Genomic DNA, 56910 nt, shown 5'->3' with positions numbered 1-56910 from the left:
CCGCGTACAACGAGGAGCAGCGTCTCGCGCCCACCCTGGAGGCGATCCGAGGCCACCTCGGCGACAGCTGCAGCTGGGAACTCATAGTCGTCGACGACGGCTCCGCGGACGAGACGGTGCGGGTGGCCCGCGAGGCCGCCGCCGTCGACCCCCGCATCAACGTCGTCGTCAGCGAGAGCAACCGCGGCAAGGGCCACGCCCTGCGGCTCGGCGTGCTCGCCTCCTACGGGCGCCGCGTCCTGATCACGGACGCCGATCTGGCCACCCCCATAGAGGAGTTGGACCAGCTCGCCAAGGCGATGACCGAGGGCGAGACGGCCGCCGCGATCGGCTCGCGCGCCCACCCCGAGGCCCGCATCGAGGTCCACCAGAGCCGGCTGCGCGAGCTGCTCGGCCGGATGGGCAACCGGCTCATCCGGGCCGTCGCCGTCCCCGGCATCCGCGACACCCAGTGCGGCTTCAAGCTGTTCGACGGCGAGAAGGCGCGCGCGGCGTTCGCCGACGCCCGCCTCGACGGCTGGGGCATAGACGTCGAGATCCTCCAGTTCTTCCGCCGCAGGGGCTGGGCGGTCTCCGAGGTGCCGGTGCGCTGGTCGCACCAGGACGGCTCCAAGGTGGGCGCCGCGGACTACGGCAAGGTGCTGTGGGAGCTGGCCCGCCTCAAGGCCCGCGCGGTCCGCCGCGTCGACCTGGTGCTCGGCGCCCTCTACCTGCTCTCCTGCGTACTGCTCTACAAGAACCTGTGGGGCGACCTCGGGCGGAGTTACCTCACCGACTCGATGCAGGACCAGAACCAGTGGGAGTGGTTCTTCTCGGTCACCGCGGACAACGTGACCCATCTGCGCGACCCGCTGTTCACAGCCGTCCAGAACTTCCCCGACGGCGTGAACCTCATGGGCAACACGCCGATGCTGGGCCTGTCCGTGCCGCTCACCCCGGTCACCCTCGCCTTCGGGCCGACGCTCACCTGGGCGCTCGTCCTCACCCTGGGGATATCCGCGACCGCGTACGCCTGGTACTGGCTCTTCGCGCGCCGGGTGACCGAGAACCGCTGGGCGGCCGGGCTCGGCGGGGCGCTCGCGGCCTTCGCGCCGCCGGTGATCTCGCACGGCAACGCGCACCCGAACTTCTGCGTCCTGTTCATGATCCCGCTGATCATCGACCGCGCGCTGCGCCTGTGCGAGGGCCGGAACGTGCGCCGCGACGGGGTGATCCTGGGCCTGTTCACGACGTACCAGATCTTCCTCGGCGAAGAGGCGCTGCTGCTCGCCTCGCTGGGCATGGCCCTGTTCGCGCTGTCGTACGCCCTTGCCCGGCGCGATGTGGCACGGGCCGCGATCCGGCCGCTGGCCACCGGCATGGCGTATGCGCTCGGGGTCTGTCTGGTGCTCATCGCCTACCCGCTGTACCGGCAGTTCGCGGGGGCGCAGAGCTATCACAGCGTGCTGCACGGCGACAATGCGGGCAATTCGCCGCTCGCGCTGATCGAGTTCGCGGGGCGCTCCCTGATGGGCGACGACGCGACCGCCGACAAGCTGGCCCTCAACCGCACCGAGCAGAACGCGTTCTACGGCTGGCCCCTGGTCGCCCTCGCCTTCGCGCTCGTCGTACGGCTGTGGCGGCGGCCGCTCGTCAAGGCGCTGGCGTTCACGGGCGCGGCGGCCGCGGTCCTCTCGCTCGGCCAGAAGATCCGCATTCCGTACACGGACGTGGTTGTCCCCGGCCCCTGGAAGCTGCTCGCCCACAGGCCGCTCTTCGAGTCGGTCATCGAGGGCCGGGTCGCGATGATCTGCGCGCCGGTGCTGGGCGCGCTGGTCGCGCTTGCCGCGGGGCGCCTCGCGCTCAGCCGGGTGCGGGCCACACAGGTGGCGGGCTTCACGGCGATCGCCCTTGCCCTGCTCCCGATCGTCCCGACGTCGTTCCCGACGAACGCGCGCCCCGAGGTGCCCGAGTTCATCGCCTCCGGGATGTGGAAGAAGTACGTGAAGCCCGGGGAGTCCCTGGTCCCGGTGCCGCTGCCCGACCCGGGATCGGCGGAGGCGCTGCACTGGCAGTCGTCGACGGGCCTCGGCTTCCCGGTGCCCGGCGGCTACTTCAACGGCCCCTGGGGCCCGGACCGCATCGGCATCTACGGGGCCTCCCCGCGCTGGACGTCGAACCTGTTCAGCGACGTGCGCTCCGGCAAGCCCGTCCCCGACATCGGCACGGACTGGCAGAAGCAGGCCCGCGAGGACCTCGCGTACTGGCACGCGGGCGTCCTGGTCCTCGCCCCCCAGCCGCAGGCGCCCGAGCTGTACGAGACGGTGACCCGGCTGCTCGGCCGCGAGGGCACGAAGGCGGGCGGGGTGTGGATCTGGGACGTGTCGTCGGTCCGGTGACACCTTCAGCATCCGGGTCGCGCTCTCACGTCCGGGTATCCGAGTAACGCACGGGTTGGTGGGTAAACCCTCCCGACCGGGGCGCGGGGGATCCAGTCACCTCGCATCAGGAGTTGACGGGCACTCTTCGCGCGGCGTGCCCGGCGCACTACGCTGTCCCGACCATCGCACGAAACGAGTTGAGAGCGAGCCCGTCTTGGCCTGTGACCTGTGGCTGGTCCCCCTCGTCGATGTGCTGTGCCACAGCCCCGACAACCCGTTCGCGGAGGAGATCGCCTCGTACGACAAGGCGCTCGGCGAGGCCGGGCTCCCGCCCGTACCGGTCTTCGCGTACATGCCGGGACTGTCCGGCGACGTGGCACCGGTCGCGGGGTTCGACTACGACGCGCTGCACTTCCTGCGCCGCGCCTACCTCCTCCAGCTGTGCGGCCTCGCGGTCACGCCCGTCGACGAGCTCGGCGGCGACTACGAGCAGCTCCTGGAGATGTTCGAGACGACCGCCCAGCAGTCGCACCTGGTGTGGCACTACGACCACGCCGGGGCCTACGTCCCGGTCGACTTCGCGATCCCGCTCTCCAACGAGGAGCTCCTCGCGGGCGGCGGACCGCTCGGCTCCGCCCAGGGGCTGCTGCGGGAGCTGGAGTTCGTGGGGCCCGTGATCGGCATAGATCCGGCCAACCCGCCGACCGCACCCGCCCCGCCGGACCGGCCCACCTCGCTCGAAGAGCCGGCCGGACCCATCCCGTACGACGAGAGCCCCTTCGCGCGCGAGCGGCACGTGTGGCTCGGGCTGCACGCGGCGGCGACCCGCAGCCTCGCCCAGGGCTCGATGATCATCTTCAGCTGAACCCGCTGCCGAGGGGCAAGACCCGCTCCCGGCGCCCAGGCTACTGGCGCGGCCCCTCCGGCGGCCGCTGGCGCGGCATGTTCGGGCGGGTGGCCGGGGGGAGGGGGAAGCGGCCGGGCCCGGGGGCGCCGTCCGTGCGCGGGGCCGCCGCGCTCAGGGTCTGCATGACGAGGGGCGCGGGCCCCGAGCGGAACTCCACCATCCAGTCCGCCGTCTCCGAGCGGACCAGCTCGGTGACGTCCTCGGTGAACCGGCGCAGCAGCGAGAGGCACCGCTCGGCGGCCTCGCTCGCGGTGCCCTCGGTGGGCCCGAGCACCTCGCGCACGCTCTCCGACGCCCAGTCGAACTGGAGGCTCTGGAGCCTTCGCTGCACGGCCTGGGCGGTGGCGACGTCCCTCATCCAGCCCGAGGTGAGCCCGAAGTAGCGGTCGCAGGCCATGCACGCGGCACCCAGCAGCAGACACAGATAGCCCCAGCCCGCCACGCCCTTGAGGGCCCCGGTCAGATCGAGCAGCGGCAGCACGGCCCCCGCGATCGCGCCGCTCGCCGTGCCGCAGCGCAGGGTACGGGCGCCGCGGCGCTTCCAGATCCGGTCGGCGAGGTACCAGTCCGCGGTGCGCAGGGCGCCGTCCTCGGCCCAGCGGTACAGCGCGTCGAGGCGCTCGGCCGGCTCGCCCCAGTCGCCGAGCGGGAACGGCCTCCCGGTCAGATCGCCCGTCTGCGCGCCCTCGTCCCGCCGGGCCTGGCCCGGGGGCCCCTCGGGCTGCATGTCCGGCTGGCTCACCCGGCTGCTCCCTCCGCACTGCTGCTGTGACCCTCTGTGACATCGCGTGACGTACGGGCACCTGGATGTGTATCTGGACGTACTCGACGTGTTACTGGACGTAGTAAATGCCGTGTAAATGCCGTGACGCCGCGCGGTCGTCCGCGGTGCGCGCGTGCGTATTGACGCGTACTGACACACCCGACCGCCATTCCTACCGCCGGATGGACGGCCGAGGGGGCGATATCCAGGTATTTCCGCCCGGAAGTGGCCCTTGATCAGATATAGGAACCGGCACCGCATCACTCGAAAGAGTTGCGGAGCAGGGCGCCTGTCGACCACGTAGGCTCGGAGTGCCGAAAGAGACAACCGTCCTACCGACCCGCCTTACCAAAACCTGGAGTGAAACGTGATCCCTGGTGGTGGCCAGCCCAACATGCAGCAGCTTCTCCAGCAGGCCCAGAAGATGCAGCAGGATCTCGCCCTTGCCCAGGAGGAGCTCGCGGCGACCGAGGTCGAAGGACAGGCCGGCGGCGGTCTCGTCAAGGCGACCGTGACCGGCTCGGGCGAGCTGCGCGCCCTGGTCATCGACCCGAAGGCGGTCGACCCGGAGACCGCTGATTCCTTGCAGGAGCTTGGCGAGACCCTCGCGGACCTCGTCGTCGCGGCCGTGCAGGCCGCCAACGAGAACGCGCAGCAGCTCCAGCAGCAGAAGCTGGGCCCGCTGGCGCAGGGCCTCGGCGGCATGCCGGGCCTGCCGTTCTAGGACCGGGCCACCGGCGTGCGCCCGCCCGTGCGGACGTACCCGTGCGCCTGACCTACTGAGGCGGACGCACAGCAACTACCGTAGGCGTCAGAGCAACCCACGAGAGGCGTTCCGTTGTACGAAGGCGTGGTTCAGGACCTCATCGACGAACTGGGCAGGCTGCCCGGCGTCGGTCCCAAGAGCGCGCAGCGGATCGCCTTCCACATCCTGCAGGCCGAGCCGACCGACGTGCGCCGCCTCGCGCACGCCCTCCTCGAGGTCAAGGACAAGGTCCGGTTCTGCGCGGTGTGCGGCAACGTGGCGCAGGAGGAGCGGTGCAACATCTGCCGCGACCCGCGCCGCGACCAGACGGTCATCTGTGTCGTGGAGGAGCCCAAGGACGTCGTGGCGATCGAGCGGACCCGCGAGTTCCGCGGCCGCTACCACGTGCTCGGCGGCGCCATCAGCCCGATCGAGGGCGTCGGCCCGGACGACCTGCGCATCCGCGAGCTGCTCGCCCGCCTCGCGGACGGCACGGTCACCGAGCTGATCCTGGCCACCGACCCGAACCTGGAGGGCGAGGCCACCGCGACGTACCTCGCCCGCATGATCAAGCCCATGGGTCTCAAGGTCACCCGGCTCGCCAGCGGCCTGCCGGTGGGCGGCGACCTCGAATACGCCGACGAGGTCACCCTGGGCCGGGCCTTCGAAGGAAGGCGGCTGCTCGATGTATGACGCCCACGAGGGGTACGAGGAAGGTCAACTCGATGTCTGACGCAACGCTGCACGCGACCAACCAGGACCCGGACTCCTTCGCGGTCCAGATCGCCGACCAGGTCGAGTCCTTCATCGTCGCGGTCACGGAAGTGGCCAAGGGCGACGAGCCCGACAGCGCCGTACCGTTCCTCCTCCTGGAGGTCTCCCAGCTGCTGCTCGCCGGCGGCCGGCTCGGCGCGCACGAGGACATCGTCCCGGACGAGCGCTACGAGCCCGACCTCGGCCCCGAGGCCGACGTCGACGAGCTGCGCGAGCGGTTCGCCCGGCTCCTGGAACCCATCGACGTGTACTCCGAGGTCTTCGACCCGTACGAGCCGCGCAAGGCGCCGGTGGCGTGCCGGATCTCCGACGACCTCGCCGACGTCGTCACCGACCTGCGCCACGGCCTGGCCCACTACCGCGCGGGCCGCACCACCGAGGCCCTGTGGTGGTGGCAGTTCTCGTACTTCTCCAACTGGGGCTCGACCGCCTCCGCCGCGCTGCGCGCCCTGCAGTCGCTCGTCGCGCACGTCCGCCTCAACCAGCCCCTCGAAGAGCTGGACGGCCTCGACACCGACGAGGACCTGACGGAGGACGCCCTGGAGGAGGAGGCGGGCCGCGTCATGGTCGAGGAGCTCGCGGGTCCGCTGGGCCTGCGCGACCTCAAGTAGCCCTGTGTGTACGGGAGTTGGCGCGGGGTCCGGTTCGCCCCCTTGATCCGGCTTGTGTGACCCCGGCCACATCGTCGCGTACAAACGGAATGCCGGGGCAGGCGGGTCTCGCGAGCGGATCGGACAACGCCCGGTGATCAGGTTGTGAGCGGGACATCTCACGAAGTGATACGGCGCGGGCGAATCCGGCCCGCTCGTTAGACTGAGCCGACCGCAGTAATGAACTGAGCGAGGAGCGCACGTGGGCCTTGTCGTGCAGAAGTACGGAGGCTCCTCCGTTGCCGATGCCGAGGGCATCAAGCGCGTCGCCAAGCGGATCGTGGAAGCCAAGAAGACCGGCCACCAGGTGGTCGTCGTGGTTTCCGCGATGGGCGACACGACGGATGAGTTGATCGAACTCGCGGAGCAGGTGTCACCGATGCCTGCCGGGCGGGAATTCGACATGCTGCTGACCGCCGGAGAGCGGATCTCCATGGCACTGCTCGCCATGGCGATCAAAAACCTGGGCCACCAGGCCCAGTCGTTCACGGGCAGCCAGGCCGGTGTCATCACCGATTCGGTCCACAACAAAGCGCGGATCATCGACGTCACTCCGGGCCGCATCCGGACCTCGATCGACGAGGGCAACATCGCCATCGTCGCCGGGTTCCAGGGCGTCAGCCAGGAGGGCAAGAACATCACCACGCTCGGCCGCGGCGGGTCCGACACGACCGCCGTCGCCCTTGCGGCCGCGCTCGACGCCGAGGTCTGTGAGATCTACACGGACGTCGACGGCGTCTTCACCGCGGACCCCCGCGTCGTGAAGAAGGCGAAGAAGATCGACTGGATCTCCTTCGAGGACATGCTGGAGCTGGCCGCGTCCGGCTCCAAGGTGCTCCTGCACCGGTGCGTCGAATACGCCCGCCGTTACAACATCCCGATCCATGTGCGGTCGTCCTTCAGCGGACTTCAGGGCACCTGGGTCAGCAACGAACCACGTTCCCAGTCGGAAGGCCAGCAGGTGGAGCACGCCATCATCTCCGGAGTCGCGCACGACGTCTCCGAGGCGAAGGTCACGGTCGTCGGGGTGCCCGACAAGCCGGGCGAGGCCGCGGCGATCTTCCGCACCATCGCGGACGCCGAGATCAACATCGACATGGTGGTGCAGAACGTCTCCGCCGCGTCGACCGGTCTCACCGACATCTCGTTCACGCTGCCCAAGGCCGAGGGCCGCAAGGCCATCGACGCCCTGGAGCGCTCCAAGCCGGCCATCGGCTTCGAGTCGCTGCGCTACGACGACCAGATCGCCAAGATCTCGCTCGTCGGCGCCGGCATGAAGACCAACCCGGGCGTCACTGCGGGCTTCTTCGAGGCCCTGTCCGACGCGGGCGTCAACATCGAGCTGATCTCGACCTCCGAGATCCGCATCTCGGTCGTGACCCGCGCCGACGACGTGAACGAGGCCGTGCGCGCCGTGCACACCGCCTTCGGTCTCGACTCCGACAGCGACGAGGCCGTCGTCTACGGAGGCACCGGGCGATGACCCGCAGACCGGCGCTCACGGTCGTCGGAGCGACCGGGGGCGCCGGTTCGGTGATGCTCCAGATCCTGTCCCAGCATGCCGATGTCTGGGGCGAGGTCCGGCTCGTCGCGTCCGCGCGCTCGGCCGGCCGCAAGCTGCTCGTACGGGGCGAGGAGTGCGAGGTCCTCGCGCTGAGCGAGGAGGCCCTGGACGGGGCCGATGTCGTCGTCTTCCTCGCCCCCGACGAGATCGCCGCCCGCTGGGCGCCGGTCGCGGCCGCCAAGGGCGCGGTGGTGGTGGACAGTTCGGCCGCCTTCCGGATGGACCCGGACGTGCCGCTCGTGGTCCCCGAGCTCAATCCCCATGCCGTACGGATGCGTCCGCGCGGCATCGTCGCGAGCCCGCACCCCACCACCCTCGCCATGATCGTGACGGTGGGCGCGCTGCACGCCGAGTTCTGCCTGAGCGAGCTGGTCCTCTCCACGTACCAGGCCGTCAGCGGTGAGGGGCAGGCCGGGGTCGAGGCGCTGCGCCGGCAGATCTCGCTGGTGGCCGGAAGCGGGCTCGGCACGAGTCCGGGCGATGTGCGCCGGGCCGTCGGCGACGACCTCGGCCCGTTCGCGGCGCCGGTCGCGCTGAACGTGGTGCCGTGGGCCGGGGAGCTCGCCGAGGACGGCTGGTCCTCGCAGGAACTGGGCCTGCGGGACGAACTGCGCAAACTGCTCGACCTGCCGCGGCTTCCGGTGGCCGCGACCTGTGTGCGGGTCCCGGTCGTCACGACCCACTCGGTGTCGGTGCACGCCCGCTTCGAGAACGAGGTGGACGTCGCGCGGGCCCACGAGATCCTGGCGACCGCGCCGGGCGTGGTGCTCTTCGACGACCCGGCCGCCGGGGAGTTCCCGACGCCCGCGGACGTGGTCGGCACCGACCCCACATGGGTGGGCCGGGTGCGCTGCTCGCCGGACGATCCGCACGTACTGGAACTTTTCGTCTGCGGCGACAACCTCCGCAAGGGCACGGCCCTGAACGCCGCGCACATCGCGGAGTTGGCGGCCCGTGAATTCACCGCGCGATGAGGTCCGCCGATTTGTAGGATCTGTGAACGCTCTGTGAGCAAGTCGCTGGTCTGTACCACTTGAACTGCGTCAATGCCGTGTTACACGATTCATTTTCCGTGTCCCTGCAACCGCAGTCCGGCATGGAGCGTCTATGCGGTCGCCCCTCAAGGTGCCGTAAAAATCGGGGCATTGGGGAAGAGCGGGTACGGATGAGGGCATGTGGTGCACCGCCAAAAACAGTGTCGTACGCGTACAACCCTGACGGGGAGGAACGTGTCCAACAGGCGTGGCAGAGGTACTCGATTTCCGAGCGGTACCGGCACGCGGTGGCACGGTCGTCCGCCCGCGTCGGCGCCTCGGTGCGCCCGGCGGCATGCCGGTGATCGCGCCCATGCCCGCCACCCGTCCGGCCCACATTCCCTCCCAGGCGCCCTCGCGCGAGAGCGCTGACGAGGTCATGGCGGCCGGCACCACTGTCGATCACCTCACCGAGACCTACCGCGCGCACTACCGCTCGCTGCTGGGCCTCGCGGCCCTGCTCCTGGACGACACCGCCTCCTGCGAGGACGTGGTGCAGGAGGCGTTCATCCGGGTCCACTCGGCTCGCAGCCGGGTGCGCGAGCCGGAGAAGACCCTCGCGTACCTGCGCCAGACCGTCGTCAACCTGTCGCGCTCGGCGCTGCGCCGCCGCATCCTCGGCCTCAAGCTGCTCTCCAAGCCGATGCCCGACATGGCGAGCGCCGAGGAGGGCGCGTACGACCAGCTGGAGCGCGACGCGCTGATCAAGGCGATGCGCGGGCTCCAGCGCCGCCAGCGCGAGGTGCTCGTGCTGCGCTACTTCGCGGACATGACGGAGGCCCAGGTCGCCGAGACGCTCGGGATATCCCTGGGCTCGGTGAAGGCGTACGGATCGCGGGGCATCGCCGCCCTGCGGATCGCCATGGAGGCACCGGCATGACGGGCCCCGACAGGAACGGCGACAGACGGCCGGGGGACGGCGGCACCCATGGGGAACAGGGTGCCTACGGAAGCCGTCGCGCCTACGGAGAGAGTGGTGTCCACAAAGAGCGTGGCGCCCACGGGGAGCACGGGAAAAGCGGGCCGGACCAGCGGCCCAGGAATGACCTGAACGACCTGACTGGATACGGATTCGTGGACAAAACGCCGGAAAAGAACAGCACCGGCAATCCCCCCTTGGGCCTGCCGCTCGCCTCGGCGGGCCCGGGCGCGGCCGACGAACTCGCGCTGCGCAGGCTGCTGCACGACGCGGTGGACGACCTGATGCCCTCGGAGGGGGCACTCGACCATCTGCGGGCCGCGGTGCCCGTGCGGCGGGCCCGCAAGCGGCAGGCCGTCGTCGGCTCGGTCGCCGCGGCCCTCCTGGTGGCCACCGCCGTACCGGCGTTCATCCACGTCGCCAACACCTCGGGCAGCGCGGACGACCGGCCCGCCGTCGCCGGACACGGCGAGCGGACGCACGGCACCGTGGACTCGGCCTCGGGCAACTCGGACGGCGTGCAGGAGAGCACCCCGCGCTCCGGCATCGGCAGCCCGGCCGGCACTCCCGACAGCACGGGCCGTACGCCGCAGCCCAGCAAGGGCACGACGGGCGCCACGGCCGGCGGCGCGACCGGGGCGGGCAGCGGGCCCGTGCAGGCGAACTCGCCGGTGTGCGAGGCGGGCGAGCTGAGCGTGAAGTCGGCGAGCGTCGGCAAGCCCGACTCGACCGGCAAGGTCTACGGCGCCTTCCGCATCGTGAACGCGTCCAACAAGCAGTGCGCGATCGGCGGCGCCGGCAAGTTCAACGTGCAGGCGCAGGGCGCGGCCAACCCGGCGAAGATCACCGTCGTCGAGCACGCGGCGGGCGACCCGGCCCCCGGGCTCCCCGACCCCTCGAAGGACACCACCCGCCTGGTCCTGAAGCCGGCCGCGGCGTACGAGGTGCGGTTCGCCTGGGTGCCGTCGGACACCTGCCCCAAGACCCCGCCCTCGCCCGACCCGAGCCCGTCGAACGCCGCCTCCGGCAGCACCAGCGGAATCGTCTCCCCGACGACGGCGACGGCCGCCGGCGGCCAGACCGCCCAGCTCGGCGCGGACGGCACGCCCACCGCCACGGCGGACGGCACGGTCGCGGTGACCCACGTCGCCGAGCCGGGTGCCCCGTCCGCCGAGGCCAAGATCCCGAACGCGTGCGCCGGAACGATCTACAAGACGGGCGTGCTCGACGCGGGGACTCCGTCGGTGGCCCCGCAGCAGTAGCCCTGGCCGCGGGAGGAACATCGGGGACGGCTCCTCGTTCGCGGAGGGGGAGGAGCACGAAGGGGGCCCGCCTGGCGGCGGGCCCCCTTGCTTTAATGTCCTTTGCCTACTTGGCCAAGGGAGCGGCAGGCGCGTCAGCCGTCCCGGTCTCGCTCTCGGCCTCCGTCTCGGGGGTGAGTCCGAGCTCGGCGTCCTCCAGGGCCTCGGCCTCGCGCCGGACCAGCCGGAACCACATGAACACCACGAACCCGGCGAAGACGAACCACTCGCCGGTGTAGCCGAGGTTCTGGAACGCCTTGAGGTCGAGCCCGCTGTTCTGCGGGGCGCTGGCGGGGACGGGGGTCATGCCCGCGTCGGCGCCGGGCAGTGTCACCCAGGCGTCGTACACCTGGTACGGAACCAGGTTGACCAGGGCCGCCGCGCTGATCATGCCGACCTGGCCCCGCGGGAGCCCGCCCTGCGCGTGCACCCCGTCGGAGCCGGCGTTCTCGGAGGCCTGCAGTACGCCGGTGACGTCGACCTCGCCGGCGGGCGCGGCCGGGGCCTCGGCGCCCCGCGGGATCCAGCCCCGTACGACGGGCAGCGCCTTGCCGCCGTCGGTGCGCAGCATCGTCAGGACGTAGCTGCCCGACTTGCCGTCCACCTCGCGGTCGGGCACCAGGAACTGCTCGGCGTACCGCCCGCGTGCCTCGGCGGGGCGGCCGGAGGTGCGCTGGTCCACGGGAAGCAGGTCCGCGAGCGGTTCGGCCTTCCGGGTGGCGGGGTCGGGTGCCTTCTCGGCCGCGTCGTGGGACTGCACGCGGTCCTCGAAGCGGCCCAGCTGCCAGCTGCCCATGAAGATGCAGACGGGGATGGCGAGCAGGACGAAGACGTGGATTCCCCACCAGCGGGGTGTGAGCAGGAACCGGTACACAAGCACCACGGTACGGAATCCTGCCGGGGGGTGGGGCTGCGGGGTCCCCGCAATCCCCCCCCGGGGCTCGGCCCCGGGCCCCCTCAGGGGCTCCGCCCCCGGCCCCCGCTCCTCAAACGCCGGAGGGGCTGGATGCGCTCGTCGATCGTCTGCGGGCCGGTGGGGGGCTGGTCGCACCGTTCCCCGCGCCCCTGGCAGCGTCGGTGCCGGCCCGCACCGGGGCATTTTGGCTCCCGGGAAAACTCACCCCGCCAAGTGGCGGGAGGCGAAGTCGAGTTCCAGGCGGACCTGTTTGATTCGTTCCTCCACCACCAGCGAGCCGTGCCCCGCGTCGTAGCGGTAGACCTCGTGCCGAGCCCCCCGCGCCACCAGCCGGTCGACGTAGTTCTCCACCTGCCGAATCGGACAGCGCGGATCGTTCACTCCCGCGGAGATGTAGACGGGAGCCCGGACCGCGTCGACGTACGTCAGGGGGGACGAGGCCCGGAAGCGGTCCGGGACCTCCTCCGGCGTGCCGCCGAGCAGCGTCCGGTCCATCGCCTTCAGCGCCTCCATCTCGTCGTGGTACGCCGTGACGTAGTCCGCGACCGGCACCGCCGCGAGGCCGAGCGCCCACGCGTCCGGCTGCGTACCGAGGCCCAGCAGCGTGAGGTAGCCGCCCCAGGAACCGCCCGCCAGGATGAGGCGCGCGGGGTCGGCGAGGCCCGAGGAGACCGCCCAGTCGCGGACCGCCGCGATGTCCTCCAGCTCGATGAGCCCGACCCGGTGCTTGAGCGCGTCGGTCCAGGCCCGCCCGTACCCCGTGGAGCCCCGGTAGTTGACCCGTACCACCGCATAGCCGTGGTCGATCCAGGCCGCCGGGCCGGAGGCGAACGCGTCGCTGTCGTGCCAGGTCGGCCCGCCGTGGATCTCGAAGAGGGTGGGGAAGGGGCCGTCGCCGGCCGGGCGCTGGACCAGGGCGTGGATGCGGCCGCCGGGCCCCTCCACCCAGGCGTCCTGCACCGGCACCGAGCCCGGCGCCTTGAACCCGGGCGGGTCGAGCACGACCTCGCCCGTCGTGGAGCGCACCTCGGACGGGCTGGCCGCCGACGACCACAGGTACTCCACCGTGCCGTCGGGCCGGGCCGTCGCCCCCGACACCGAACCCGCCGGGGTCTCGATCTCGATCAGCGAGCGCGTCGCGAGGTCGAAGCGGAAGAGGCCGCTGCGCGCCTCGAAACTGTGGACGACGAGCAGCCCCGAGCCGTCCGGGTACCACTCGGCGGACACGTCGCCCGGCAGGTCGAGAGCGAGGTCGGTCTCCTCGCCCGAGGACACGTCCCAGATCATCGGCTCCCAGCGGCCGCGGCGCTGGTGCGCGATCAGCAGCCGGGTGTCGCCCGCGAGCGGTGCGAACCCGAGCACTTCGAGGCCGAGCTCCTCGGTGCCGCCCTTGGTGTCGTCGAGCTCGGCGACCGCCGTGCCGTCCGGGCGCACCACGCGCAGCGCCGAGTGCATCGCGTCGCCGTGCTCGGTGTGCTCGACGGCGATCAGCGTCCCGTCGTGCGACAGGTCGCCCACGCCCGCCGACTCGCGGTGCCGGTAGATCTCGACGGGCGCGGAGCCGGGGCGTACGACGTGGATCGTGGAGCCGTCGTCGTCGGTGGAGCGGCCGATCACCGCCGTGCCGTCGCGGCCGAGCGCGAGACCCGCCGGGTAGGACGGGTCGAGGCCGGGCACGGCCGTCTCGTCGTCGCCGCCCGCGAAGGGCTGGCGGCGCCACACCCCGAACTCGTCGCCGTCGGTGTCGTCGAACCACCAGATCCACTCGCCGTCGGGGGTCAGCACCCCGTCGGTGGTGCCGTTGGGCCGGTCGGTGGCCCGGCGCTGGTCGCCGGTCGTCCGGTCCCACGCGTACAGCTCGTACGTCCCTGTCGCGTTCGACACGAACAGCGAGCGGTCCGGGGCGTCCTCCGCCCAGTCGGGAAGCCCCACCCTCGGCGCCCTGAACCGCTTCTCCCACTCCGGCATCTCGTTCATGCCCCCATCATGCCGCGCCGCTCCGCGGGGGCGGCCGGGGTTCCGGCTCGGGGCCGCCGGGGGCCATGTGCGCCCACGCGGCGGAGCCGCACAATGTCACTGCCCCGCGCCCCTCAAGTCGCGCGCTGCGCGCACGTGCTTGTTCGTCGGCCGCGGGCCGTCGGTGGCTGGTCGCGCAGTTCCCCGCGCCCCTAGCGGCATCGGTGCCCCCGGAGGGTCTCGGGAAGGGGCGGGGTGGGGGACTACCCCACCAGCGCGGCGAACCGCGACACGTCCACGTTCCCCCCGCTCACGATCACCCCCACCCGCCGCCCCCGATACCGCTCGGCCAGAGCGGTCGCCGCCGCCAGCCCCAGGCACCCGGTCGGCTCCACCACCAGCTTCATCCGCGACGCGAACAGCCGCATGCAGGCCACCAGTTGGGCGTCCGGCACCGTCACGATGTCCGTCACGCGGTCCCGGATCACCGGGAAGGTGTGCGCACCCAGGTGCTGCGTCTGGGCCCCGTCCGCGATCGTCGCCGGGGTGTCGATGTGCACGATCCGGCCCTCCCTCAGCGAGCGGCGCCCGTCGTCGCCCGCCTCCGGCTCGACCCCGTACACCTCGCAGGACGGCGAGAGCGCGCCTGCCGAGAGCAGGGTGCCCGACAGGAGGCCGCCGCCGCCGAGCGGCACGAACAGCGCGTCGAGGGGGCCGGTCTCCTCGAAGAGTTCCTTCGCGGCGGTGCCCTGGCCGGCCATCACGTGGGGGTGGTCGTACGGCGGGATCAGCGTCAGGCCGCGCTCCTTGGCGAGCGCGGCGCCGATCTCCTCGCGGTCCTCGGTGTAGCGGTCGTACGGGACCACGTTCGCGCCGTATCCCTTGGTGGCCGCCAGCTTGGCCGCAGGCGCGTCGTGCGGCATGACGATGGTCGCCGCAATACCGAGCAGCGACGCGGCGAGCGCGACGGCCTGGGCGTGATTGCCGGAGGAGAAGGCGACCACGCCCGCCCGGCGCTGCTCCGCGTCGAAGCGCGACAGCGCGTTGAACGCGCCGCGGAACTTGAAGGCCCCCATCCGCTGGAGGTTCTCGCACTTGAAGAAGAGGCTCAGGCCGAGCTCGGCGTCGGTGAGCCGCGAGGTCAGGACCGGGGTGCGGTGGGCGTGCGGGGCGATCCGCTCATGGGCGCGGACCACATCGTCGTACGTCGGCAGCTGTTCCATGCCTGCCGAGCGTACGGCGCGCCTATTGAACCGGGCGCGGGGGCGCGTCCGTGGTGGTGTGGGCCGTGGTGACAGGCGGGGCCGCGGTGACAGGCGGAGCCGTGGTGACAGGCGGAGCCGTGGCGGGCGCCGGGTCGCCGGAGTCCTCCCGCATCGCCTTGGTCTCGCTCTTGAGGATGCGCAGGGACTTGCCCAGCGCGCGTGCCGTGTCGGGCAGCTTCTTCGAGCCGAACAGCAGGATCAGTACTACGGCCACGATCAGCAGATGCCAGGGCTCGAGCCCGTTGCGCAGGAACATCCCGCCGTCCTCCCTCGTTCGCGTCCTACAGCCGTTTTCGTCCAGCCGATTTCTTCGTACGGCTGGGGCTGATGGCTCTCAGTGAGACTTGCTACATTGCGCAACTGTACAACCAGAGTGTGCGACTCACCGTCTCCTCTACAGAAGAGGCGTGAATGAGGGATGAGGGGTCCGATGGCGGGCAGCCACAAAGCGGGAGCGACGAGCAGGCGCGAGAGCGGCGGCTCCGCCGCGCCACAGCGCCGCAACAAGCGCAGCCGCGCCCGCATCGCCGGGGTCGCGGCCCTGTCGGTCGTCGTCCTCGCGGTCGCCGGAGGCGGCTGGATCTACTTCCAGCTGAACGGCAACATCAAGACCTTCGACGACGGCGGAGTCTCCGCCAACCGCCCCGCCGCCTCCGACAAGGGCTCGAACGTCCTGGTCATCGGCTCCGACACGCGCTCCGGCGACAACGCCCAGTACGGCCACGGCAAGGGGGACGTCGGCCGCTCGGACACCGCGTTCCTGATGCATGTGTACGCCGACCAGAAGCACGCCGTCGCCGTGTCCATACCGCGCGACTCCCTGATCGACATACCCCCGTGCAAGCTGCCGAACGGGACGTGGACCAAGGACAAGCACGATGTGATGTTCAACTCGGCCTTCGAGGTCGGTGAAACGGTTCAGGGCAACCCGGCCTGCACCCAGAACACCGTCGAGAAACTGACCGGCCTGCGCGTGGACCACACGGTGGTCGTCGACTTCGCGGGCTTCGCGAAGATGACCGAGGCCGTCGGCGGCGTCCAGGTCTGCGTCCCCAACGACGTCTACACGGGCGACCTCAACCCCAACCTGCACCGCAAGGGCACCCTGATCTTCTCCAAGGGCCCGCAGACCGTGTCCGGCCAGAAGGCGCTCGACTACGTACGCATCCGGCACGGCATAGGCGACGGTTCCGACATAGGCCGCATCCAGCGCCAGCAGGCCTTCGTCGGCAGCCTGATCAAGAAGGTCAAGGGCAACGGACTCGACCCGACCAGCCTGCTGCCGCTTGCCACCGCTGCCACCAAGTCGATGACCGTCGACTCGGGCCTCGGCTCGGCGAACAAACTGATCTCGTTCGCGATGTCGATGAAGGACATCGACCTGCACAACACCAAGTTCGTGACCCTGCCCTGGCGGTACGAGGGTGCGCGCGTCGCGGTCGTCAAGCCCGAGGCCGACGCGCTGTTCGCCGCCCTCAGGGCGGACCGTACGGTCGACGGCCAGGACGCCGGGGGCAAGGGCGAGAAGGCCGCGCCGAGCCCGTCCGCCTCCGCCCCGGCGCCCGCCTCCGGCCAGGGGATCAGCGTCGCCGTGTACAACGGCACCGTCGAGAAGGGTCTCGCGGGCAAGGCCGCCGAGTCCCTGAAGTCGGCGGGCTTCACGGTGACCGGCGCCACGACCGCCGCCACCCAGGACTACACGCACACCGTCATCGAGTACGGCCCGAACGACGAGGCCAAGGCCAAGACGCTCGCCACGCACTTCCCCGGCGCGCTCATGCGCCAGGCGAAGACGCCCGGTCTGAACGTCATCCTCGGCACCCAGTACAAGGACGGCGGGTCGGCCGCGGCGCCCAGCGCCCCCGCCTCGGTGCCGCCCAGCGTCTCGGACAAGGCCCGCTCGGCCGACGACAACATCTGCTCCAACCTGTCGTACGGGTAAGGGCGACGGACGAGGGGCCACGAAGGACGGGCTCCCGGGTAAGGGCCGTGCCCGGAGCAGGCAAAGGGCCGGGACATAAAAGTTATGCGGCAGGTAAAGGCGTTCGCCTCGCGGTCGCCTGAACCTCCCGGTCCGTTCACATGCGACTCATAGCTTCGCCGCCATGACACACAAGGCAATGAAGGTGCTCGCGGTGTTCGCGGCCGCCTCCGCGGTCGCCGCGGGCTCGGCCGTCACCGCCAACTCCGCGCCCCAGCACGGCGGTCACGGCGGCGGTCGCGAGATACGCAACGTCATCTACCTGCTCGGCGACGGCATGGGCCGCACCCACGTCACCGCCGGCCGCGAGCGCTACTACGGCGCCCAGGGCAAGCTGAACATGGAGCGCCTGCCCTACACCGGCGCGGTCGCCACGTACGCCGTCGAGAAGGGCAGCGACCAGCCCGCCCTGGTGACGGACTCGGCGAGCTCCGCCACCGCCTGGGCCTCGGGCGTCAAGACGTACAACGCCGCGATCGGCGTGGACAGTTACGAGAAGAAGCGCGCCACGCTGATGGAGCAGGCCAAGGCGGCCGGCTTCGCCACCGGCAATGTCTCGACCGCCGAGATCACCGACGCCACGCCCGCCGCCCAGTTCAGCCACGCGCTCCTGCGCGGCTGCCAGGGGCCGACGTACTCGGACGCGGCCTGCCTGCCGAAGAACGCCGACGGCAGCTACGAGAAGGCGCCCGCCGACAAGACGCTGATCACGCCGATCGCCGAGCAGATCGCCCGCAACGGCACCGCCGACGTGATCCTCGGCGGCGGCCTCGCCCGCTTCGAGCCGGACGACCAGCAGGCGCTCCAGAAGCAGGGCTACCAGGTGCTCGGTTCGTTCGGCGACCCCAAGCTGCCCGCGCAGACGGCCGGTTCGCAGAAGGTCGCCACCAAGGCGGACCTCGACAAGGCGCGCGGCAAGAAGGTCGTCGGTCTCTTCAACCGCGGCAACCTGACCGTCGAGCAGGCGAAGGCATCTCTGCCCGCGGGCGCCCCGCAGAAGCAGGAGCCGACGCTCGCCGAGATGGCGAAGAAGTCGATCGACCTCCTCGACGGACGCTCGAAGAAGGGCTTCTTCCTCCAGGTCGAGGGCGCCCAGATCGACAAGCGCTCGCACGCCAACGACGCCGCCCAGACGCTCGCCGAGGTCAAGGCGTTCGACGACGCGGTGAAGGCGGCCACCGACTTCGCGAAGAGGGACGGCCACACGCTGGTCGTCGTCACCGCGGACCACGAGTGCGCCGGCTTCAACATCATCGAGAAGGGCACGTACACCAACGCCGAGTCGGTGGCGCCTCCCGCCAACACGGACGCGGGCAACCCGGCGAACAACTCCCTTCCCTCGCGCGCCACTTCGGGCGCCAAGGACCCGGCCCGCTCGTCCGGCATCGTGAACGGTGCGGGCGCGGGCGACGCCAAGAACTTCGGCCCGGCGACCTTCCGCACCCCCGACGACCCGAAGAGCGTCAAGGACGGCAGCCCCGAGGCGAGCCTGTGGCTGACGTACCTGTCCGGCAACCACACCGGCGCGGACGTCCCGATCTTCGCGTACGGCCCGGGCGCGGACCGCTTCGCGGCCAGCCAGCTCAACACCGACCTGTACGGGAAGATGTACGGCTCGCTGTTCGGCCGTTCGCCCCGCGGCTGACCCCGCCCCGCCGACGAGGGGCCGGGGCAGGCAGCCCCGGCCCCTTCCGCACGAGTACGCAGGAGCACGCACGCCATGAGACTGAGCCGCATCACGGCCCCGGCCGTCCTGGCCGCCCTCGCCCTCGCCCTGGTCACGGCCTGCGGCGGTGGACCGGGCTCCGGCGGGGACAGGGCCGAGGACGCCCCGAGCCCCGTCCCCTCGGTGAGCTTCGCGGCACCGAAGCAGGCCGCCGCTCCCGCCGCGTACCGGAAGCTGGCGAAGGGTGAAGTGCACCTGGAGCAGGGCCCGTTCACGGACCGGGTGAAGGTCACGGGCGGCGCCCTGGCCGCCGCATCCACGGTGACCGGCCACCTCGCCGCCACCTCGGACGTCAGCGAACTGATCGCCCTGGAGCTGAGCGCCGCCTACTACGACGCGGACGGCAAGCTGCTCGGCACCGGCTCGTTCAGGTACGCGGAGGAGGGCCACGACGACCACAAGGGCGCCCACACTCCGGCCGCCGAGGGCCCCGGCATCGACTTCAAGGTTCAGCCCGAGGCGCCGCTGAGCGGCACGCCGGCCAGCGCGGTGCTCTCCATCCCGGTGCTGGTCAACGAGTAGCGCAACAGGCGGTAGAGCAGCCGTAGTTCAGATCCGGGCGGCCATCGCGTCGAGCTCGTCGTCCATGTCCGGGCCCGCGTTCCAGCTGCCCACTCCGATCTCCGCGGTGATGCCCGGGCCGAAGCCGGCGATCACGCCGCGGGCGCCGTCGGTCATGCCGCCCTCGTCGAAGAGGCGGGCCAGGGCGTCGAAGACCACCGAGCTCGCGATGTTGCCGCGCTGGGTGAGGGTGGTGCGGCTGAAGCGGAACATCTCGGGGCCCAGCTCCAGGAAGTGGCACAGGTCGTCCAGGATGCGGGGGCCGCCCGCGTGGATGATGTAGAAGTCGAGCGCCCCGACCTCCCAACTGTGCTGCTCCACAAGGGACTTGAGGGCAGGTGCGAGCATTTCCATGGTGCCCGGGACCCGCTTGTCGAGCTGGAAGTGGAAGCCCGTCTCGCGCACCGCGTACGAGATCCAGTTCTCGGTGTCCGGCACCAGGTGCGAGCCGTTGCGCTCGATCCGCATGCCGGTGCCGCCCTCGCCGCGCACCACCGCGGCCGAAACGGCGTCCCCGAACAGGCCGTTGGACAGCAGCGAGCCCACTCCGATGTCGGTGGGCTGATAGAGCAGCGAGCAGAACTCGCACGACACGATCAGCACGTTGGAGCCGGGATAGGCCTTGATGAAGTCGTGGGCGCGGTTGATCGCGGCGCCGCCCGCCGCGCAGCCGAGCTGGGCGATGGGCAGCTGCCGGGTGTTGGTGCGGAAGCCCATCGTGTTGATCAGCCAGGCGGTGAGCGAGGGCATCATGAAGCCCGTGCACGACACGTAGACGATCAGGTCGATGTCGGCGGGCTCGACCTGGCCGTGGGCGAGCGCCTCGCGCACCACCGCGGGCACCCGTCTCTTCGCCTCGGCCTCGTACACCTGGTTGCGGACCTCGAACCCGGGGTGGGCCAGGGTGTCTTCGAGGGGCTGGACGAGGTGGCGGGTCTTGACGCCGGTGTTCTCGATGAGGCGCAGGACGAGGTCGCGCTGCGGGTGCCCGTCGTGGGTCTCGCGGGCCAGTGCCAGGGTCTGCTCCTGGGTGATGACGTGGTCGGGCACGGCGACCGCCGGTCGGCACAGGGTGGCCATCTAAGTTCCCTTCGTTGACGGGGGGCCGGTCACCAGGCGGTCTGTGGTCTCCACGAGGCGCACTCCGGTGTGTCAGGGACAGGGGGCAGCGGACTAGCCTTGTATTCCCGAACAAGGTCATGAACATGTCTGATTTCCCCCTAATTAACCGATTAGAGGGAAAATGTGTGCTGTCGAGATGACAAATCCGTTCTGGTACGGATGGCGAGCTGCCTCGGTGGCGGTACAGGCTCGGACCGTTGACGCTGCCCGTTACGACGGTGGCGTGCGGCAGTAGCGGCTGACCACGTGCAGATCGGCCTCGATGGCCGCGGCCGTGGCGCGCAGCTCGGGCAGCACCTCGGCGAGGCACTCGGGCACGGTGCGCCGCGTGGTGTGCATGGCCACGTTCACGGCGGCCACCGCCCGCCCCCCGGCGTCCCGCACCGGCACGGCGACCGAGCGCAGCCCCTCCTCCAGCTCCTCGTCGACGATCGCGTACCCCTGGTCCGCCACCCGCTCCAGGACCGAGGCCAGCGCGTCCGGTGAGGTGACTGTGTGCGGGGTGAGCGGCGACAGCTCCGTACGGCCGAGCCGGGCCGCGCGCTCCCCGGCATCCAGATCCGCGAGCAGCACCCGGCCCATCGAGGCGGCGTACGCGGGGAGGCGGGTGCCCAGGGTGATGTTGACGCTCATGATCCGGGTGGTGGCGACGCGGGCCGTGTACTGGATGGCGTCGCCGTCGAGCACCGCGAGCGAGGCCGAGTCGTGGACGGTGCGTACGAGGGCGGCCAGGTGCGGCGCCGCGATGTCGGACAGCGTCGTACGGGACAGGGGCGGGCAGCCGAGTGCCAGCACGCGCGGGGTGAGGCGGAAGGTGCGGCCCTCGGTGGCGACCAGACCCAGATGGCCCAGGGTGATCAGGGCGCGCCGGGCGGTGGCGCGGGCGAGGCCGGTGGCATCGGCGACCGCGCTGAGCGTGAGCTCGGCCCGGCCGGTGCCGAACGCGGTCAGCACGGTCAGGCCGCGGGCCAGCGATTCGACGAACTCGGAGCCGAGCTCCTGCTTCGAGGCGGAGGTCCAGGTGGCGAGCGCGTGAGGGGTGGCGGCGGCCGGGGCGCGGTCGCGGGCCAGCTCGGCCTCCATCGCGGTGGCGGCCGCGCGGAGCCGAGGCAGTACGGCCTTCCGTAGCGACTCCGCGCTGTGGCGGCTGGTGTGGCTGACCACGCTGAGGGCGCAGACGGGGGTGCCCGCCGGGTCGCGGAGCGGCGCGGCCACGGCGATGAGGCCCGGCTCGATGAGCTGGTCGTCGACCGCCCAGTTCGCGGTGCGGGCCGCTTCGATGCGCTCCTCGAAATCGTCGGCCCTCGCCCCGGCCGGGCCTTCGGCGGGCGGGGCCGCGGGGAAGGCGAGGCCCGCCGGGTCGGCCGCGCGCCGGTGGTGCCAGGCCTGCCACTGCTCGGGCGTCCAGTGCGCGGCGAACAGGGGGCCCGGCGCGGTGCGTTCGGCGGGGAGGAGGTCGCCGATGCGGAAGGTGAGGGACATCGCCCGGCGCCGGGTGCTCTGGTGGACGAAGCGGATGCCGTCGCCGTCGGGGACCGCGAGCGACACCGACTCGTCCAGTTCCTCGGCCAGTCGGACCGCGTACGGGCCGAGCAGGGCGGGCAGCCGCAGAGTGCCGAGGTAGGCGTTGGCGAGCTCCATCAGACGCGGGGCGAGGGTGGCGGTGGAGCCGTCGAGGCGCAGATACCCCATGCGGGCCAGCGTCGCGGCGATCCGGTCGACCGTGGAGCGGGCGAGCCCGGTCGTCCGGACCAGCTCGCCGAGGCTGAGCCGCCCGTCCGCGTCGCTGAGCGCGCGCAGCACGGCGACCCCGCGCATCAGCGGGCCGACGGCTTCGGCGGGGGCGGTGCTCATGTGGCCTCCGGGGGCGGGGAGTTGAGGCACGAGGTGCTGGGGCGCGGGGTGTTGACGGGTGCGCCGGCTGAACGCACACTCGGGACGAGCGCAACTCTGAACTCTAGTTCATCTGGCGAACACATGGCGAGAGCCCCGACGGGCGGTCGTCGAGCGAGAACGGGCGTGGGCGTTCCATGGACAAAGTCGTACGGGCCCCCGCCGGCGCGGTGGCCGACATCCCCGACGCGGCCTCCCTCGCGGTCGGCGGCTTCGGCCTCAGCGGGGTGCCGAACGTGCTGATAGCAGCCCTGTACGCGCAGGGCGCCACCGCCCTGAGCGTGGTCTCCAACAACTGCGGGGTGGACGGCGGAGGCCTCGGCGTGCTGCTCGCGGCCGGCCGCATCGCCCGCGTGACCGGCTCGTACATCGGCACCAACAGGGAGTTCGCCCGCCAGTACCTGGGCGGCGAACTGGAGGTGGAGCTGGTCCCGCAGGGCACCCTCGCCGAGCGCCTGCGGGCGGGCGGCTGCGGCATCCCCGCGTTCTACACCCCGGCGGGCGTCGGCACCCAGGTGGCCGACGGCGGGCTGCCCCTGCGGTACGGCGCCGACGGCCGGGTGGCCGTGGCCTCGCCGCCCAAGGAGGTGCGCGAGTTCGCCGGGCGCGAGCACGTCCTGGAGCACGGCATCACCACGGACTTCGCCCTCGTACGGGCCTGGAAGGGCGACCGGCACGGAAACCTGGTCTTCCGCCGCGCGGCCCGCAACTTCAACCCCCTCGCGGCGATGGCCGGCCGGGTCACGGTGGCCGAGGTCGAACACCTCGTGGAACCGGGCGACCTCGACCCGGACGGGGTCCACGTGCCCGGGGTGTTCGTGCAGCGGGTCGTACCGCTGACCCCGACTCAGGCTGTGGACAAGGCAATTGAGAAACGTACGGTACGCGTGGAGGAACGCTGATGAGCGGGTGGACGCGGGAGGGGATGGCGGCGCGGGCGGCAGCCGAACTGGGGGACGGGAGCTGTGTGAACCTCGGCATCGGGCTGCCGACCCTGGTGCCGGGTCGTCTACCCCCGGGTGTGGATGTGGTGCTCCACTCGGAGAACGGCATTCTCGGCGTCGGACCGTACCCCCTGGAGGAGGACGTGGACCCGGACCTCGTCAACGCGGGCAAGGAGACGGTGACCGTCCTGCCGGGCGCCGCGTTCTTCGACTCGGCACTGTCGTTCGGGATGATCCGCGGCGGCCACATCGACACCGCGATCCTCGGCGCGATGCAGGTGTCGGCGGGCGGTGACCTCGCCAACTGGGCCGTTCCGGGGCGGCTGGTGAAGGGGATGGGAGGCGCGATGGACCTCGTGCACGGGGTGCGCCGCGTGATCGTCCTGACCGAGCACACCGCGAAGGACGGCACGCCCAAACTCGTGGAGCGCTGCACTCTGCCGCTCACCGGCCGGGCCTGTGTGCACCGGGTCGTCACCGATCTGGCCGTGCTCGACGTGCACCCGGACGACGGTTTCGTCCTGGTCGAGACGGCGCCGGGGGTCGGGGTGGAGGAGGTGCGCGCGAGAACGGGGGCGTTCGTTCATGTCCGTACCGCGGACAGCGAAACCGCGGACAGCAAAACCGCGGACAGCAAAGGCACCGGCAGCAAAGGCACCGGCGGCGAGACCGCAGACAGCGATACCGCAGGCGGCGATTCGGGCTCGGGAGAGGTGGCAGGACGATGACGCTCACTCAGGGACAGATCGGCACGGCCGAGGAGGCGCCCGCGCGCGGCAGGGTGGGGCCCTACCGCAGCGGGGCGTTGCGCGAGCCGTCGCGGGCGCCGGTCCTGGTGGGTGGGGATCCGGAGGCAGTGGAGCTGTACGGCCCGGTGTTCGGCGTCACGGAGGTCACGCCGCTCGACGCGGACCTGACCCGCCAGCACGTGGGAGACCCGCACGGAGAGCGAATCACCGTGTCGGGGAGGGTGGTTGACCGCTTCGGCCGGCCCGTGGCGGGCCAGCTCGTGGAGATCTGGCAGGCGAACGCGTCCGGGCGTTACGCCCACCGGCGCGACCAGCACGCTGCCCCGCTCGACCCGCACTTCACCGGGGCGGGCCGGTGTCTGACGGATGCCGAGGGGAGGTACGCGTTCACGACGATCAAGCCGGGGGCGTACCCCTGGGGCAACCACGAGAACGCGTGGCGCCCGGCGCACATCCACTTCTCGCTCTTCGGCCGGGCCTTCACGCAGCGCCTGGTGACCCAGATGTACTTCCCGGGCGACCCGCTCCTGGCGTACGACCCGATCCTGCACACGGTCACCGACCAGGCGGCACGGGACCGGCTGGTGGCGGCGTACGACCCGGAACTCTCCGTGCGCAACTGGTCGTTGGGCTACCACTGGGACATCGTGCTCGACGGTCCGGCCGCGACGCCGGCCGACCCGGAGGTGACCGCGTGATGCCGGAGCCGGTTGCCTTTGACCCGACCCCGTCGCAGACGGTGGGCCCCTTCTACGGATACGCCCTCCCTTTCCCGGGCGGCGGAGAGATCGCGCCGACCGGCCATCCCGGGGCGATCACGATCCACGGGTACGTGTACGACGGGCACGGGGAGCCGGTGCCGGACGCACTCCTGGAGTTCTGGCAGGCCGCGCCCGACGGCTCTCTCGCGGGCGGTGCCGGCTCGTGGCGCCGGGACGCGGCGAGCGGGGGCTTCCTCGGCCGGGACGGCATCGGCTTCACGGGCTTCGGCAGGGTGGGGACGGGCGCGGACGGCCACTGGTCGGTACGCACCCTGCCCCCGCCGCCGGCCGCGCCCTACCTGGCGGTGTGCCTGTTCGCGCGGGGCCTGTCGCGCCACCTCTTCACGCGGGCGTACGTGGAGGGGCTGGGCGGGGAAGGGGAGTTGAAGGGGCTCGCGGGGGAGCGGGGGGAGACGATGCTGGCCCGGCGGGAGTCCGGGGCGGGGGCCCGGGAGGGGTTGTTCCGCTTCGACATCCATCTGCAGGGGGAGAAGGAGACGGTCTTCCTTGACTTCGGATGATTCTCCCGCGCGTGAGGGGGATGCCGGTCTGCTCACGCCGGTGAGTGCGGGGAGCCCGGCGGAGGCGGCGACCGGTGACGGTGCGGTGCTGCGGGCGATGCTCGACGCCGAGGCGGCGCTGGCCAGGGCCCAGGCGGAGGCCGGCGGGATTCCCGGGCGGGCGGCGGAGGCCGTGACGAAGACGGCGGGGTCCGGCCGGTTCGACGCGCGGGGGCTGGCTCTGCGGGCCGGGGCGGGCGGCAATCCGGTGATCCCGCTCGTGGCCGACCTGAGGGCGGCGGTGGCGCAACTCTCCCCGGGAGACGAGGAGTTCGCGCACCGGGGTGCCACCAGCCAGGACATCCTGGACACGGCGCTGATGCTGGTCGCCGCCCGCACGCTCGACCTGATCGGGGCGGACCTGGCGGCGACGGCCGCGTCCCTGGCCACCCTCGCCGACCGCCACCGGGCCACGGTGATGGCGGCCCGCACGCTGACCCAGCATGCCGTCCCGACGACGTTCGGCCTGAAGGCGGCGGGCTGGCGCTCCCTGGTCCTCGACGCGCACGACCGTGTCGTACGGGTCCGGTCCACCCTCCCCGTGCAGCTGGGCGGTGCGGCCGGAACGCTGGCGGCGTTCGAGGCGTACGGGATGGAGGGAGAGGGACTGGTGGATGCCTTCGCCCGCGAACTCGGCCTGAGCGCACCGGAGTTGCCGTGGCACGTCCTGCGTACGCCGGTGGCGGACCTGGCCGGGGTGCTGGCGTTCTGCGCGGGGGCGCTGGGGAAGGTGGCGGCGGACGTGCTGGTGCTGTCCCGCACGGAGGTGGGGGAGGTGGCCGAGGGCACGGGCGGGGTCTCCTCCTCGATGCCGCACAAGAGGAACCCGGTGCGTTCGGTGCTGCTCGCCTCGGCGGCCCGGCAGGTCCCGGCCCTGGTGTCGACCCTGTACGCCTCGATGGCAGCGGAGGACGAACGCCCCCCGGGTGCGTGGCACGCGGAGTGGTCCCCCCTGAGGGAGGCGCTGCGACTGTGCGGGGGCGCGGCGCGGGGGGCGGCGGTGCTGTGCGGGGAGCTGTCGGTGTTCCCGGAGCGAATGCGGGGCAACTTGGCGTTGGGCGAGGCGGTGGGGGGCGTGGGCACGGCGGAGGGGATGGTGGCTCGAGCGCTGGGGAGGGGGGTGCTGGGGGCGCCGGGGGGCTGAGGGGGGTGCGGGGTTTGCTGGGGCTCTGCCGCAGACCTCGGGGGTGTTTGCCCGCCTGCCCGTGCAGGGGTCGGGTAGGCCGAGCCTCTGGGGGGCGCCGCAGCCCCCCGGGGGCCGTCTGCCCGTGCAGGGGTCGGGTAGGCCGAGCCTCTGGGGGTCCGCCGCAGACCTCGGGGGTGTTTGCCCGCCTGCCCGCGCAGGGGGTCGGGTAGGCCGAGCCCTTGGGGGTCCGCCGCAGACCTCGGGGGTGTTTGCCCGCCTGCCTGTGCAGGGGTCGGGTAGGCCGAGCCTCTGGGGCTCCGCCCCAGCCCCCTGGGGACGCTTGCCCACCTGTCCGCCCGTGCCGCCCCGCCAACCCGAACCCCGCCCACCCTCACCCCCCCCGGGAGACCCCCATGCTGACCCACCACCTGACCCCCGGCCCGACCCCCACCGCCCCCACCCTCGTACTGGCCCCCTCTCTGGGCACCACCCTGGCCCTCTGGAACCCCCAACTAAGCGCGCTCGCCGCACACTTCAACATCCTCCGCTGGGACCTACCGGGCCACGGAAACTCCCCCGCATGGCTCCCACCCTCACCCCGCCCCACTCTCGAAACCCTCGCCACCCTCCTCCTCGACCTCCTCGAAGAGCTCCGCACGGACACCTTCAGCTACGCCGGAATCTCCCTCGGCGGAGCCGTAGGAACCTGGCTGGCCGCGCACCACCCCGACCGGGTCGAATCCCTCGCGCTCCTGTGCACCTCCGCCGACTTCGGCCCGCCGGAACCCTGGCTGGCGAGGGCGGACACCGTACGCACCAAGGGAATCGGCGAGGTCGTCGACAGCGCGCCGAGCCGCTGGTTCACCCCCGCGTTCGACGCCCCGGAGCACCTCCTCGCCGACCACCACCGCGTGGACCCGGGGTCGTACGCCGCCTGCTGCGAGATCCTCGCCGGGCTCGACCTGCGCCCGGAACTCGCCCGCATCACCGCCCCCACCCTGGTGATCGCCGGCCGGGACGACGTGGCGACCCCGCCGTCCCACGCCCGTGAACTCGCCGACGGCATCCGGGACGCCCAGCTCCTGGAACTCCCCCGAGCCGGCCACCTGGCCAATGTGGAGCAGCCGAATCACGTGACCGAGGCCCTGCTCGGCCACCTGACGAACACCAGAACCGGCCCGCCCCTGCGCCGAACAGGCGAGGCCACCCGCCGAGCCGTCCTCGGCAACGCGCACGTAGACCGAGCGAGAACCCGCACCACCCCCTTCACCGCCCGCTTCCAGGACTTCATCACCCGCTACGCCTGGGGCGAGATCTGGGGAGACGGCACCCTGGACCGCCGCACCCGCAGCGTCATCACGCTCACCGCACTCGTCGCGGGCGGCCACAAGGACGAGCTGGCGCTGCACGTACAGGGCGCCCTGCGCAACGGCCTGAGCCCCGACGAGATCGGCGAAGTGCTGCTCCAGTGCGCCGTGTACTGCTCCGTCCCCGCCGCCAACTCCGCCTTCGCCGTAGCGGAACGCGCGATCACCGAGTACGCGGCCGACGCCGACCAGAAGGACAGCTGAACATGCCCACCAGCGCCTCCACGTCCACCTCCACTCCCGTCCCCACCCACACCACCGTCGGCATCATCGGCGCAGGCCCCGCCGGACTCCTGCTGGCCCGCCTCCTGCACAACGCCGGAATCGACTGCGTGGTCCTGGAGAGCCGCGACCGCGCGTACATCGAGCAACGTCAGCGCGCCGGCATCCTCGAACAGAGCACCGTCGACGTCCTGCGGTCCGCCGGCGCGGGCGAGCGCATGGACCGCGAGGGGCTGCCGCACGACGGCATCGAGCTCCGGTACGACCGCCGCTCCCACCGCATCGACTTCCCCTCCCTCACCGGCGGCCGCCGAGTGATGGTCTACGCGCAGACCGAGATGGTGAAGGACCTGGTGGCCCAGCAACTGGCGGACGGCGCCCCGCTGTTGTTCGGATCAGAAGTGACAGGCATCGAAGGCATCGAAGGCATCGAAGCCACCGACGGCACAGAAGGTGTCACCGGCATCCACGGCATCCACGATGCGAAAGCCCCCACCCCCACCATCCACTACCGCCACCAAGACCGAGGCCCCACCACCCTCACCTGTGACCACATAGTCGGCTGCGACGGCTTCCACGGCGTCGCCCGGAACGCCATCCCCGCCGGGCTCCGCAGAACGTACGAGCGCACGTACCCGTACTCCTGGCTCGGCATCCTGGCCCAAGCGCCTCCCGTGTACGACGAGTTGATCTACGCACACTCCTCGCGCGGCTTCGCCCTCGCCAGCATGCGCTCGCCCACCGTCAGCCGGCTCTACCTCCAGGTCCCGGGCGGCACCGACCCCGCCGACTGGCCCGACGCCCGCATCTGGGACGAGCTGGACGCCCGCCTGGCGACCGACGCGGACCCGGGCTGGAAACTGGAGCGTGGCCCCGTCGTCGCGAAATCGGTGCTGCCCATGCGGAGTCGGGTCATGGAGCCGATGCGGTACGGGCGGCTCCTGCTGGCCGGGGACGCCGCGCACATCGTGCCGCCGACCGGCGCCAAGGGCCTGAACCTCGCCGTGGCCGACGTCGTCGTGCTGGCCCGCGCGCTGGTCCAGCGGCACGTCACCGGCTCGACGGAACTCCTCGACGCCTACTCCGAGACCTGCCTGCGCCGGGTCTGGCGCGCCGAGCACTTCTCGTACGCCATGACCGAGCTGCTCCACACGGACCCGGCGCACTCCGCGTTCGAGACCCGGCTCCAGCTGTCCCAGCTCGACCGCATCGCCCACTCCCGGCACGCGGCCGCCGAGCTCGCCGAGAACTACACGGGCCTGCCGATCGCCCCGCCCTCGCGGCGGGCGAGCTGATCCACTTCCCCGCCCGCGCCCGTCCCGGCGCACGCGCGCAGCCGTACCTGAGTGATCCCACTGATGTAACGCGCCCCGCACCGGTCCGACGGAACCACCAACTGGGCGCCGAGGACGTCCAGTTGGATCCCGTCCAGGGCGGTGGCGAGCAGCACCGGCGAGTCGCCGAAGTCCTCGTCGATCTCGGCCCAGGACAGCACCGTGGCGTGCCCGTCCTCGCCGGTGATCTCCAGGAGGAAGCGGGAGCGGTCCTTGCGGCGGGCCGCGTCGAACCCGGGCCCCGCCGCGGTGATCACCTCGCGCAGCAGCGGGCCGGTGAAGGTGTGGGCGCGCGGGCCGCTGGTGGCGCAGTCGAAGGTGACCGCCGCCGTCCGCTGCGGCCACCGTGCGCGCAGCTCCGCCACGCTCAGCTCGACCGGCCGGTCGACCGCACCCACCACCGCCATGTGCCGCTCGGCCACGCGTTTATGAGTCATGTACGAGATTATGGCTCGCATCTGCCGTTTTGCATCGGGGTGTGTGAGGGTGAATGCGAAGGCGAAGCAGACCGGGCCGGTGCGGTCAGAACCGGCCCTCCAGCTCCCGCGCCCGCAGCCCCGCCTGGAACCGAGAGGTGGCCCCCAGTGCCGCCATCAGCTCGGCGACCCGCCTCCGATACGTACGCAGCGACATCCCGAGCTGCCGCGCGGCCGACTCGTCGGTGTGCCCGGCGCCCAGCATCCGAAGGATCCGCCGCGCTTCCGCGTCCAGTTCCGCGGGCTGCCGGCGCAGGTGGTCGCCGAGGTCCGGGGACGACTCCCAGGCGGCATGGATCAGCGACCTGAGCCCCGCGACGACGTCGGGCGTACGGATCACGGTGTACGTACGCGTCCCGCTGCCGGGGGCACTCGCGAGGATCGCGATGCGCCGGTCCAGGACGATGGTCTCCTGGGCGAGCGGCGCCGAGCAGATCCGGATGTGGGCCCCGCCGGCGGCCATCCTGGTGAGCCGCCGCTCGGCCCGGGCGTCGGGCAGGGCCTGCGGGGTGTAGAGCTTGCGCAGGGCGAGACCGCCGGGCCCGGTGGCGGGGCGCAGCCCGGCGGCGAAGGCGGTGCGTACCCCGTTCGACCAGGTCCCCGGGTCGGCGGCGGCCACCAGGAACTCGTGCCGCGCCCCCGCGAACAGATGCCCGGCCCGGTCGATGAGCGCCCGCTCGCCGTGGAGCGTCACGATCTGTTGCTCGTCCATGATCCGGCCAGTGTGGGCCGCCCGCCGGATCGGGTCAACGCGGGGCGCGGCACCATCCGACCTGTTCCGTGAGTGGCCGTGACCTGCCACGCTGATGCGATGACAGAGGTGTTCTTGCGGCGGCTGTCCCGATGGCAGGCCGAGCAGCAACGGGAATCCGTCGCGGATCTGTACGTAGCGGCGTACGAAGGTGCCGAGGACGCGGAGTCGCTGGGGCGGCAGGGGTTTCTGCGCCGCTTCGCGGAGGACGTGCAGCGCCCGGGCTTCGACATGATCATCGCGGGGGACCCGTTCCTGGTCGGCTGCGCGTACGGCTACCCGCCGGGGCGCGAGGGCGAGTGGTGGCACGGCTTCCGGGGCGCGGAGACCGACGGCGACGAGGAACTGGCCACCGCGGACCGCGTGTTCGCGCTGGCAGAACTCATGGTGCTGCCCTCCCGCCGCCGCCGGGGCATCGCGACCCGCCTCCAGCAAAGACTCCTGGAACGCCAGGAGGCCGACGTCCTGACGACCTTGATCGCTCCCACGAACACCCCGGCAGCAGCGGCATACGCGGCCTGGGGCTGGACCAGAACCCCCCGCCCGGCCACGACCACCACAACCCTGGACGCGTGGAGCCGCCGCCCGACGGGGTGAGGCCCGCTGCCCTCCGGGCTGCCCTTACGGTCCTCCCGATCGCCGTGCCGAGTCCCTAACCTGGGCCCTTTGGGTCCTTGGGCCGGATGGTGACAACGGTGACGTGGAGGGCTGGGCAGCGTGCGAGAAACAGGGACACCCACGGCATCGCCGACACGGGCGCCGGCACCTGCGGCGGCGTCGAGGGCACGGGCCCAGGACGAGGCGCCGGAAGCCGCGGTCCGGCAGCTGCCGGACGCCGCCGGGCTCGTCGCCCTCCAGCGCTCCGCGGGCAACGCCGCCGTGACGCGCTGGGTGCAGCGTCAGGAGAAGCCCGGAGCCCGGGAGGCGGCTCAGCGCAACGCCGCCGATCCCACCGGGCACGGCGAGTGGGGCACGTTCTGCCAGATGATGGCCGAGGCGGGATTCCCCAACAGCGTGACGGACGCGGCCTGGCAGCTGATCCTGGGCGGCATCGCCGAACAGGGGCCGCTCAACGACGAGGCCATGGCGAAGTTCAGCGAACGCCAGGAGCAGCGTGACCATCGTGCGTCGAACAGCTGGTACCAGGAGCTGGTGCGGTTCATAGGGGACTACCTGGAGATCGACCGGCCGACGATGGCCCTGTGGTCCGGCGGCATCGACACCAGCGTCTACGCCCGCTCCAAGGGCCACACCCCTCTGGAGTCCACCCCCTTCGGCGGCGTCGTCGACAAGCTGTCGCTGACCGAGGAGTGGAAGTTCAAGACGCCGATGTGGAACGTCCTGTCCAAGGCGTTCGTGAACCGGGCCCGCGGCCCCGTCCACATCTTCCTGCGGGCCTACAACCCCGACAGCGTCCTCATCGCGCAGGAGGTCCCGCAGCTGCGTGTGGTCATGGCGCTCAATCCGGACGTGAAGCTCGTCTGGCACCCGGTGTACACGGCGGCCGACGGAAAGCTGATGGAGGTCACCAAGGGCCTCGATCTGACCACGGACGCGTCGTACGCCTCCCGGGACGAGTGCGTGCAGGTCCTCTACGACTACCTCCGCCTGAAGCACGACCCGACCAACACCAAGTCCGAGCGCGCCCACGCGGAAATGTCCGCCCGCCTCAAGGCCAACGGCAACCCGCAGTAGTCGCGTACGGCCTCATGGCCGGGCGGGTCCGACCGGATCGGCGTCTGCCGGCCGCCCGCGACGAGCCTGCCTCATCCCCCCACCTCCCGATACGCCTCCCCCAGCGCCAGCAGGCTCTGTACGAGGCCCGAGCACGGGACCGTCGCGTAGCTCAGGACCAGGGCCGGGGGGCGGGTCGTGTCCGAGAGGGTGTAGAACGTGCCTCCCCGGGTGAGGACCGAGCGTTGGCGGGCGGCGCGGAGCAGGGGCGCTTCGGCTATGTGGGGCGGGAGTTGGACGTAGGCCTGGAGGCCGCTGTCGCCTCCGGTCAGGCGCGCGCCCGGCAGGCAGGACTCCACCTGGCGGCGGATCGTCTGGCGGCGGCGGTGCAGTTCCGTACGGAGCTGGCGCTGGTGGCGGTCCAGCGCGCCCGTGTCGATGAAGCGGGCGAAGGCCAGCTGCTCCAGGCCCGAGCAGCCGATGTCCCAGCCCGCGCGGACGTACTCCACCGACGCCATCAGTTCGGACGGCGCCGCCAGCCAGCCGAGCCGCAGCGCCGGGGCCAGCGTCTTGCTCGCGCTGCCCGCGTACACCACCCGGTCCGGGGCCAGGCTCTGCAGGGCCGGGAGGCGGTCGCTGCGGTGCAGGAACGCGTTGTCGAAGTCGTCCTCGATGACATAGCCGCCGACCTCCCGCGCCCAGGCGATCAGCCGCTCCCGCCGCGGCACGCTGAGCCGCACGCCCGTCGGGAACTGGTTCGCCGGGGTCAGCAGGCAGGCCCGTACGCCGCTCTGCTCCAGGAGGTCGACCCGTAGCCCGTCCTCGTCCACCGGGATGCCCACCACCTGCAATCCCGAGCTCGTCACGAACTCGCGCTCGCCCGGATGCCCCGGGTCCTCCACCGCAAGGCGGGTGTGGCCCCGGTCGAGCAGCACCCGGCAGATCAGGGCCAGGCCCTGGGCGAAGCCGGCGGTGACCATGAGGTCCTCGGGACGGGTGTGCACGCCCCGCACCCGGCCCAGATAGCCGGTCAGGACCCGCCGGGTCTGCGGCACCCCGGCCGGCGGGGAGTAGCCGAGCTCCTGGTGGCCCGCGTCGGCGACCACCGCCGTCATGCAGCGGATCCACTCCTGGCGCGGGAAGTCCACCACGTTGGACGTGCCGGTGCGCAGGTCCCACATCGCCTCGGGCGCCGCCTCCGGGTCGGGCGGGACGAGGGTGGAGCGGGTGTCCGGCGCCCCGGCCCGCTCCGAGACCGTGGTGCCCGAACCGTGCCTGGTCTGCAAATACCCCTCTGCCGACAGCTGTTCATATGCCTCCACCACGACGCTGCGGGAAACCCCGATATCCAGGGCCAGTTGACGGCTGGACGGGATCCGCGTGCCCGGCCATAAAGTTCCGTCCTCAATTAGTTTGCGCAGCGAATTGCGTATCTGAACGGCCAGCGCGAGTCGGGATTCACGGTCCAGAGTGACGGCGAGCTGCAGAGACAAAGTGGTCTCCTCTCCGGAGGCCGAAGTGGTATGGCTGGGTCGGTCGCGCGTTTGATGGAGTCATTGGGCACACACATTCGTCGCCGGGGGAAATCGGCGAGTGGGGGTGGCGCGGGGGAGTCCCGCGGTCCAGTCGGGCCGGCCGGGACATGCGTGACGTGCGGTGCCTGGTCTTCGGCGCGCTGTCGACGCGTTTGCTCATTCCTCGAAGCCCCTGCGGTCCAGTCGGATCAGGAAGGCTTTCGACGTGTCCTTGTTGTCAGACGTATCAGGGCTGTCAGACGTGTCAGACCTGCCAAAGATGTCAGAACTACCAGCGTACGACGGTGAATCGCCTCGCTCTCAAGCGGCGGCGGATATTCCGGAACCGGCCATTGCGGTCCCGCGCATTGCGGTCCGGGTCGTTTCCGAGGAACTTCCGCAGGTCGACGCGCTGAGTCTCTACGAAGCCCTTGCCCGTACCCGGGAACAAGGTGACGTCTATCTCTTCGAAAGCCTCGACGGCCCCGACCAGGACCGCCACTACGCCGCCGTCGGCTACGGCCGCCTCGCCGAACTACGTGTTCACGCCGACCGGCTGGAACTCGTAGCCTCCGGACCGCTCGGCGACCGGCTGGCCGCCGTGCTCTCGGCAACGACCCGAGAAGCGGGCGCGGTTGCGGATGCGACGGGCGCCACCCGCCAGTGGCCCGTGCGCGAACCCGGCACCGTCTGGCGCATCCTGCGCGCCGTCCAGGCCCTGTTCGACGTCGACACCGCCGTGCCCACGGGCACCTTCGCCTTCGGATTCCTCACCACGCTGTCGTACGAAGCGGCCTGGGCGATGGAGGAACTCCCCTCCACCCAGCCCGAGTCGGGGCTCCCGCGCTGCACGCTCACCCTCTTCAAGGACACGGTCTGGTACGACCTGAAGAGCGGGCGGGTCCATCACCTGGCGTCCCATGGACCCCAGTTGGCCGAGGAGGCCGGTCAGCCGGCGTTGCGTGCCGTCGTCGATGCGGTACGGGAACGGGGGACGGCCGACGAGCACATACCGGAGGCGCCCGTCGCCTCCTCCGTACGCGACACCGTCGACGAGGCCACCTTCATCGAGCGCGCCGAACGCTGCCTCCACCACATCGGCATCGGCGACAGCTACCAGATCCAGATCGGTCACCGGATCGACGTCGAGACCGAGTTGACGCCGCTTGAGGTGTACCGGCGGCTCCGGCACCGTAATCCGTCCCCCTACATGTATCTCGTCCCCTGGGCGGGGCGGACCGTCATCGGTGCCAGCCCCGAGCTCTTCATCCGGGTCGAGGACGACGCCATCTCCATGCGGCCCATCGCCGGGACCGCGCGCCGCGCCGACGACCCGGCCGAGGACGCCCGCCGGGTCACCGAACTGCGCGAGAGCGCCAAGGAGCAGGCCGAGCACGTCATGCTCGTCGACCTGTGCCGCAACGACATCGGCCGGGTCTGCGAACCCGGCACGCTCTCCGTCGACACGATGATGGAGGTCGAACCCTTCGCGTACGTCCACCACTTGGTGTCCACCGTGTCCGGCACGGTCAGAAGCGGTACGGACGTGTGGGCGGCGATCTGCGCCACCTTCCCGGCCGGCACGATGACCGGGGCGCCCAAGCTGCGCGCCATGGAGATCATCAACGACATCGAGGACCACCCGCGCGGCATCTACGCCGGGGCCCTCGGCCTCGTCGACGTGCGCGGCTTCGCGGTGCTCGCGCTGTGCATCCGCACCGCCGTGCACGACGGGGTCCGCTACAGCACCCAGGCCTCGGCCGGGATGGTCGCCGACTCCGAGCCCGCCGCCGAATGGCGCGAGACCCTGGCCAAGATGAGCGCCACGTACTGGGCGCTGACCGGCGAGGAGCTCCAGAAGTGAAGGTCCTTCTCGTCGACGCGTACGACAGCTTCAGCCACATCATCGACCAGTACCTGCTCAGCCTCGGCGCCGAGACCGAGGTGGTGCGCTCGCGCACCCGCTCCGTGGAGCAGCTCGTCGCCTCCGTCCCCGACGCGGTGGTCCTCGGCCCCGGCCCCGGGCACCCGGCGGACTCCGGGCACGTCGAGCTCGTGCACGCCTTCGCCGGACGGGTGCCGCTGCTCGGCGTCTGCCTCGGGCACCAGGCGATCGGGCTCGCGTACGGGGCGAAGATCGCGGTCGCCGGGCGGCTGATGCACGGCAAGACGAGCCCCGTGCGGCACGACGGGCTCGGCGTCTTCGCCGGCGCGGCCCACCCGCTGACGGTCACCCGCTATCACTCCCTGATCGTCACCGAGCCGCCGGCCGCCGTGCTGGAGGTTTCGGCTACGTCCGAGGACGACGGGTACGTCATGGGCGTCCGGCATCGTTCGCTGGCCATCGAGGGGGTGCAGTTCCATCCGGAGAGCGTGATGACCGAGGGCGGGATGCGGCTGTTCTCCAACTTCCTGGAGGGAGCGAGGGTGGCCGGCGTCGGCCGGTAGCGCGGCCGCGACACGCGCTGGCGGTCGTTCGGCTGCGGGCCGCCGGGGCCGTTTGCGCAGTTCCCCGCGCCCCTAGGGGTATGCGGACCGGCCCATGCGTCTGCAGGGGGATCGATGCCGGCCCGCACCGGCACCTTCAGCCTGTCATGGGGGTCCCCCTGGCCCTTGAGGCCTTGGGGGAGTTTGAGGACGAGCGCCCTTCAGGCGCGATACGGGGTCTGGGGCGGAGCCCCAGGAAAACCGGCTTCCCCCAGCCCAACGGGGTCTGGGGCGGAGCCCCGGCGCTTCCCCGCTCGCATCGTGCCGCCCATTTCACGGACCACTCCCGAAAGGACCCAGCCATGTGGCTGCCCAGCACCGGACCCGCCGCGGACTTCGCTGCGCGCTACCTCGAACTTCACCGGGCCTTCTACGACCGCACCCTCACCGACACCGCCCTGCGCGACTGGCGTACGCGACAGCTGGCCACGGTGCTTGAGCAGGTCCGCACCCAATCCACGTTCTACAAACGGCACTTGAAGGGGAGGGATCTCGCGTCCGTCACACCCGACGACCTCACCTCGCTCCCCTTCACCACCAAGGCACACCTGCGTGAGGAGATGCTCGACGTTCTCAGCCGACCGCTCGCCGACTCCCTCTTCTTCTACGAGACGACCGGCACCACCGGCCGGGCCACCCCCTGCCCCCGCGACGGGCGCGAGATCGTGGCGAGCAACGCCCACATCACCGAATCCTGGGCGTCGATCTTCCGCCACCACTTCGGCGAACACGCCCCGCGCATCGGCCTGATGGGCCCCACCGAGGTGCACTCGTTCGGCGACACCCTCGGGGACATCGCCCGCAACACCGGCTCGATGAACGCCAAGATCTGGCCGTACTCGCCCGTCATCGGCTTCGAGAAGGCCCTCCAGCTGATGAAGGACCTCGAACTGGAGGTCATCTGCTGCACGCCCGGCGTCGCACTCACCCTCGCCAAGGCCGCCGAGCACTACGGCTACGACCTGCGCGAGGACTTCTCCGTCAAGCTGCTCTTCGTCACCGGCGAGATGTGCACCCCGGCGCTCGCGCACAACCTGGAGACGGTCTGGGGCGCCGACGTCTACAACATCCTGTACGGCTCGCAGGAGGCGTTCGTCATCGCGACCGCCTGCCGCAACAAGCGGATGCACCTCTCGCAGACGAATTACGTCATCGAGGTCGTCGACCCGGAGAGCGGTGATTCCCAAGGGCCGCGCGGGAGTGGCGAGTTGACCGTCACCATGCTGGTCGACGGGGTCAAGCCTCTCGTTCGCTATCGCACCGGTGACGCGGTCGTCGTCGAGGAGTCCGACTGCGGGTGCGAGATGCCGGGCGATCTCGTACGCATCGTCGGACGCACCCTGGACCGGCTCGATCTGGGCGGGCGGCGGTTCACCGCCGGGCAGATCGAGACGGCCGTCATGACCGGGGTCACCGGGTCCGCCGGGTACCAGGTGGTCATCGAGCGGGACGAGGCCTGCGGGCAGGACCGGCTGACCGTACGGCTCGAACTGCTCAAGGGGCTTGTCGACGATGCCGGGTCTCTGCGGGAGGCGGTGCGGGCCAGGGCCTCGGAGGCGCTCGGGGTGCCCGTCGCCGTCGAGCTGAGCGACGGGCTCGACCCGATCGTCAGCACGGGGGCCTTCGTCAGCTGGAAGGCGGCCCGCATCGTGGACCGCCGTACCGCGCCGGACCACGAGACCCAGGTCGCACGGAAAATGGCGGCGAACCGTGGCTACGACAACTGACCCGGGGGCCCTGACGGGGGTGCTCACCGAGGAGTACACCGCGCGCTGGAGCGAGCTGACCGGACGGTGGGCCTCGCGACCCGGCACGACGCTGGGCACGCTCGGCCCCGCCGGGACGTCCAGCGACCTGGCCGCGCGATTCCTGGCGGCCGAGCATGGGCTACGGGTCGAACTGTTCGCCACGTTCGACGACGTACTGGAGCAACTCCTCGGCGGAGGCGTCGAGTTGGCGCTCGTGCCCAGTGCGTATGGCGGGCTCACCGGGTTCCACTGGCATCGGGACCTCAGACTGCGGGCGTTCTTTCCGCAGGCGACGCCCGAGTACGGAATCGCCGCGGCACCCGGCGTGCCGCTTGTGCCGGGGGAGGGGCCGGTGTCCGTCGCCGCGATGTGGGAGGTGCGGCGGATCTACGCGGAGGTCGTGCCGGCCTCGCTGCGGGGGCGGGAGGTCGTGTGGGTGGAGGCGTCCTCCACACAGCACGCGGCGTCGATCCTGGCGGATGGGGGCGCGGAGCTGGCCGTCACCAATGCGCCGGGTGTGCGTGCGCACGGCTTGCGATGGGTGGCCACGCGGCCGGGCGCGGAGATCATCTGGACGCTGTTCGGGCGGGCGGAACCTCCCGGGGGGCGTGGGTAGGGGGTTTGGTCTGGCTGAGCCCGCTCGGGGGCGCGTTGTTCGTCGGCCGCGGACCGTGCGTGGCTGGTCGCTCCCCCGAGTTCTCGGCTTCGCTCGAACAGGGGGACCCCCATCGCGGCGGAGCCGCACAGTGTCACAGCCCCGCGCCCCTGGCAGCGTCCATGCCGGTCCGTGCCGGGGCATTTCAGCCCGTCCGGCGATTGAGGACGAGCGCCCTTGAGGCGCGAACGGGGTCTGGGGCGGAGCCCCAGGGTCCTTCAACCCACCTGATCGGAGACACCTGGAATGTCTGGAACCTCTGCGTCACCGCGCAGGAAAACCCTGCTCCACCGAGCCACCGTGCAGGAGGGCCTGGGGCGGGCCTCGCTGCCCAGCCGCAGCGTGCTGCTGGACGGCGACCGCATCGAAGCCGTCCTCCCCGAAGGCCTCGCCCCCCTGCACGCCGACGGCATCGACGTGCTCGACCTCGACGGCCGCACCGTCATGCCCGGCATGACCCTCGGCCACACCCACATCGCCTACCTGAACGTTCTCGACGGGCGCGAGATGCTGTTCAAGCACTCCATCCCCGAGGTCACCCTCGCCGCCGCCGAGAACACCACCAACCTCCTCGCGCTCGGCTACACCGCGTTCGTCGGGGCCGGTTCCGTCGCGGGGATCGACATGGCGCTGCGGCGCGCCGTCGACGCGGGGCGCCTTGCCGGGCCCCGGATCACCCCGTGCAGCCGGGACCTGATGGTGTCCGGGCCGCCCGAGCGCCGTAACCCCGAGGTCAAGAAGCGGATCCCGTCCGATCTGATGCGGCTCGCGGACACACCGGAGGAGATGGCCCAGTACGTCGCCGGCGAGATCGACCAGGGAGCCGAGATCGTCAAGGTCTTCTCCTCCGGGGACGACACCTTTCCCAACGGGCGGTCGCATGAACTCCTCTTCACCGCCGAGGAGTTGAAGGTCGCTGCCGACACCGCCCACCGGCTCGGCGCGAAAGTCCGGGCCCACTCGCGCGGGCTCGGCGGGATCCGCAACGCCATCGCCGCCGACGTCGACGTCATCGATCACGCCACCTACGCCGACGACGCCGCACTCGACGCCATCGCCGAGCGCGGGATCTTCGTCGTGCCGAGCCTCTACCAGCCGCACATGCTGCTCACCACCGGCGCCGAGCACGGCAAGACCAGCGAGTACCTGGAGACGCTGGAGTTCGAGGCCGAGATCGACAACACGCTGCGGATCCTGCCGCTCATGGTGGAGCTCGGCATCCCCGTCGTGGCCGGTGACGACTTCGGGTTCGCCTGGACCCCGCACGGCACCTACGCCAAGGAGCTGGAGCTGTACGTCACCCTGGCGGGCATCCCCGCCCCCACGGTGCTGACCTGGGCCACCGCCAACGGCGCGCGGCTCGCCGGGCGCGGGGACGACGCCGGTGTGGTCGCGGCCGGCCGGCTCGCCGACCTCGTCGTCACGGACGGCGACCCCGCCGAGGACATCACCGTCCTCAGCCGCCCCGGCGCCATCGAACTCGTCCTGCTCGGCGGCACCCCCGTGGCGGGCGACCCGACCCCCTTCCGTACCCGTATCCCGGCTGGAGCCTCGTGATGAGCAGGACCCGAGCTGTACTTCCCGTCCTTCCGGTCCTCGCGGTGGGCGCGTTCGCCATCGGTACGGACACCTTCGTGGTGGCCGGGGTGCTGCCCGAAGTCGTCGACGGACTGAAATCCAGCCTTGCCGACGTGGGGTGGGTCAGTACCGTTTTCGCGCTGACCTACGCCGTGCTCGCGCCCGTGCTCGGCGCGCTCACCGGGCGGGTCGAGCGGCGTACCGTCCTCGTCATCTCGCTCGTCGTCTTCGCGCTCGGCAACGCGGCGTCCGCGCTCGCCCCGAGTCTCGGCTGGCTGCTCGCGGCCCGGGTCGCGACCGCCGCGGGCGCCGCGCTCTACATACCGGCGGCCTCCGCCTCCGCCGCCGCCCTGTCCGCGCCCGAGCGGCGCGGCCGGGCCATGGCGGTGGTGCTCGGCGGGCTTTCCGCGGCGACCGTCGCGGGCGTGCCCTTCGGGACCTGGCTGGCCGCCGACCTGGGGTGGCGCTCCACGTTCTGGCTGCTCGCGGGGCTCGGCGTGGTGTGCGCGGCCGCCGTCGCGGGCGGGCTTCCCGAGGTGCGGCTGCCCGCATCGCCCGGGCTCGCGGCCCGGCTCGCCCCGGTGCGGGACACCCGCGCCCTGTTCACCGTGCTCACCACCCTGCTGTTCATGACCGGCGGCTACCTGGTCCTGACGTACATCGGCGCGGTGCTCGCCCCGGCCACCGACGGCAACGGCACCACGCTCGCGCTGCTGCTCCTCGTCTTCGGCGTGCTCGCGGTGGGCGGTACGGTCCTGGGCGGGCGGGCCACCGACCGCTTCGGCGCGACGCCCGTACTGCTCGTGTCCGTCGCGGGCCTCGCCGTGGTCCTGGCCACCCTGCCCCTGACCCGGGACGGGCTGGCCACCGCCGTACTCGCCATGGGCGCCTGGGGCGTCACCGCGATGGCCACCCAACCCCCGCAGCAGCACCGCCTGTTCGCGATCGCACCCACCTCCGGGCCGCTGCTCCTCTCCCTGAACTCCTCGGCCACCTTCGCGGGAATCTCCCTCGGCGGCTTCATCGGCGGCCGGGTGATCGCCCACGGCGGCGCCCACGGCCTGGACCGGCTCGGCCAGCTCGGCGCGGTCCTCGCGGTGCTCGCCCTGGGGACGGCGCTCATCGGCGTACGGGTGAAGGCGGCGGGCCCGGCTGCCGGCCGGCAGGCTCCCGCCACGCCCGCCCCGGCGACCGGGAAGTCCGGCTGAGGGCGGGTGGGCCCGGCCCCAAGTGGACTTCTGGATTTCCCGGGAATTGGCCACAGCCGGGCCCCGCCCGCTCCCTAATGTCGGACCGTCATCAGCGGTCCGCCCGGAAACAGCCACGGACACAGCCCCAGCGAAGCCACGGAATCGAAGGAACCCACCTCCATGGAGACCTCCCCCAGCAGGCCCGGCCTCGCCGGCGCCCTCACCGTCACCATCGACGCGCGGCTCGGCGAGCGGGTGCCCGGCTATGTGCTCGGCCTGATCGCCGTACCGGACGTCGATGTGGTGCGGGAGTCCGAGAAGGTGGACGCGCGGCTCACCGCCGCCGAGGACGCGCTGCACGCGGCCGGGCTCAGCAAGGCGGACGTGTCCGCGCTGCCCGCGATCGCCGCCTGGCGGGACGCCTACCGCACGGTCGACGTCAACCCGAACAAGTTCCCCTGCGCCGCCGAGTCGGTGCTTCGCCGGGTCGCCAAGGGCGACCGGCTGCCCCGGATCAACGCCCTGGTCGACCTGTGCAACGCGGTCTCCCTGGACAGCCGGCTGCCCGTCGCGTCCTGCGATGTGGGCGACATCCAGGGCGAGCTGGAGGTACGGCTCGCGTACGGGAACGAGGTCTTCGCGCCGCTCGGCGCACCCGGCGCCACCGAGACCCCCGACCCGGGCGAGGTCGTCTACGCCGACGGGCAGGGCCGCGCGCACTCGCGGCGCTGGAACTGGCGCCAGGGCGACGTGGTCAAGACCGACGTCGGCCGCCGCAGGCTGCTGCTCACCGTGGAGTCCGCGCACGAGGGCGGCCGGGCCGTCGTCGACGAGGCACTGGACCGGCTCGTCGTGGCGCTCACCGAGCTCGGCGCCGAGCCGGGACGGCCCCTGGTGCTCGACCGGACCGCGCCGAGCGGGGAGCTGTTCACGGCCCCGTCGGCCGCGACCGTCCGCTGATGCCGCAGCCCACGCGCCGGAGGAATCCGGACTCGGAACCGGACCCGGAAACCGGACTCGTCTCTCGCATGAGGAGCACCGCATGAACCCCTCGATCCTGGTGGTCTACCGGCCCGCCGCGGGGCGCTACACCGCCCAGTTCCGCAGTGTCGTCGCGGCCGCCGCCGAGCTCGGCGTGGCCAGTGTGGTGCTGTTGCCCACCGGCTGGGAGGCCCCCGAGGCCGACGGGCTGCCCCAGTACCACGCCGACCTGGACGACACGGCGGCCGTGCGCGCGGCGGTCGCCACCATCGTCGCCGAGCACCGCATCGAGCGGATCTTCCCGCTGTTCGAGGGCGACGTCCTGCCCGCCAGCCGGGCCCGCCGGGACCACGGCATCCCCGGCCTCACCCCCGACCAGGCCCTCAACTTCCGCGACAAGAACGTCATGCACCGCAGGGCCGAGGAGCTCGGCGTGCGCGTCGCCCGCTCGTGCCGCCCCGACACCGTCACGGCGGTCGCCGAGTTCGCCGAAGAGGTCGGCTACCCGGTCGTCATCAAGCCGTACGCGGGCTGGGCCTGCGGCAACACCTACCGCGTGGACGACCGGGCCGGACTCGACCGGGTCTGGGGCGAGATGGGCGACGACCGGCACGAATACCGCGTCGAGGAATTCGTGCGCGGCACCGAGTTCCACGTCGACTCCCTCTTCCAGCGCGGCGAGGCCGTCTTCGAGCAGCTCTCCCAGTACACGTACTCCGTCCTGGAGTACCGGGACGAGCCCGGCGGCACCATCTCCCGCAAGCACGACCTGTCCGCGCGCGAGCAGCGCATCCTGGAGCTCAACGCGGTGGTGCTGCGCGGGTTCGGCCTGAGCACCGGCGTCGTGCACGCCGAGTTCTTCCTCCTCGACGACGGCGAGATCGTCTTCGGCGAGGCGGGAGCCCGGGCCGGCGGAGGTTCGATCGTGCCCGCCATCGAGGCGGGGCGCGGCATCAACCTGGCCGGCGAGTGGTGCCGCCTGGAGCTCGACCCCGAGCACCGCCCGGCGGCCCGGCTCGGCCCGGAGGTCGGCACCGAGTACCTGTCGTCCGGCGAGTACGGGAAGATCACCGCCATCACCTCGGCGGCCGAACTCACCGCCCTGGAAGGCGTGGTGGACGCCGACGTGTGGAAGCGCGTCGGCGACGTCCTCGCCCCGCCGACCGCCTCCAACGACGTACTCGGCTGGTACGTCTGCGAGGGCGTCGACTTCGAGGACGTGAAGGCCCGCTTCAAGACCGTACGGGACAGCTTCCGCGTCGAGACCGAGGCCTAGGGCCATGCTGTGGGTCGCGCGTTTCAAGGAACTTCCCCTCGCCTTACGGGTGTTGTTCCTCGCCTCCTTCGTCAACCGCGCCGGCATGTTCGTCTTCCCGCTGCTCGCCGTCTACCTGGTGCGCGGCAAGGACCTCAGCCCCGGCGAGGCGGGCCTGCTCATCTCCATCGGCAGCACGGGCCTGTTGGTCGGCAGCCTCCTGAGCGGTCCGCTGTGCGACCTGAGGGGCCGGCGTACGGCACTGCTGAGCGCGCTGATCCTCAACGCCGCCGGCTACCTCGGCCTCGCCCTGCTCGACGGCGCGCCCTGGACGTACGCGGCACTGCTCTTCGTCGCCCTCGTCGGCATGGGCATGTTCAGCCCGGCCTCCAACACCCTGGTCGCCGACCTGACCACCCCCGAGCAGCGCCCGTTCGCGTACACGATCAGCTACGTCGGCAACAACCTCGGCATGGGCGTGGGCCCGCTCCTGGGCGGGGTCGCCGCCGCGTACTCGTACCACGTCATGTTCGCGGGCAACATCCTCGCGGGCCTGCTGTGCGCGGCGATGATCACGCTCTGGGTGCCGAGGGACCGCCGCACCAAGAACCCTGAAGACGTCAACCCGCTCAAGAAGAAGGGCGGTTCGGGCCCGCTCGGACACCATCACGTCCTGCTGCTCGTCCTCGTATCCTTCTTCTACGTCGTGCCGCTCATCGGCCTCGAATACGCGCTGCCGCTCGCGGTCACGACCGTCCTGCACGACTCGGCCGGTCTGGTCGGCGCCGTCTACACGATCAACAGTGTCGTCGTGGTGAGCCTCGGGCTGCTCATGGAGAAGCACATGCGCGGCTACGGCACCAAGACGCTGCTCATGGTCGCGGGGCTGTTGTGGACGCTCGGGCTCTGCGTGATCGTCTTCGGGTTCTCGCTGCCCGCGCTGCTGCTCTCCACCGTGGTGTGGACGCTCGGCGAGATCATCGTGTCGGTCGTCGTGCCCACCTATGTCGCCGACCACGTGGACGAGCGCCGCGTCGGCAGCTTCATGGCCCTGAACGGCTTCGTCCTGGGCCTGGCCCGGCTCGTCGTGCCGGTCGGCCTGGGCGTGCTGTGGTCGGCCGACGGCTACCGGCCCGTCTTCGTGACGCTGCTGCTCGCCCCGCTCATCGGCATGGCCGGCTTCGCGCTCCTGCGGATCAGGCCGTCCGCCGCACTCAAGACCGGTGCCGACCCGCAGTCCGAGGCGGCCCCGGCGAACACCCCCTAGACCTCCCCCACTCCGACCAACTCCGTACCGGCTCCACTTCACTCACAGGAAAGTGTTCATGTCCCAGACGAAGTTCCTCCTGTCCGAAGCCCAGATCCCCACCACCTGGTACAACGTGGTCGCCGACCTGCCGAAGCCGCTGGACCCGATGCTGCACCCCGGGACCCGCGAGCCCATCACCCCGGCCGACCTGGAGCCGCTGTTCCCGGCGGAGCTCATAGCCCAGGAGTTCTCCACCGACCGCGAGGTCGACATCCCGGGCGCCGTCATCGACGTCTACCAGCAGTGGCGGCCGAGCCCCCTGGTGCGGGCCCGGCGTCTGGAGAAGGCCCTCGACACCCCGGCCCGCATCTACTTCAAGAACGAGGGCGTCAGCCCGGCGGGCAGCCACAAGCCCAACACCGCGATCCCGCAGGCGTACTACAACAAGCAGGCGGGCGTCGAGCGCCTCACCACGGAGACCGGCGCCGGGCAGTGGGGCAGCTCCCTCTCGCTGGCCTGCCAGTACTTCGGCCTCGTCTGCGAGGTCTACATGGTGAAGGTCAGCTACCAGCAGAAGCCGTACCGCCGCGGTCTGATGGAGACGTTCGGCGCCAGCGTCACCGCGAGCCCCAGCGAGCTCACCGAGGCCGGGCGCGCAGCCCTGGCCGCCGACCCGAATTCGCCCGGCAGCCTGGGACTCGCCATCTCCGAGGCCGTCGAGGCGGCCGTCAAGAGCGGTGGCACCGCCAAGTACGCGCTCGGTTCGGTGCTCAACCACGTCCTGATGCACCAGACGATCATGGGCAAGGAGGCCCTGCTCCAGATGGAGCTGGCCGAGGACTACCCGGACATCGTGATCGGCGCGGCCGGCGGCGGCTCCAACTTCGGCGGGCTCGCCCTGCCGTTCCTGGGCGAGCAGCTGCGCGGCGGGCGCTCGGTGCGGGCGATCGCGGTGGAGCCGTCGTCCTGCCCGACGCTGACCGAGGGCAAGTTCGAGTACGACTTCGGCGACACGGCCGGGATGACGCCGCTCACCAAGATGCACACGCTGGGCCACGACTTCGTGCCGCCGAGCATCCACGCGGGCGGGCTCCGCTACCACGGCATGTCGCCGATCATCAGCCAGCTCAAGGAGTTCGGCCTCCTGGAGGCGCGGGCAGTGCCGCAGACCGCCTGCTTCGAGGCCGGGGTCACCTTCGCCCGCAACGAGGGCATCGTGCCCGCGCCCGAGTCGACCCACGCCGTGCGCGCGGCCATCGACGAGGCGCTGGCCTGCAAGGAGTCCGGGGAGGCGAAGAGCATCCTGTTCTCGCTCTCCGGCCACGGCCACTTCGACATGCAGGCGTACATCGACTACTTCGCCGGAAAGCTCAAGGACTGACTGACGGTCCGGGGGAGGGGCGGGCCGCCACGGCCCGCCCCCGTAGGACCAGTAGGCAATGGGGGAAGCACATGCAAGGAGCAGTACGTACCGAGAAACCCGTCATCCTCGGCATATCGGGGTCCGAGCGGGCGGGCGGCAACACCGATCTCGCCCTCGACTACGCGGGGGAGCTGGTGCGGGGCCGGGGAGCCACGTTCCGCACGGTGTACCTGCGCGACCACCGCATCTCGCCGTGCAGCCCGTGCGGCGACTGCAACAGCCGTACCATCCCGTGCGCGCTGCCGGACGACATGCCGGCCATCGTCGAGGAGATGAAGCGCGCCGACGGCATCATCTACGCCGTGCCCGTGCACGGCTTCGGCCTCGCGCACCTCATGCAGATCTTCATCGAGCGGGCGGGCGTCGGGTTTCTGCGCTTCGACCGCCCGCTGGCCAACAAGGTCGGCGGCATCATCGTCACCGGCCGCCGCTACAGCGACGCCTCCGTGCACAACCAGCTCGTCGACAACCTGCTGCTCAACCGGATGATCCTGGTCGGCAGTGGTTTCCCGGCGCTGATCCGCAACACCTCGCCGGAGCCGGGCCTGAACGACACCGAGGGCCTCGACGCCCTGGAGCGGATGGCCCACCGGATGATCGACATGACCCTGCTGCTGCGCAGGCACCGCTCGGCCACGGGGGAGCCGGTGCTGCCCCTGGACGACCGCAACGAGCGCGTGGAGCGCAGCCGTTCCGTTTCCTGAGTCACCTGATCGCCACCTCCATCGCCATCACTGAGGAGAGCCCCGTCATGAGCACCACCACCCCCGCCCTGGTCGGCATCGACTTCGACGCCATCCCGTGGGAGAAGTGGGACAAGCCCGGCGCCGTCGGCCGGGTGAAGATCGCCTACACCGGCGGCCGCAGGGTCCGTCTGCTCGAACTGCCCGCCGGATTCAACGAGTTGAAGTGGTGCGAGCACGGTCACCAGGGCTATGTGCTCCAGGGCGAGTTCACGATCCACTTCGACGACCGCTCGGTGCCGTGCCGCCCCGGCATGGGCTTCATCATCCCCGGCGACGAGCGGCACCGCTCGCAGGGCTCCGACACCGAGCAGACCGTCGTGTACGTGATCGACGAGGTCCCCGCGCCGTGACCGGGCCGGAACGCATCGACGAGCTGCGCGTCTCCATCGACGCCCTGGACCGGCAGATCATCGCCCTGCTGGCCCAGCGCACGGCTGTTGTGCGGGAGTTGACAGAGTTCAAGAACGACGAGGAGACGGTGCGCTCGCCCGGCCGGGTCGCCCAGGTCATCGAGAAGGTGCGGCGCCTCGCGGCCGACGAGGGGATGCCGCCGGGCATCGCCGAGAGCGTCTACCGCACCCTGATCACCGAGCTGACGGACCTTCAGATGGGTCTGCTCGCGGAACGCCGGGCGGCCGCGGCCGAGACCCGGAAGGTCCGCGAGGGCGCGGCATGACAGGGCGCCGGCTCGCCGACCTCCGCACCGCGCTCGCCGGGCTCGATCCCATGCCCGGCGAGCTGGTGCGGGAACGGGAGGAGGTCCCGGCCCGGTTCGGGGTCTCCGCCCGGTACGCGAAGTGGGCCGGCACACCGGCCCCGCCGCCGACTGGTCCGGGCCCCGCCGTCCTCTTCGAGCGGGTCGGGCCGAGCGGCCGGGCGGTCCTCATCGGCCTGTACGGAACCCGGCGCCGGGCTGCGGCCCTGCTCGGGACCACTGCGGCCGAACTCCCGCACCGGATCCTGGACGCGGTGGCCGCGCCGGTCCCTCCAGTGCGCAGCCGGGGCGGCCGGGAGCCCGCGCGCACCCTGCTCGCGCCGGACCTGACGGCGCTGCCCGTGCCGGTCCTGACCGACGAGGACGCGGGCCCGTACCTGACGCTCGGCGCGGTCCTGGCGACCGACCCCGACACCGGCGTACGCAACCTCTCCGTCCACCGGATGTGCGTCCAGGGCCCCGACCGGCTCTCCATCTGGATGGTGCCGGGCCGCGACCTGGAGGCCGCCCACCTCGCGGCCCGCCGCCGGGGCACGAACCTGCCGGTGGCGATCCACGTGGGCCTCGGCCCGGCAGTGCTCCTTTCGTCGTGCTGTCCAACGTCCCTCGTACCGGCCGGAGTTGACGAACTCGCGGTGGCGGGCGCCCTCGGCGGGGCTCCGGTCGAGCTGACGGACTGCCGGACCGTGGCGGCGGAGTGCATCGCGCACGCGGAGTACGTGATCGAGGGCGAGCTGCTGGGCGACCTGGCTCCGGAGAATCCCCAAGGGCCATGTGCCACACCGGAGTTCCTCGGGTATCAGGGGCGGGCGCACCCCGGTCTGCCGACCGTCCGGGTCGCCGGGATCACGGCCCGCGACGGCGCGATCTTCCAGACCGTCTCGGGGCCGGGACACGAGCAGTCGGTGCTGCTCGGCTTCGGGATGGAGGCGGCGGTGCTCGCGCGGCTGCGGGAGCTGGACGCGCCGGTGAAGGCCGTGCACTGCCACACGGCGGGCGGCGGCCAGCTCATGGTCGTACTCCAGTGGTTGCCCAAGCGGTCGCCGGCGGACGACGAGGCGGTGCGCAAGGCGGCCGAGTCGGTCCTGGAGGAGTTCCGGATGGCCAAGCTGGTCGTCTCGGTGGACGAGGACGTCGACATCGAGTCGGACGCGGACCTGTGGTGGGCGATGACCACCCGGCTCCAGGCCGACCGCGACGTGGCGGTCCTGCCCGACCGGCTCGGCTTCCCGCTGGACCCGACGCAGTCCCCGGCGTACTCGGCCACGGTCTCGGCCGACGGCCGCACGGCGAAGGCCCACTTCGACTGCACGGTCCCGCACGCGCTGCGGGACCGCTTCCACCGGCCGCGTTTCACGGAGGCCTAATCTGAACTCGCGCCCCTTCAGCGGGAGTTGGAAGCCCGTCCCGTCGCCTCCCGTACCGCGTCGGCCAGGAGATCGACGCCTCGGGTGATGCGCGGGGCGGGCAGGGCCGCGTAGCCCATGAGGAAGGTCGGCTCGGCGGGCGGGTCCTGGACGAAGTAGCCCGACGCGGGGTAGATCCGCACCCCGCGCCCGGCCGCGACCTCGGCGATCCGCTCCTCGGGGATGCCGCGCGCGCCGGTCAGCGTGACCAGGACGTGCAGGCCCGCCGCCTCGCCGGAGATGCGCACCTCCGCCCCGAAGTGCTCGTACAGCGCTTCGAGGAGGCGGCTTCGGCGCTGGCGGTAGAGGCGGGTCATGCGGCTGATGTGGCGGGCGTAGGCGCCGGTGGAGATGAAGTCGGCCAGCGCGTCCTGGGCGACCGTGGGGGTGAGCCGGTCGGTGATCCACTTGATGCCGAGGAAGGGCTGCACGAGGGGCTGCGGCAGGACCGCGTAGCCGATGCGCAGCGCCGGAAAGAGCGTCTTGCTGAAGCTGCCGACGTAGACGACGGTGTCGCGGTGCCGCTCGGCGGCGAGTGCGGGAAGGCGCTCGCCGGTGAACGTGAACTCGTTGTGGTAGTCGTCCTCCAGGACGATCGCCCCGTGTCCGTAGGCCCATTGGAGGAGCCCGCGCCGCCGCTCCTCGGACAGGATGACCCCGGTGGGGAACTGGTGCGAGGGCGTCACGTACACCAGCTTCACGCGCGCCGGGTCGTGCCCGTGGGCGCGTACGCAGGCGTCGATGTCGCCGACCCGCAGCCCCTGTCCGTCCACCGGGACCGGCACCACGTGTGCCTGCGAGCAGCCGAAGACCTGGCGGAGCACGGTGTGGCTCGGGTCCTCGATGACCACAACGTCGCCCGGCCCGACCAGCATGCGGACCAGGATGTCGAGGGCCTGGGTGGCGCCGCTGGTCACCATGATGTGGTCGGGCGAGGCGTCCAGGGCCCGGCTCTGGCGGACCAGCGTGGCGATCTCCGTGCGCAGGGTGGGCGAGCCCTCGGCGGCCCCGTAGCCGAGCGAGGCGACATCGGCGCGGCCGTACGCGTCGTGCAGCGACTGGCGCCAGCGGGCGACGGGGAACTCGGCGAGCGCCGGGGTGCCGTGCCGGAAGTCGAGAGCGGTGCTCGGATGGTGCGTGGGCGGCGGCTCCCAGGGCTGCCACAGGGCGCTGCTGCCGTCGGTGGCGCGGGGCGGCTGGGGCGCGAACGCGGCCTTGGGCGCGGGGTGTTGGGGCGGGGCAGCCGCCCGGGGCGCGACCTTCGTGCCCGAGCCGCGCCTGGCCGTGATGACGTTGTTGGCCCGCAGCAGTTCGTAGGCCCGGGTGACGACGGTCCGCGACACGTCGAGCTGCTGGGCGAGCTCGCGCGACGCGGGCACGCTGTCCCCCGGCCGCAGCTGCCCCGCCCGGACCAGCGCCGTGATCTGGTCGCAGACCTGCTGCTGCAACGGCGTACTCCCGTCCCGGTCGAGGACGATGAGCAACTCCGACGACCCCACGCCTTCCCCCCTCCGGCAGCTACCTCTGCCGAGTCTGCCACGGCGTGGGGCCGGGACCGGATCACGTCTCGGCGACGGCCTCCAGCGGGCTCAGCGCGGCGGCCCGGCGGGCCGGGACGGCCGCCGCGACCACGCCGGTCGTGAGCGAGACGAGGCACACGAGGAGCAGCGTGCCCCAGGGCAGGGAGAGGGAGTACTGCGCCATCGCGCCGTTGGCCAGCGAGCCGACCGCCCAGGCGCCGAACAGGCCGCCCACCAGGCCGAGCAGCGTGCCGAACGCGGCGACGGTCACCGCTTCGAGCCGGATCATCCGCCGGATCCCGGCCCGGTCCATGCCGATGGCGCGCAGCACGCCGATCTCGCGGGTGCGCTCGGCGACCGACATCGCGAGGGTGTTCACGATGCCGAGCAGCGAGATCACGACGCCGATGGCCAGCAGCCCGTACATCAGGGTCAGCAACTCGCCCATGGACCCGGCGGCCTCGTGCACGAGCTCTTCGCGGTCCTTGACCTGTACGAGCGGGCTGTTGCCGGTGGCGGTGCGGAGCCGGTCCTCGGTGGCCTTCGAGACCGCGCCGCCGTCGGTGCGCACGAGGATCCGCTGGACGCTGCCGGGCTTGAAGCTGTGCTGCTGTACCTCGCTGCGGGCGCCGAGCGCGTCGTCGGCGATGGGATTGTCCTGGTAGACGCCGATGACGGTGTACGGCCTGAAGTCGTTGCCCGGGCCGATGTGGGCGTTGACCGTGCCGCCGGTGCTCACACCCTGCTCCCGGGCGACGGAGCTGGAGAGGGCGATCCGGCCGGGCCCGAGATCCTTCGACGAGCCGCTGACGAAGTCGAGCCGCATGACGCTGTCGACGGTGGCGGGGTCGACGCCGGAGATGCTGCGGACGTTGCCACCGGTGAACAGGGTGGAGTCGGCGACCGCGGAGGCGGTCTTCACGCCGGGGGTGCCGGCCACGCGTTTCAGGGCGGCCGGGTCGATGGCGGTCGTGGTGGTGCGGCTGCCGATCACGTAGTCGGCGGTGAGGCCGGACGCGGCCTGGCGGTCGAGGGCCTGCTCGGTGGAGTTGCCGATGACGGCGAGCCCGGCGACCAGCGCCGTACTGATCACGAGGACGGACGCGGTGGCCGCCGTACGCCGGGGATCCCGCAGGGCGTTCTCGCGGGCGAGGCGTCCGGTGACCCCGAAGCGGCCGGTCAGCCGTCCGCCGAGCCGGATCACGGGGACGGCGAGCAGCGGCGCGAGCGTGATCAGGGCGGCGACGAGCAGAGCGCAGCCGAACATGGCGTTCTGGAGGTTGGCGTCGGAGGCGTCCTTGGCACCGGTGAGCGAGACGAGCAGCCCGGCCCCGGCGACGAGCAGGATCGCGCCGAGTGCCGTGCGCACCCGGGACGCGGTGGGGGTGGGCGGCTGCTCGGCCGAGCGCAGCGCCTCGATCGGCGCGATCTTCGCGGCCCTGCGGGACGGCAGCCAGGCGGCGAGCACGGTGATGCCCACGCCGACGCCGAGCGCCGCCATGACGGGACGCGCTCCGATCACCAACGGGCCGTTGGGAAGCGGGTCTTGAGCGGTGCCGAGGAGGTCGGGCAGTACGGAAGCGATGCCGAGCCCGGCCACGAACCCGGCCGCCGACGCGGCGAGCCCGACCAGAACGGCCTCCCACAGCACGGAACGGACCACCTGGCGGCGCGTGGCACCGATCGCCCGCAGCAGCGCGATCTCGCGGGTGCGCCGCGAGACGAGCATCGTGAAGGTGTTGACGATGAGGAACGACCCGATGAACAGCGCGACCCCGGCGAAGATCTTCGGCATCTTCTGGTAGCCCCGGGTCATCATGTCGACGTTGGCCGCCTGCTGGGCGGCCTGCGCGGCCCCGCTGGTGGCGAGGGCCCGGTCGGCCGGGAGCAGGGCGGTGACCTGGTCGGTACTGGCTTCGCCCGCGAGGTCGATCGACGTGTAGTGGCCCGGGGTCGTGAACAACCGCTGTGCGGTGGCCTTGTCGAACAGGGCGAGGGTGCCGCCCGCGGTCACCCGGGTGTCCTCGGTGGTGACGATGCCGACGAGCCGCTTGGTCATGACGGGCCCGTCGGTGGCGAGCGTGACCGTGTCGCCGATGCGGAGGTGCCCGGCATCGGCGGTGCCGCGGTCGACGGCGAGCTCGCCGGCGTTGGCAGGGGCGCGCCCCTCGGCCAGCGGATAGCGGCTGTCCTTGCCGTCGGCGTTCGGTACGTAGGCGGCGGCGAGGTTGGCCCACGCCTTGCCGGCCCGCAGCGGGCTGCCGTCGGCGGCGTCGAGGGTGGCCGAGCCGTCGACGGAGGGCCGCACGGCGGTGACCCCGGGCACGTCGGCCAGCTTCCGTACGAGGGCGTCGTCGAGCACGTCGCTGTTCGTGGTGCTCCCGGGCGGGGGGTCCTTCGGGGTCACGGTGACCGCGATGCCGGCGAAGTTCTTCGACGCGGCGGCACGGTAGGCGGCGGCGGAGGACTCGGCGAAGACGAGGGTGCCGCAGACGAAGGCGACACCCAGGCAGACCGCGAGGACGGTCATGACCAGACGGGCCTTGTGTGCCAGGACGTTGCGCAGGGCTGTTCTCAGCATGGGTGGGCTTTCAGCAAATGGCCGACGGGGAGCATGAGGTGAGGGTGTGTCAGCTGAGCGGCGACCGGGTGGTGTCGAGGTCCTTCATCCGGTCGAGGACGCGGTCCGGGGTGGGGCGGACCATCTCGTCGACGAGGGATCCGTCGGAGAGGAAGACGACGCGGTCGGCGTAGCCGGCGGCGACGGGGTCGTGGGTGACCATGACGACGGTCTGGCCGAGTTCGCGTACGGAGTCGCGCAGGAAGCCGAGGACCTCGGCGCCGGCGCGGGAGTCGAGGTTGCCGGTGGGCTCGTCGCCGAAGACGATCGCGGGCCGGGAGGCGAGCGCGCGGGCCACGGCGACGCGCTGCTGCTGCCCGCCGGAGAGCTGGGCGGGCCGGTGCGAGAGGCGGTCGGTGAGCCCGACCATGCCGATGATCCTCTGGACCCACGCCTGGTCGGGCCTGCGCCCCGCGATGTCCATGGGAAGGGTGATGTTCTCCAGGGCGGTCAGCGTGGGGAGCAGGTTGAACGCCTGGAAGATGAACCCGATCCGGTCCCGGCGGAGCTCGGTGAGCTGGCGGTCGTTGAGCGTGCTGAGCTCGGTGGTGCCGATGCGCACCGACCCGGAACTGGCCGAGTCGAGCCCGGCGGCACAGTGCATCAGGGTGGACTTGCCGCATCCGGATGGCCCCATGATCGCCGTGAACTCGCCCTCCCGGAACCCGATGCTGACCCGGTCCAGGGCGACGACCCGGGTGTCACCGCTGCCGTACACCTTCGACAGCTCGGTGGTGGCGGCCGCTACGCCGGGGGCGGGGTGGGGCGGGAACGGGGCGAGGGGCTGGGCGGTCACGGGGACTCCACTTCGAGTGCGGCAGGGGGCACTGGAAAGGGTGTCCGGGGTACGTATCCGGGCCTGGGCGGCTGTGTATCGGCGGGGGCGCCGGTACGCAGCAGTTCTGTAGGGCCCGGGGGTTCGCGGGAGGAGGGTGGCTCGCTCCGCCGTCCGGGGCGGCGTGACAGGCGGAAGGTGGCTCGCTCCGTCGTCCGGGGCCGCGTTACAGGCGCAGGGTGGCTCGGGCTCCGCCGTCCGGGGCGTTGTCGAGGCGGAGCTCGGCGCCGAGGACGTGGGCCTGGCCGAGCGCGATGGTCAGCCCGAGCCCGTGCCCGGACCCGCGCTCCTCGGCCCCGGTGCGGAAGCGGCGGGGCCCGTCGCGCAACAGGTCGGCGGGGAACCCGGGCCCGTGGTCGCGTACGACGACGGTACGGTCCGAGACCCCGACCTCGACGGGCCCGGCGCCATGCCGGTGGGCGTTGACGACGAGATTGCTGACGATCCGTTCAAGCCGACGGGGATCGGTCTCGACGGTGTGCGTGCCCTCGGCGACGCTGATCTCGGCATCGAGCCCGGTACGGGTGACGGCCTCGCGGACGACACCGTCGAGCGGGACGTGGGCGTGGACGGGCAGTTCGGCCCCGGCGTCGAGCCGGGAGATCTCCAGGAGATCCTCGACGAGCCCGCGCAGATCACGCACCCGCCCCCGGAGAAGATCCCCGTCCTCTCCGTCCGGCAGCAGATCGACAGCGGCGAGCAACCCGCCGACAGGGGTGCGGAGTTCATGGGCGACATCGGCCGTGAACTGTCGCTCGGTACGGAGCCGGCGGCCGAGGCTGTCGGCCATGAGGTCGACGGTGGCGGCGATCTCGGCCACCTCGTCGCGGCCGACGGTGGGCCCGGTCCGGGCGTCGAGGTCCCCGGCGGAGATCCGGCGGGCGGTCTCGGAGACCCGCCGCAGCCGCCGTCCGATGAGCCCGGCCCCGTACACCGCGAGGGGCACGGCGGCGGCGACGGAGGCGAGCGAGGCGACGGCCATGGTGGCATCGAGCCGGCGCAGCCCGTAGAGATCGGGGTTCATGTTGACCTCGACGGCCAGCACGGGGCTGCCCGGCCCGCCGACGCGCTGGGCACCCCAGACGGTGGGCCCGGAGTTCCCGTCGACGCGCCCGTCGTAGGCGGTGTGCCGGTCGCCGTCGGTGGGGTGGCGGAGCGAGGCGGGCAGGTCGGGCGGATCGAGCTGGGCGCCGTCGGAGAGGGTGCCGGTGCGGCGGTAGGTGTCCATGGCGGAGTAGACGGAGTTGAAGGCGCGCATCTCGGCCCGGTCGCGGATGTCGTGCGCGGTCCAGAAGTGGACGAGCAGCCCGACGGCGACGGCAACGAGGCAGGCGGTGACCGCGGCCAGCGCGGCGATCTTCCAGCGGAGGGAGGTGAGGGTGAGGCGGTCCCTGCGGGGATGGGAGGCGAGGGTGGGGCGGCCTGTGCGGGGGTGGGATGCGCGGCCGGGCCGGACGGGGCGCACGGTGCTCAACGCCGGAACTTGTAGCCGAACCCGCGGACCGTCTCGATCCGGTCCCGCCCGAGCTTCTTGCGCAGCCGCTGCACGCAGAGGTCCACGACCCGGCTGTCCCCGTCCCACCCGTACTCCCAGACGTCACGCAGGAGGGTGTGCCGCTCAAGGACGACGCCGGGGTGAGCGGCGAAGGCGAGCAGCAGCTTCAGCTCGGTGGGAGTGAGCGCGACGGGCGCACCGGAGACGAAGACCTCCAGCCCGCTGGTGTCGATGGAGAGCTCCCCGAAGGTGAGCAACTCTCCTTGTTCGGCAGGGAGTTCGGGGGCGGTGGAGATGGCCGGAGTGTAAGTGGCGCGCCGCAGAAGCGACCGGATCCGGGCGACGAGCACATACGTATCGACCGGCTTGACGACGTAGTCATCGGCCCCGGCCTCGAGCCCGGCGACGACATCGAGCCCGTCCCCCCGGGCGGACATCATGAGCACCGGCACGAGACTGCTCTCGCGCACCCGGCGGCAGAGCCCGATCCCATCGAGCCCGGGCAGCATGACATCGAGAATGAGCAGATCGAACCCGCCCTCCCGGAAGGCCTCCAGCCCGGCCAGCCCATCAGCGGCAACGGCGACCTCGTACCCGTACCGCTCCAGCGCCACGGCAAAGGACCGCCGCATGAGGTCGTCGTCCTCGACCAGCAACACGCGAACGGGGTGCGGGGCGGCCGGGGAGGGGGCGGACGAGGACACGGGGGCTCCTGTTCGGGCGGCCGACCGAGTCCCCACCACCGCGGTTACCGGTCATAACGGTACGCAGCGGGCGACTCGGATGGATCGAAAGGAACGATACGACAGGGGGGCCGGGCGGGGGACCGCCGCACGGCCCGGCGGGGTGAGCCGATGGGGAACGAAGTGGTGGGTGATACGGGGTGGATACAAACCCGGGGCGTTTCCGCGGCATCACCGAGCGCCATGAGACCGGATCGTTCAGGCGATGGTGGGGCGTGGGGCGCCGCGAAAGACCTGGCTGGTGTGCCAGGAACGGTGGGCCGCCGCGATGGGCCGGGCGCCGGGTTGAGGGCCTATGAGCGGCCGGCCCGCGAGTGCCGTGACATGCTCGCGGGCTGCCTTGCTGCGG

The 56910-nt window shown here is 71.8% G+C and carries 51 protein-coding genes (2 of these 51 running past the window's edge); 35 read left to right on the top strand and 16 right to left on the bottom strand.

The features are described from left to right. Window positions 1-2378, top strand: partial view of a dolichyl-phosphate beta-glucosyltransferase gene (locus IE206_RS10910; RefSeq protein WP_226598536.1) — the 3' portion only. 46 nt of this gene lie to the left of the window's left edge; only the last 2378 of its 2424 coding nucleotides appear in the window; its start codon lies beyond the left edge, outside the window; it ends in the stop codon at window positions 2376-2378. 196 nt (window positions 2379-2574) lie between these two features. Continuing rightward, entirely contained in the window at window positions 2575-3225 is a 651-nt protein-coding gene (locus tag IE206_RS10905) for a putative DNA-mimic protein (RefSeq protein WP_189961841.1), read from the top strand. 40 nt (window positions 3226-3265) lie between these two features. Here the strand turns inward: IE206_RS10905 and IE206_RS10900 are convergent, their stop codons facing one another. After that, a complete protein-coding gene (locus IE206_RS10900) occupies window positions 3266-4009 on the bottom strand; it encodes an SLATT domain-containing protein (protein WP_226598538.1) in 744 nt (247 codons plus the stop codon). 388 nt (window positions 4010-4397) lie between these two features. Here IE206_RS10900 and IE206_RS10895 point away from each other — a divergent pair, with 388 nt between their 5' ends. The 7 genes from IE206_RS10895 (at window position 4398) to IE206_RS10865 (ending at window position 10978) form a co-directional block, all read left to right on the top strand. Beyond that, window positions 4398-4754, top strand: coding sequence for a YbaB/EbfC family nucleoid-associated protein (locus IE206_RS10895; protein WP_189961840.1), 357 nt, complete (start codon window positions 4398-4400; stop codon window positions 4752-4754). A gap of 114 nt (window positions 4755-4868) precedes the next feature. Further along, window positions 4869-5468 carry a recombination mediator RecR gene (recR, locus tag IE206_RS10890; protein WP_161248166.1) on the top strand — a complete coding sequence of 200 codons (600 nt, stop codon included), beginning with the start codon at window positions 4869-4871 and terminating at the stop codon, window positions 5466-5468. A 32-nt stretch (window positions 5469-5500) separates the two neighbouring features. Continuing rightward, window positions 5501-6160 (top strand): DUF5063 domain-containing protein, encoded by a 660-nt coding sequence (locus IE206_RS10885; protein ID WP_189961839.1) that lies wholly within the window; start codon window positions 5501-5503, stop codon window positions 6158-6160. Window positions 6161-6401: 241 nt separating this feature from the next. After that, window positions 6402-7682, top strand: a complete 1281-nt coding sequence (locus tag IE206_RS10880) for an aspartate kinase (protein ID WP_189961838.1) — start codon at window positions 6402-6404, stop codon at window positions 7680-7682. Next, on the top strand, window positions 7679-8737 hold the full coding sequence (locus IE206_RS10875) for an aspartate-semialdehyde dehydrogenase (protein WP_189961837.1): 1059 nt from the start codon (window positions 7679-7681) through the stop codon (window positions 8735-8737). Before IE206_RS10880 ends, IE206_RS10875 begins: the two co-directional genes overlap by 4 nt. A 268-nt stretch (window positions 8738-9005) precedes the next feature. Continuing rightward, complete coding sequence (locus tag IE206_RS10870) at window positions 9006-9677, top strand: SigE family RNA polymerase sigma factor (protein ID WP_189961836.1); 672 nt, start codon at window positions 9006-9008, stop codon at window positions 9675-9677. A 194-nt stretch (window positions 9678-9871) separates the two neighbouring features. Further along, entirely contained in the window at window positions 9872-10978 is a 1107-nt protein-coding gene (locus tag IE206_RS10865) for a hypothetical protein (protein ID WP_226598539.1), read from the top strand. 106 nt (window positions 10979-11084) lie between these two features. Here the strand turns inward: IE206_RS10865 and IE206_RS10860 are convergent, their stop codons facing one another. From IE206_RS10860 to tatA, 4 genes are all read right to left on the bottom strand, one after another. Next, window positions 11085-11891, bottom strand: coding sequence for an SURF1 family protein (locus tag IE206_RS10860; protein WP_189961918.1), 807 nt, complete (start codon window positions 11889-11891; stop codon window positions 11085-11087). 243 nt (window positions 11892-12134) lie between these two features. After that, window positions 12135-13910, bottom strand: coding sequence for a S9 family peptidase (locus IE206_RS10855; protein ID WP_189961835.1), 1776 nt, complete (start codon window positions 13908-13910; stop codon window positions 12135-12137). Window positions 13911-14152: 242 nt separating this feature from the next. Further along, window positions 14153-15112 carry a threo-3-hydroxy-L-aspartate ammonia-lyase gene (locus IE206_RS10850; RefSeq protein WP_189961834.1) on the bottom strand — a complete coding sequence of 320 codons (960 nt, stop codon included), beginning with the start codon at window positions 15110-15112 and terminating at the stop codon, window positions 14153-14155. 22 nt (window positions 15113-15134) lie between these two features. Beyond that, window positions 15135-15410, bottom strand: a complete 276-nt coding sequence (gene tatA / locus IE206_RS10845; RefSeq protein ID WP_189961833.1) for a Sec-independent protein translocase subunit TatA — start codon at window positions 15408-15410, stop codon at window positions 15135-15137. Window positions 15411-15584: 174 nt separating this feature from the next. On the opposite strand from tatA, the gene IE206_RS10840 reads away from it, so the two are divergent. From IE206_RS10840 to IE206_RS10830, 3 genes are all read left to right on the top strand, one after another. Beyond that, a complete protein-coding gene (locus IE206_RS10840; protein WP_189961832.1) occupies window positions 15585-17096 on the top strand; it encodes an LCP family protein in 1512 nt (503 codons plus the stop codon). Between the two features lie 163 nt (window positions 17097-17259). After that, a complete protein-coding gene (locus IE206_RS10835; protein ID WP_226598541.1) occupies window positions 17260-18780 on the top strand; it encodes an alkaline phosphatase in 1521 nt (506 codons plus the stop codon). A gap of 75 nt (window positions 18781-18855) precedes the next feature. After that, complete coding sequence (locus tag IE206_RS10830) at window positions 18856-19383, top strand: hypothetical protein (protein WP_189961831.1); 528 nt, start codon at window positions 18856-18858, stop codon at window positions 19381-19383. A 27-nt stretch (window positions 19384-19410) separates the two neighbouring features. Here IE206_RS10830 and IE206_RS10825 read toward each other — a convergent pair whose 3' ends face one another. Continuing rightward, entirely contained in the window at window positions 19411-20502 is a 1092-nt protein-coding gene (locus tag IE206_RS10825; RefSeq protein ID WP_189961830.1) for a type III polyketide synthase, read from the bottom strand. Window positions 20503-20754: 252 nt separating this feature from the next. Next, a complete protein-coding gene (locus tag IE206_RS10820) occupies window positions 20755-22398 on the bottom strand; it encodes an IclR family transcriptional regulator domain-containing protein (RefSeq protein WP_189961829.1) in 1644 nt (547 codons plus the stop codon). Window positions 22399-22574: 176 nt separating this feature from the next. Between IE206_RS10820 and IE206_RS10815 the strand changes: the two genes are divergently transcribed. The 7 genes from IE206_RS10815 (at window position 22575) to IE206_RS10785 (ending at window position 29461) form a co-directional block, all read left to right on the top strand. Further along, window positions 22575-23339: a CoA transferase subunit A gene (locus IE206_RS10815; RefSeq protein WP_189961828.1), complete on the top strand. Its 765-nt coding sequence runs from the start codon at window positions 22575-22577 to the stop codon at window positions 23337-23339. Continuing rightward, window positions 23339-24109, top strand: a complete 771-nt coding sequence (locus IE206_RS10810) for a 3-oxoacid CoA-transferase subunit B (protein WP_189961827.1) — start codon at window positions 23339-23341, stop codon at window positions 24107-24109. The genes IE206_RS10815 and IE206_RS10810 overlap by 1 nt, the downstream gene beginning before the upstream one ends. After that, window positions 24106-24828 (top strand): protocatechuate 3,4-dioxygenase subunit beta, encoded by a 723-nt coding sequence (pcaH, locus tag IE206_RS10805; protein ID WP_189961826.1) that lies wholly within the window; start codon window positions 24106-24108, stop codon window positions 24826-24828. Before IE206_RS10810 ends, pcaH begins: the two co-directional genes overlap by 4 nt. Beyond that, window positions 24828-25412, top strand: coding sequence for a peptidase associated/transthyretin-like domain-containing protein (locus tag IE206_RS10800; RefSeq protein WP_189961825.1), 585 nt, complete (start codon window positions 24828-24830; stop codon window positions 25410-25412). The genes pcaH and IE206_RS10800 overlap by 1 nt, the downstream gene beginning before the upstream one ends. Then, window positions 25399-26595, top strand: a complete 1197-nt coding sequence (gene pcaB, locus IE206_RS10795; protein WP_189961824.1) for a 3-carboxy-cis,cis-muconate cycloisomerase — start codon at window positions 25399-25401, stop codon at window positions 26593-26595. Before IE206_RS10800 ends, pcaB begins: the two co-directional genes overlap by 14 nt. A 395-nt stretch (window positions 26596-26990) precedes the next feature. Continuing rightward, entirely contained in the window at window positions 26991-28148 is a 1158-nt protein-coding gene (pcaDC, locus tag IE206_RS10790) for a bifunctional 3-oxoadipate enol-lactonase/4-carboxymuconolactone decarboxylase PcaDC (RefSeq protein WP_189961823.1), read from the top strand. Window positions 28149-28150: 2 nt separating this feature from the next. Beyond that, window positions 28151-29461, top strand: a complete 1311-nt coding sequence (locus tag IE206_RS10785; protein WP_189961822.1) for a 4-hydroxybenzoate 3-monooxygenase — start codon at window positions 28151-28153, stop codon at window positions 29459-29461. Here IE206_RS10785 and IE206_RS10780 read toward each other — a convergent pair. Together IE206_RS10780 and IE206_RS10775 are read right to left on the bottom strand one after the other, a co-directional pair. Further along, window positions 29416-29937, bottom strand: a complete 522-nt coding sequence (locus IE206_RS10780) for a molybdopterin-dependent oxidoreductase (protein ID WP_226598543.1) — start codon at window positions 29935-29937, stop codon at window positions 29416-29418. The two genes, IE206_RS10785 and IE206_RS10780, sit on opposite strands and share 46 nt — an antisense overlap. An 85-nt stretch (window positions 29938-30022) precedes the next feature. Next, the gene (locus IE206_RS10775; RefSeq protein ID WP_189961820.1) at window positions 30023-30688 is read right to left on the bottom strand and encodes a helix-turn-helix domain-containing protein; all 666 of its coding nucleotides are present in this window, start codon (window positions 30686-30688) and stop codon (window positions 30023-30025) included. 99 nt (window positions 30689-30787) lie between these two features. On the opposite strand from IE206_RS10775, the gene IE206_RS10770 reads away from it, so the two are divergent. Then, the gene (locus tag IE206_RS10770; protein ID WP_189961819.1) at window positions 30788-31324 is read left to right on the top strand and encodes a GNAT family N-acetyltransferase; all 537 of its coding nucleotides are present in this window, start codon (window positions 30788-30790) and stop codon (window positions 31322-31324) included. Between the two features lie 120 nt (window positions 31325-31444). Beyond that, window positions 31445-32422, top strand: a complete 978-nt coding sequence (locus IE206_RS10765) for a hypothetical protein (RefSeq protein ID WP_189961818.1) — start codon at window positions 31445-31447, stop codon at window positions 32420-32422. A gap of 71 nt (window positions 32423-32493) precedes the next feature. On the opposite strand, the gene pdxR (IE206_RS10760) is transcribed toward IE206_RS10765, so the two are convergent. Beyond that, window positions 32494-33894: a MocR-like pyridoxine biosynthesis transcription factor PdxR gene (gene pdxR, locus IE206_RS10760; protein WP_189961817.1), complete on the bottom strand. Its 1401-nt coding sequence runs from the start codon at window positions 33892-33894 to the stop codon at window positions 32494-32496. Window positions 33895-34195: 301 nt separating this feature from the next. Here pdxR (IE206_RS10760) and IE206_RS10755 point away from each other — a divergent pair, with 301 nt between their 5' ends. The 14 genes from IE206_RS10755 (at window position 34196) to IE206_RS10690 (ending at window position 49309) form a co-directional block, all read left to right on the top strand. Continuing rightward, entirely contained in the window at window positions 34196-35779 is a 1584-nt protein-coding gene (locus IE206_RS10755; RefSeq protein WP_189961816.1) for an anthranilate synthase component I family protein, read from the top strand. After that, the gene (locus IE206_RS10750; RefSeq protein WP_189961815.1) at window positions 35776-36363 is read left to right on the top strand and encodes an anthranilate synthase component II; all 588 of its coding nucleotides are present in this window, start codon (window positions 35776-35778) and stop codon (window positions 36361-36363) included. Before IE206_RS10755 ends, IE206_RS10750 begins: the two co-directional genes overlap by 4 nt. 341 nt (window positions 36364-36704) lie before the next feature. Then, window positions 36705-38129 carry a phenylacetate--CoA ligase family protein gene (locus IE206_RS10745; protein WP_189961814.1) on the top strand — a complete coding sequence of 475 codons (1425 nt, stop codon included), beginning with the start codon at window positions 36705-36707 and terminating at the stop codon, window positions 38127-38129. After that, window positions 38113-38766 (top strand): prephenate dehydratase, encoded by a 654-nt coding sequence (locus tag IE206_RS10740; RefSeq protein ID WP_189961813.1) that lies wholly within the window; start codon window positions 38113-38115, stop codon window positions 38764-38766. Before IE206_RS10745 ends, IE206_RS10740 begins: the two co-directional genes overlap by 17 nt. 285 nt (window positions 38767-39051) lie before the next feature. Continuing rightward, window positions 39052-40362: an amidohydrolase family protein gene (locus IE206_RS10735; protein WP_189961812.1), complete on the top strand. Its 1311-nt coding sequence runs from the start codon at window positions 39052-39054 to the stop codon at window positions 40360-40362. Further along, on the top strand, window positions 40362-41591 hold the full coding sequence (locus IE206_RS10730) for an MFS transporter (RefSeq protein WP_189961811.1): 1230 nt from the start codon (window positions 40362-40364) through the stop codon (window positions 41589-41591). The genes IE206_RS10735 and IE206_RS10730 overlap by 1 nt, the downstream gene beginning before the upstream one ends. A gap of 162 nt (window positions 41592-41753) precedes the next feature. After that, window positions 41754-42533: a B3/B4 domain-containing protein gene (locus IE206_RS10725; protein WP_189961810.1), complete on the top strand. Its 780-nt coding sequence runs from the start codon at window positions 41754-41756 to the stop codon at window positions 42531-42533. 82 nt (window positions 42534-42615) lie between these two features. Then, on the top strand, window positions 42616-43830 hold the full coding sequence (locus tag IE206_RS10720; protein WP_189961809.1) for an ATP-grasp domain-containing protein: 1215 nt from the start codon (window positions 42616-42618) through the stop codon (window positions 43828-43830). A 4-nt stretch (window positions 43831-43834) separates the two neighbouring features. Next, complete coding sequence (locus IE206_RS10715; RefSeq protein ID WP_226598545.1) at window positions 43835-45076, top strand: MFS transporter; 1242 nt, start codon at window positions 43835-43837, stop codon at window positions 45074-45076. 58 nt (window positions 45077-45134) lie between these two features. Further along, window positions 45135-46439, top strand: a complete 1305-nt coding sequence (locus IE206_RS10710; RefSeq protein ID WP_189961808.1) for a TrpB-like pyridoxal phosphate-dependent enzyme — start codon at window positions 45135-45137, stop codon at window positions 46437-46439. A 71-nt stretch (window positions 46440-46510) separates the two neighbouring features. Continuing rightward, window positions 46511-47185, top strand: a complete 675-nt coding sequence (locus tag IE206_RS10705; protein ID WP_189961807.1) for a flavodoxin family protein — start codon at window positions 46511-46513, stop codon at window positions 47183-47185. Window positions 47186-47232: 47 nt separating this feature from the next. Next, the gene (locus IE206_RS10700; protein ID WP_189961806.1) at window positions 47233-47577 is read left to right on the top strand and encodes a cupin domain-containing protein; all 345 of its coding nucleotides are present in this window, start codon (window positions 47233-47235) and stop codon (window positions 47575-47577) included. Next, window positions 47574-47903 (top strand): chorismate mutase, encoded by a 330-nt coding sequence (locus tag IE206_RS10695; RefSeq protein WP_189961805.1) that lies wholly within the window; start codon window positions 47574-47576, stop codon window positions 47901-47903. The genes IE206_RS10700 and IE206_RS10695 overlap by 4 nt, the downstream gene beginning before the upstream one ends. Then, entirely contained in the window at window positions 47900-49309 is a 1410-nt protein-coding gene (locus tag IE206_RS10690; protein WP_189961804.1) for a UbiD family decarboxylase, read from the top strand. The genes IE206_RS10695 and IE206_RS10690 overlap by 4 nt, the downstream gene beginning before the upstream one ends. Before the next feature lie 17 nt (window positions 49310-49326). On the opposite strand, the gene pdxR (IE206_RS10685) is transcribed toward IE206_RS10690, so the two are convergent. The 6 genes from pdxR (IE206_RS10685) to IE206_RS10660 all read right to left on the bottom strand — a co-directional run. Continuing rightward, on the bottom strand, window positions 49327-50847 hold the full coding sequence (gene pdxR, locus IE206_RS10685) for a MocR-like pyridoxine biosynthesis transcription factor PdxR (protein WP_189961803.1): 1521 nt from the start codon (window positions 50845-50847) through the stop codon (window positions 49327-49329). A gap of 61 nt (window positions 50848-50908) precedes the next feature. Next, window positions 50909-53449 carry an ABC transporter permease gene (locus IE206_RS10680; RefSeq protein WP_189961802.1) on the bottom strand — a complete coding sequence of 847 codons (2541 nt, stop codon included), beginning with the start codon at window positions 53447-53449 and terminating at the stop codon, window positions 50909-50911. A gap of 49 nt (window positions 53450-53498) precedes the next feature. Continuing rightward, the gene (locus IE206_RS10675; protein ID WP_189961801.1) at window positions 53499-54284 is read right to left on the bottom strand and encodes an ABC transporter ATP-binding protein; all 786 of its coding nucleotides are present in this window, start codon (window positions 54282-54284) and stop codon (window positions 53499-53501) included. A gap of 205 nt (window positions 54285-54489) precedes the next feature. Beyond that, a complete protein-coding gene (locus IE206_RS10670) occupies window positions 54490-55788 on the bottom strand; it encodes a sensor histidine kinase (protein WP_189961915.1) in 1299 nt (432 codons plus the stop codon). A 5-nt stretch (window positions 55789-55793) separates the two neighbouring features. Further along, complete coding sequence (gene cseB, locus IE206_RS10665) at window positions 55794-56522, bottom strand: two-component system response regulator CseB (protein WP_226598546.1); 729 nt, start codon at window positions 56520-56522, stop codon at window positions 55794-55796. Window positions 56523-56759: 237 nt separating this feature from the next. Further along, window positions 56760-56910 carry the 3' portion of a phosphorothioated DNA-binding restriction endonuclease gene (locus IE206_RS10660; protein ID WP_189961800.1) on the bottom strand. It continues 743 nt past the right edge of the window, so 151 of the gene's 894 nt are visible here — the last part of the coding sequence; its start codon lies beyond the right edge, outside the window — the gene reads right to left on this strand; it ends in the stop codon at window positions 56760-56762.

Origin of the sequence: Streptomyces violascens, assembly GCF_014649955.1 — a bacterium.
Taxonomy (GTDB): Bacteria; Actinomycetota; Actinomycetes; order Streptomycetales; family Streptomycetaceae; genus Streptomyces; species Streptomyces violascens.
Note: the sequence above shows the minus strand (reverse complement) of the source record. Positions and strands in the feature narration are given on the sequence as shown.

Excerpts from the sequence above, each read along its gene's own strand:
- IE206_RS10885 (WP_189961839.1), top strand. The coding sequence starts at position 5,501 with ATGTCTGACGCAACGCTGCACGCGACCAACCAGGACCCGGACTCCTTC.
- IE206_RS10875 (WP_189961837.1), top strand. The coding sequence starts at position 7,679 with ATGACCCGCAGACCGGCGCTCACGGTCGTCGGAGCGACCGGGGGCGCC.
- IE206_RS10855 (WP_189961835.1), bottom strand. The coding sequence starts at position 13,910 with ATGAACGAGATGCCGGAGTGGGAGAAGCGGTTCAGGGCGCCGAGGGTG.
- IE206_RS10850 (WP_189961834.1), bottom strand. The coding sequence starts at position 15,112 with ATGGAACAGCTGCCGACGTACGACGATGTGGTCCGCGCCCATGAGCGG.
- tatA (WP_189961833.1), bottom strand. The coding sequence starts at position 15,410 with ATGTTCCTGCGCAACGGGCTCGAGCCCTGGCATCTGCTGATCGTGGCC.
- IE206_RS10840 (WP_189961832.1), top strand. The coding sequence starts at position 15,585 with ATGGCGGGCAGCCACAAAGCGGGAGCGACGAGCAGGCGCGAGAGCGGC.
- IE206_RS10835 (WP_226598541.1), top strand. The coding sequence starts at position 17,260 with ATGACACACAAGGCAATGAAGGTGCTCGCGGTGTTCGCGGCCGCCTCC.
- IE206_RS10830 (WP_189961831.1), top strand. The coding sequence starts at position 18,856 with ATGAGACTGAGCCGCATCACGGCCCCGGCCGTCCTGGCCGCCCTCGCC.
- IE206_RS10825 (WP_189961830.1), bottom strand. The coding sequence starts at position 20,502 with ATGGCCACCCTGTGCCGACCGGCGGTCGCCGTGCCCGACCACGTCATC.
- IE206_RS10820 (WP_189961829.1), bottom strand. The coding sequence starts at position 22,398 with ATGAGCACCGCCCCCGCCGAAGCCGTCGGCCCGCTGATGCGCGGGGTC.
- IE206_RS10815 (WP_189961828.1), top strand. The coding sequence starts at position 22,575 with ATGGACAAAGTCGTACGGGCCCCCGCCGGCGCGGTGGCCGACATCCCC.
- IE206_RS10810 (WP_189961827.1), top strand. The coding sequence starts at position 23,339 with ATGAGCGGGTGGACGCGGGAGGGGATGGCGGCGCGGGCGGCAGCCGAA.
- pcaH (WP_189961826.1), top strand. The coding sequence starts at position 24,106 with ATGACGCTCACTCAGGGACAGATCGGCACGGCCGAGGAGGCGCCCGCG.
- IE206_RS10800 (WP_189961825.1), top strand. The coding sequence starts at position 24,828 with ATGCCGGAGCCGGTTGCCTTTGACCCGACCCCGTCGCAGACGGTGGGC.
- pcaDC (WP_189961823.1), top strand. The coding sequence starts at position 26,991 with ATGCTGACCCACCACCTGACCCCCGGCCCGACCCCCACCGCCCCCACC.
- IE206_RS10785 (WP_189961822.1), top strand. The coding sequence starts at position 28,151 with ATGCCCACCAGCGCCTCCACGTCCACCTCCACTCCCGTCCCCACCCAC.
- IE206_RS10780 (WP_226598543.1), bottom strand. The coding sequence starts at position 29,937 with ATGACTCATAAACGCGTGGCCGAGCGGCACATGGCGGTGGTGGGTGCG.
- IE206_RS10775 (WP_189961820.1), bottom strand. The coding sequence starts at position 30,688 with ATGGACGAGCAACAGATCGTGACGCTCCACGGCGAGCGGGCGCTCATC.
- IE206_RS10770 (WP_189961819.1), top strand. The coding sequence starts at position 30,788 with ATGACAGAGGTGTTCTTGCGGCGGCTGTCCCGATGGCAGGCCGAGCAG.
- IE206_RS10755 (WP_189961816.1), top strand. The coding sequence starts at position 34,196 with ATGTCAGAACTACCAGCGTACGACGGTGAATCGCCTCGCTCTCAAGCG.
- IE206_RS10745 (WP_189961814.1), top strand. The coding sequence starts at position 36,705 with ATGTGGCTGCCCAGCACCGGACCCGCCGCGGACTTCGCTGCGCGCTAC.
- IE206_RS10735 (WP_189961812.1), top strand. The coding sequence starts at position 39,052 with ATGTCTGGAACCTCTGCGTCACCGCGCAGGAAAACCCTGCTCCACCGA.
- IE206_RS10730 (WP_189961811.1), top strand. The coding sequence starts at position 40,362 with ATGAGCAGGACCCGAGCTGTACTTCCCGTCCTTCCGGTCCTCGCGGTG.
- IE206_RS10725 (WP_189961810.1), top strand. The coding sequence starts at position 41,754 with ATGGAGACCTCCCCCAGCAGGCCCGGCCTCGCCGGCGCCCTCACCGTC.
- IE206_RS10720 (WP_189961809.1), top strand. The coding sequence starts at position 42,616 with ATGAACCCCTCGATCCTGGTGGTCTACCGGCCCGCCGCGGGGCGCTAC.
- IE206_RS10715 (WP_226598545.1), top strand. The coding sequence starts at position 43,835 with ATGCTGTGGGTCGCGCGTTTCAAGGAACTTCCCCTCGCCTTACGGGTG.
- IE206_RS10710 (WP_189961808.1), top strand. The coding sequence starts at position 45,135 with ATGTCCCAGACGAAGTTCCTCCTGTCCGAAGCCCAGATCCCCACCACC.
- IE206_RS10705 (WP_189961807.1), top strand. The coding sequence starts at position 46,511 with ATGCAAGGAGCAGTACGTACCGAGAAACCCGTCATCCTCGGCATATCG.
- IE206_RS10700 (WP_189961806.1), top strand. The coding sequence starts at position 47,233 with ATGAGCACCACCACCCCCGCCCTGGTCGGCATCGACTTCGACGCCATC.
- IE206_RS10690 (WP_189961804.1), top strand. The coding sequence starts at position 47,900 with ATGACAGGGCGCCGGCTCGCCGACCTCCGCACCGCGCTCGCCGGGCTC.
- IE206_RS10680 (WP_189961802.1), bottom strand. The coding sequence starts at position 53,449 with ATGCTGAGAACAGCCCTGCGCAACGTCCTGGCACACAAGGCCCGTCTG.